Annotated in this window: 54 protein-coding genes and 3 tRNA genes (2 of these 57 running past the window's edge); 32 read left to right on the plus strand and 25 right to left on the minus strand. The window is 53.2% G+C overall.

The features are described from left to right. Positions 1-1,025, minus strand: the 5' portion of a protein-coding gene (locus ACZYUB_RS04120) for a glycoside hydrolase family 3 protein (RefSeq protein WP_463945795.1). The gene continues 1,027 nt to the left of window position 1, outside the view; the window shows 1,025 of its 2,052 coding nt (coding positions 1-1,025); the start codon lies at positions 1,023-1,025; its stop codon lies off the left edge, out of view. 313 nt (positions 1,026-1,338) lie between these two features. Here ACZYUB_RS04120 and ACZYUB_RS04125 point away from each other — a divergent pair, with 313 nt between their 5' ends. Beyond that, a complete protein-coding gene (locus tag ACZYUB_RS04125) occupies positions 1,339-2,322 on the plus strand; it encodes a helix-turn-helix domain-containing protein (RefSeq protein ID WP_463945797.1) in 984 nt (327 codons plus the stop codon). A gap of 553 nt (positions 2,323-2,875) precedes the next feature. Continuing rightward, entirely contained in the window at positions 2,876-3,280 is a 405-nt protein-coding gene (locus ACZYUB_RS04130) for an H-NS family histone-like protein (RefSeq protein ID WP_463945799.1), read from the plus strand. A gap of 331 nt (positions 3,281-3,611) precedes the next feature. On the opposite strand, the gene ACZYUB_RS04135 is transcribed toward ACZYUB_RS04130, so the two are convergent. The 11 genes from ACZYUB_RS04135 to ACZYUB_RS04185 form a co-directional block, all read right to left on the minus strand. After that, positions 3,612-4,586, minus strand: coding sequence for a LysR family transcriptional regulator (locus ACZYUB_RS04135; RefSeq protein ID WP_463945801.1), 975 nt, complete (start codon positions 4,584-4,586; stop codon positions 3,612-3,614). Between the two features lie 45 nt (positions 4,587-4,631). After that, complete coding sequence (locus ACZYUB_RS04140; protein ID WP_463945803.1) at positions 4,632-5,054, minus strand: DoxX family protein; 423 nt, start codon at positions 5,052-5,054, stop codon at positions 4,632-4,634. A gap of 30 nt (positions 5,055-5,084) precedes the next feature. Continuing rightward, positions 5,085-5,786 (minus strand): pirin family protein, encoded by a 702-nt coding sequence (locus tag ACZYUB_RS04145; protein WP_463945805.1) that lies wholly within the window; start codon positions 5,784-5,786, stop codon positions 5,085-5,087. 210 nt (positions 5,787-5,996) lie between these two features. Then, positions 5,997-6,073 (minus strand) — tRNA-Val (locus ACZYUB_RS04150). 34 nt (positions 6,074-6,107) lie between these two features. Further along, positions 6,108-6,184, minus strand: a tRNA-Val gene (locus ACZYUB_RS04155). 29 nt (positions 6,185-6,213) lie between these two features. Further along, positions 6,214-6,290, minus strand: a tRNA-Val gene (locus ACZYUB_RS04160). Positions 6,291-6,514: 224 nt separating this feature from the next. Then, positions 6,515-7,918, minus strand: a complete 1,404-nt coding sequence (locus tag ACZYUB_RS04165) for a putrescine aminotransferase (RefSeq protein ID WP_463945806.1) — start codon at positions 7,916-7,918, stop codon at positions 6,515-6,517. A gap of 369 nt (positions 7,919-8,287) precedes the next feature. Beyond that, on the minus strand, positions 8,288-9,634 hold the full coding sequence (locus ACZYUB_RS04170; RefSeq protein WP_463945808.1) for an MATE family efflux transporter: 1,347 nt from the start codon (positions 9,632-9,634) through the stop codon (positions 8,288-8,290). Between the two features lie 94 nt (positions 9,635-9,728). Beyond that, a complete protein-coding gene (locus tag ACZYUB_RS04175) occupies positions 9,729-9,935 on the minus strand; it encodes a YaeP family protein (protein ID WP_460884638.1) in 207 nt (68 codons plus the stop codon). A gap of 94 nt (positions 9,936-10,029) precedes the next feature. Continuing rightward, positions 10,030-10,233 (minus strand): CPXCG motif-containing cysteine-rich protein, encoded by a 204-nt coding sequence (locus ACZYUB_RS04180; protein WP_460884639.1) that lies wholly within the window; start codon positions 10,231-10,233, stop codon positions 10,030-10,032. A gap of 108 nt (positions 10,234-10,341) precedes the next feature. Next, on the minus strand, positions 10,342-11,220 hold the full coding sequence (locus ACZYUB_RS04185) for a fructosamine kinase family protein (RefSeq protein ID WP_463945809.1): 879 nt from the start codon (positions 11,218-11,220) through the stop codon (positions 10,342-10,344). 241 nt (positions 11,221-11,461) lie between these two features. On the opposite strand from ACZYUB_RS04185, the gene thrS reads away from it, so the two are divergent. The 9 genes from thrS (at position 11,462) to cobB (ending at position 22,219) form a co-directional block, all read left to right on the plus strand. After that, on the plus strand, positions 11,462-13,390 hold the full coding sequence (thrS, locus tag ACZYUB_RS04190; RefSeq protein WP_463945811.1) for a threonine--tRNA ligase: 1,929 nt from the start codon (positions 11,462-11,464) through the stop codon (positions 13,388-13,390). A gap of 48 nt (positions 13,391-13,438) precedes the next feature. Beyond that, positions 13,439-13,933, plus strand: a complete 495-nt coding sequence (infC, locus tag ACZYUB_RS04195; RefSeq protein ID WP_463945813.1) for a translation initiation factor IF-3 — start codon at positions 13,439-13,441, stop codon at positions 13,931-13,933. A 94-nt stretch (positions 13,934-14,027) separates the two neighbouring features. Continuing rightward, positions 14,028-14,222 (plus strand): 50S ribosomal protein L35, encoded by a 195-nt coding sequence (rpmI, locus tag ACZYUB_RS04200; protein WP_460884643.1) that lies wholly within the window; start codon positions 14,028-14,030, stop codon positions 14,220-14,222. A 14-nt stretch (positions 14,223-14,236) separates the two neighbouring features. Next, the gene (gene rplT / locus ACZYUB_RS04205) at positions 14,237-14,593 is read left to right on the plus strand and encodes a 50S ribosomal protein L20 (protein ID WP_460884644.1); all 357 of its coding nucleotides are present in this window, start codon (positions 14,237-14,239) and stop codon (positions 14,591-14,593) included. A gap of 107 nt (positions 14,594-14,700) precedes the next feature. After that, positions 14,701-17,568: an EAL domain-containing protein gene (locus ACZYUB_RS04210; RefSeq protein WP_463945815.1), complete on the plus strand. Its 2,868-nt coding sequence runs from the start codon at positions 14,701-14,703 to the stop codon at positions 17,566-17,568. A gap of 106 nt (positions 17,569-17,674) precedes the next feature. Continuing rightward, entirely contained in the window at positions 17,675-18,658 is a 984-nt protein-coding gene (pheS, locus tag ACZYUB_RS04215; RefSeq protein ID WP_463945817.1) for a phenylalanine--tRNA ligase subunit alpha, read from the plus strand. 16 nt (positions 18,659-18,674) lie between these two features. Then, a complete protein-coding gene (gene pheT / locus ACZYUB_RS04220; RefSeq protein WP_463945819.1) occupies positions 18,675-21,062 on the plus strand; it encodes a phenylalanine--tRNA ligase subunit beta in 2,388 nt (795 codons plus the stop codon). Positions 21,063-21,065: 3 nt separating this feature from the next. Further along, positions 21,066-21,383, plus strand: a complete 318-nt coding sequence (locus tag ACZYUB_RS04225) for an integration host factor subunit alpha (protein WP_460884648.1) — start codon at positions 21,066-21,068, stop codon at positions 21,381-21,383. A 104-nt stretch (positions 21,384-21,487) separates the two neighbouring features. Then, positions 21,488-22,219, plus strand: coding sequence for a Sir2 family NAD+-dependent deacetylase (gene cobB / locus ACZYUB_RS04230; RefSeq protein WP_463945821.1), 732 nt, complete (start codon positions 21,488-21,490; stop codon positions 22,217-22,219). Positions 22,220-22,253: 34 nt separating this feature from the next. Here cobB and ACZYUB_RS04235 read toward each other — a convergent pair whose 3' ends face one another. Genes ACZYUB_RS04235 through ACZYUB_RS04250 form a run of 4 tightly spaced genes read right to left on the minus strand, consistent with a single transcriptional unit; the run spans position 22,254 to position 25,223 of the window. Next, on the minus strand, positions 22,254-22,733 hold the full coding sequence (locus tag ACZYUB_RS04235) for a DUF3299 domain-containing protein (RefSeq protein WP_463945822.1): 480 nt from the start codon (positions 22,731-22,733) through the stop codon (positions 22,254-22,256). A gap of 2 nt (positions 22,734-22,735) precedes the next feature. Next, positions 22,736-23,983 (minus strand): ABC transporter permease, encoded by a 1,248-nt coding sequence (locus ACZYUB_RS04240; protein ID WP_463945823.1) that lies wholly within the window; start codon positions 23,981-23,983, stop codon positions 22,736-22,738. Then, the gene (locus ACZYUB_RS04245) at positions 23,977-24,687 is read right to left on the minus strand and encodes an ABC transporter ATP-binding protein (protein WP_463945825.1); all 711 of its coding nucleotides are present in this window, start codon (positions 24,685-24,687) and stop codon (positions 23,977-23,979) included. Before ACZYUB_RS04245 ends, ACZYUB_RS04240 begins: the two co-directional genes overlap by 7 nt. Further along, positions 24,684-25,223: a ZrgA family zinc uptake protein gene (locus ACZYUB_RS04250; RefSeq protein WP_463945827.1), complete on the minus strand. Its 540-nt coding sequence runs from the start codon at positions 25,221-25,223 to the stop codon at positions 24,684-24,686. The genes ACZYUB_RS04245 and ACZYUB_RS04250 overlap by 4 nt, the downstream gene beginning before the upstream one ends. A 421-nt stretch (positions 25,224-25,644) precedes the next feature. On the opposite strand from ACZYUB_RS04250, the gene ACZYUB_RS04255 reads away from it, so the two are divergent. Together ACZYUB_RS04255 and ACZYUB_RS04260 are read left to right on the plus strand one after the other, a co-directional pair. Continuing rightward, the gene (locus tag ACZYUB_RS04255; RefSeq protein ID WP_463945828.1) at positions 25,645-26,421 is read left to right on the plus strand and encodes a hypothetical protein; all 777 of its coding nucleotides are present in this window, start codon (positions 25,645-25,647) and stop codon (positions 26,419-26,421) included. Beyond that, on the plus strand, positions 26,418-27,209 hold the full coding sequence (locus tag ACZYUB_RS04260; RefSeq protein ID WP_460884655.1) for a glucosaminidase domain-containing protein: 792 nt from the start codon (positions 26,418-26,420) through the stop codon (positions 27,207-27,209). The genes ACZYUB_RS04255 and ACZYUB_RS04260 overlap by 4 nt, the downstream gene beginning before the upstream one ends. Before the next feature lie 101 nt (positions 27,210-27,310). On the opposite strand, the gene ttcA is transcribed toward ACZYUB_RS04260, so the two are convergent. The 4 genes from ttcA to rne form a co-directional block, all read right to left on the minus strand. Further along, positions 27,311-28,225, minus strand: a complete 915-nt coding sequence (gene ttcA, locus ACZYUB_RS04265; protein ID WP_463945829.1) for a tRNA 2-thiocytidine(32) synthetase TtcA — start codon at positions 28,223-28,225, stop codon at positions 27,311-27,313. A 90-nt stretch (positions 28,226-28,315) separates the two neighbouring features. Continuing rightward, the gene (uspE, locus tag ACZYUB_RS04270; RefSeq protein WP_463945830.1) at positions 28,316-29,230 is read right to left on the minus strand and encodes a universal stress protein UspE; all 915 of its coding nucleotides are present in this window, start codon (positions 29,228-29,230) and stop codon (positions 28,316-28,318) included. Positions 29,231-29,343: 113 nt separating this feature from the next. Further along, positions 29,344-30,099 (minus strand): FNR family transcription factor, encoded by a 756-nt coding sequence (locus ACZYUB_RS04275; protein ID WP_460884658.1) that lies wholly within the window; start codon positions 30,097-30,099, stop codon positions 29,344-29,346. Between the two features lie 265 nt (positions 30,100-30,364). Next, positions 30,365-33,412, minus strand: a complete 3,048-nt coding sequence (gene rne / locus ACZYUB_RS04280; RefSeq protein WP_463945832.1) for a ribonuclease E — start codon at positions 33,410-33,412, stop codon at positions 30,365-30,367. 433 nt (positions 33,413-33,845) lie between these two features. On the opposite strand from rne, the gene rluC reads away from it, so the two are divergent. Beyond that, on the plus strand, positions 33,846-34,799 hold the full coding sequence (rluC, locus tag ACZYUB_RS04285; RefSeq protein ID WP_463945834.1) for a 23S rRNA pseudouridine(955/2504/2580) synthase RluC: 954 nt from the start codon (positions 33,846-33,848) through the stop codon (positions 34,797-34,799). Then, positions 34,796-35,482, plus strand: coding sequence for an HAD family hydrolase (locus ACZYUB_RS04290; RefSeq protein WP_463945836.1), 687 nt, complete (start codon positions 34,796-34,798; stop codon positions 35,480-35,482). Before rluC ends, ACZYUB_RS04290 begins: the two co-directional genes overlap by 4 nt. A 4-nt stretch (positions 35,483-35,486) precedes the next feature. Here ACZYUB_RS04290 and ACZYUB_RS04295 read toward each other — a convergent pair whose 3' ends face one another. After that, a complete protein-coding gene (locus ACZYUB_RS04295; protein ID WP_463945838.1) occupies positions 35,487-36,104 on the minus strand; it encodes a Maf family protein in 618 nt (205 codons plus the stop codon). Between the two features lie 90 nt (positions 36,105-36,194). Between ACZYUB_RS04295 and yceD the strand changes: the two genes are divergently transcribed. The 13 genes from yceD to ACZYUB_RS04360 all read left to right on the plus strand — a co-directional run bounded on the left by yceD (position 36,195) and on the right by ACZYUB_RS04360 (position 46,643). Further along, positions 36,195-36,716: a 23S rRNA accumulation protein YceD gene (yceD, locus tag ACZYUB_RS04300; protein WP_460884663.1), complete on the plus strand. Its 522-nt coding sequence runs from the start codon at positions 36,195-36,197 to the stop codon at positions 36,714-36,716. Between the two features lie 20 nt (positions 36,717-36,736). Continuing rightward, positions 36,737-36,904 carry a 50S ribosomal protein L32 gene (gene rpmF, locus ACZYUB_RS04305; RefSeq protein ID WP_377152791.1) on the plus strand — a complete coding sequence of 56 codons (168 nt, stop codon included), beginning with the start codon at positions 36,737-36,739 and terminating at the stop codon, positions 36,902-36,904. 23 nt (positions 36,905-36,927) lie between these two features. Next, positions 36,928-37,947, plus strand: a complete 1,020-nt coding sequence (gene plsX, locus ACZYUB_RS04310) for a phosphate acyltransferase PlsX (RefSeq protein WP_463945841.1) — start codon at positions 36,928-36,930, stop codon at positions 37,945-37,947. Positions 37,948-37,955: 8 nt separating this feature from the next. After that, positions 37,956-38,915, plus strand: a complete 960-nt coding sequence (locus ACZYUB_RS04315; protein ID WP_463945843.1) for a beta-ketoacyl-ACP synthase III — start codon at positions 37,956-37,958, stop codon at positions 38,913-38,915. Between the two features lie 19 nt (positions 38,916-38,934). After that, complete coding sequence (gene fabD, locus ACZYUB_RS04320; protein WP_463945845.1) at positions 38,935-39,870, plus strand: ACP S-malonyltransferase; 936 nt, start codon at positions 38,935-38,937, stop codon at positions 39,868-39,870. Between the two features lie 30 nt (positions 39,871-39,900). After that, positions 39,901-40,635 (plus strand): 3-oxoacyl-ACP reductase FabG, encoded by a 735-nt coding sequence (gene fabG, locus ACZYUB_RS04325; protein ID WP_460884667.1) that lies wholly within the window; start codon positions 39,901-39,903, stop codon positions 40,633-40,635. A 158-nt stretch (positions 40,636-40,793) separates the two neighbouring features. Further along, entirely contained in the window at positions 40,794-41,030 is a 237-nt protein-coding gene (acpP, locus tag ACZYUB_RS04330) for an acyl carrier protein (protein WP_460884668.1), read from the plus strand. Positions 41,031-41,114: 84 nt separating this feature from the next. After that, positions 41,115-42,356 (plus strand): beta-ketoacyl-ACP synthase II, encoded by a 1,242-nt coding sequence (gene fabF, locus ACZYUB_RS04335; RefSeq protein ID WP_463945847.1) that lies wholly within the window; start codon positions 41,115-41,117, stop codon positions 42,354-42,356. Between the two features lie 132 nt (positions 42,357-42,488). Beyond that, positions 42,489-43,304 carry an aminodeoxychorismate lyase gene (gene pabC, locus ACZYUB_RS04340; protein ID WP_463945849.1) on the plus strand — a complete coding sequence of 272 codons (816 nt, stop codon included), beginning with the start codon at positions 42,489-42,491 and terminating at the stop codon, positions 43,302-43,304. Continuing rightward, positions 43,234-44,286 carry an endolytic transglycosylase MltG gene (gene mltG, locus ACZYUB_RS04345; protein ID WP_463945851.1) on the plus strand — a complete coding sequence of 351 codons (1,053 nt, stop codon included), beginning with the start codon at positions 43,234-43,236 and terminating at the stop codon, positions 44,284-44,286. Before pabC ends, mltG begins: the two co-directional genes overlap by 71 nt. Beyond that, positions 44,286-44,915 carry a dTMP kinase gene (gene tmk / locus ACZYUB_RS04350; RefSeq protein ID WP_463945853.1) on the plus strand — a complete coding sequence of 210 codons (630 nt, stop codon included), beginning with the start codon at positions 44,286-44,288 and terminating at the stop codon, positions 44,913-44,915. The genes mltG and tmk overlap by 1 nt, the downstream gene beginning before the upstream one ends. Next, complete coding sequence (gene holB, locus ACZYUB_RS04355) at positions 44,900-45,877, plus strand: DNA polymerase III subunit delta' (RefSeq protein WP_463945855.1); 978 nt, start codon at positions 44,900-44,902, stop codon at positions 45,875-45,877. Before tmk ends, holB begins: the two co-directional genes overlap by 16 nt. Next, positions 45,867-46,643 (plus strand): TatD family hydrolase, encoded by a 777-nt coding sequence (locus ACZYUB_RS04360; RefSeq protein ID WP_463945857.1) that lies wholly within the window; start codon positions 45,867-45,869, stop codon positions 46,641-46,643. Before holB ends, ACZYUB_RS04360 begins: the two co-directional genes overlap by 11 nt. A 122-nt stretch (positions 46,644-46,765) precedes the next feature. On the opposite strand, the gene dsbB is transcribed toward ACZYUB_RS04360, so the two are convergent. Then, the gene (gene dsbB, locus ACZYUB_RS04365) at positions 46,766-47,287 is read right to left on the minus strand and encodes a disulfide bond formation protein DsbB (protein ID WP_463945859.1); all 522 of its coding nucleotides are present in this window, start codon (positions 47,285-47,287) and stop codon (positions 46,766-46,768) included. Between the two features lie 340 nt (positions 47,288-47,627). On the opposite strand from dsbB, the gene fadR reads away from it, so the two are divergent. After that, complete coding sequence (fadR, locus tag ACZYUB_RS04370; RefSeq protein ID WP_463945860.1) at positions 47,628-48,344, plus strand: fatty acid metabolism transcriptional regulator FadR; 717 nt, start codon at positions 47,628-47,630, stop codon at positions 48,342-48,344. A gap of 83 nt (positions 48,345-48,427) precedes the next feature. Here fadR and ACZYUB_RS04375 read toward each other — a convergent pair whose 3' ends face one another. The 3 genes from ACZYUB_RS04375 to ACZYUB_RS04385 are packed head-to-tail and all read right to left on the minus strand — an operon-like array spanning position 48,428 to position 53,199. Further along, positions 48,428-49,954 carry a SpoVR family protein gene (locus ACZYUB_RS04375; protein ID WP_463945861.1) on the minus strand — a complete coding sequence of 509 codons (1,527 nt, stop codon included), beginning with the start codon at positions 49,952-49,954 and terminating at the stop codon, positions 48,428-48,430. 30 nt (positions 49,955-49,984) lie between these two features. Next, a complete protein-coding gene (locus tag ACZYUB_RS04380; protein WP_463945862.1) occupies positions 49,985-51,250 on the minus strand; it encodes a YeaH/YhbH family protein in 1,266 nt (421 codons plus the stop codon). Between the two features lie 26 nt (positions 51,251-51,276). Further along, a complete protein-coding gene (locus ACZYUB_RS04385; protein ID WP_463945863.1) occupies positions 51,277-53,199 on the minus strand; it encodes a PrkA family serine protein kinase in 1,923 nt (640 codons plus the stop codon). A 397-nt stretch (positions 53,200-53,596) separates the two neighbouring features. On the opposite strand from ACZYUB_RS04385, the gene ACZYUB_RS04390 reads away from it, so the two are divergent. The 3 genes from ACZYUB_RS04390 to ACZYUB_RS04400 form a co-directional block, all read left to right on the plus strand. Then, complete coding sequence (locus tag ACZYUB_RS04390; RefSeq protein ID WP_463945864.1) at positions 53,597-54,214, plus strand: acyl carrier protein phosphodiesterase; 618 nt, start codon at positions 53,597-53,599, stop codon at positions 54,212-54,214. A 529-nt stretch (positions 54,215-54,743) separates the two neighbouring features. After that, positions 54,744-55,262 (plus strand): energy transducer TonB, encoded by a 519-nt coding sequence (locus ACZYUB_RS04395; protein WP_463945865.1) that lies wholly within the window; start codon positions 54,744-54,746, stop codon positions 55,260-55,262. A gap of 187 nt (positions 55,263-55,449) precedes the next feature. Beyond that, positions 55,450-56,948, plus strand: partial view of a putative transporter gene (locus tag ACZYUB_RS04400; RefSeq protein WP_460884682.1) — the 5' portion only. Its footprint extends 163 nt past the window's final position; the window shows 1,499 of its 1,662 coding nt (coding positions 1-1,499); the start codon lies at positions 55,450-55,452; the stop codon falls past the right edge of the window.

Below are 56,948 nucleotides of genomic sequence, written 5' to 3' on the forward strand. Positions count from 1 at the left end.
TGCTTGTTGAAGCCAAAGCCGACTTCCTCAATCGCCTTGTCATCGTAATTCAGACCGACCGGTTTACCATAGTAGGGCATCACGGCCGCCACATTGGCGCTGAAGGCTCCCTCGAACGGCACCAGGTGATAGGCAAAGTTGTCGCCCGGATAGACTTGGTCTTTGCCATAGGAATTGTGCGGATCCAGGCCATTGAGTTGCGGGCCGCCACCGGCAAAGTGTTTGACCACGGTAATGACACTCTTGTCGTTCAGGCCACTTGTGCCCTTCTGGAACCCTTCAATATAGGCACCGACCAGATCCTTGGCCACGGTGTTACTCTCACCAAAGGTCCCGCTAATCCGTCCCCAACGCGGCTCGGTCGCCAAGTCGGCTTGCGGTGACAGGGCTTCTTGGATCCCCACCGCCCGATACTCCTGACGTGCGATATCCCCAAATTCCCGCACCAGTTCGGCATCCTTGATGGCGGCAAAACCCAGCAGCTCCGGCCATTGGGAGAAAGCACCGGCACTGACGCTGGTCGCATTTGGATCATTGGTGAAATGGTTGCGCGGGTCGGTGCTGATAGTCACCGGGATGCCGAGGCCGATCGCTTCAACGGTTTGTTGCAAGGTATTGTTATCGGCGGCAATGGTGGCCGGATCACCGGACATCCGGGTGATAAAGGTATTGACGTAATTGCTGTTGAGTACCGATGACATGGCATCGAAATTAACCCGGCCGGCACTGGTCAACGTCAGCGTACCATGCATCATCAAGCCAGCTTTTTGCGCCAGCGTCATGCGGGCTAGCAGGTCTTCAGCCCGGGTCGTACTGTCTAACCGCCAATCTTCATAAGGGTTTAATTGACTGTCTTTGTTCAGGTCTTTAAAGCTGTAGCCGTCGGCGGTCAGCAGGGTTGCACTCCGGTATCCCAATGTCGGTTGGGTATAACTCGTGGCGGGTTCCGAGTCAGAACTGCCACAACCGCTGAGTAGGGCGGCGGTCAGGGTGGTGAGAGTAAAGATCCGTGTGGTGGTTCGCATGATGAGCTCCGTCTATCTGAATATTGTTATGGGTACTGGAAATTCCAGAGACGGCACTATAGGAAAGCGAGTCGAGTTTGTTTTTACCAAAATGGACGATTTTTTAGCTGGATGTGGCAACGTATAAAACTTGTGAAAGCGGTTGCAAACTTACATCTGGTTACATAAATGTAACAATCAAGGGCGCCGAGATCACATTGTTAGTGCGCAAAACCGGCAATCATCGCGCCCCCGGGGTGCAGCATTAAATTGGGTCTTCATTGTGATTAAAACGGTCTCCTCTAAAATCGCGATCAATTGCCTGCGAAGCGGCGTGCTTGATCATCTGGATGATGAACAACTATTTCGCACCAGCGGGATCCACCGTTATGAGTTATTGAATCCAATGGGGCGTATTGATGCCAGCCGCCATTTCCGGTTTCTGCAGTTGATGATGAAGCATCAGCCGGATATTCAATTGCCGGAAGAGCCGGGATTACAACACCTCTTTGAAGATTTTCTGCCGTTGGCCTGCGTCTGCAGTAACGCACCGACTCTGCGTGAGGCCTTGCGTTTATATTTGCTCTATCGGCCCTTGATTGGTGAGTGTGATGCCATGTCGATGCAGGCTCATCCCCACGGTCTGTTACTGCGCTATCAATCCGAGAGTCAGCACGCTCGATTGTCGGCCGTGAGTAGCATGTATAACTTTCTCTCCATCCATGCCTTGGTTCGTCATTATGTGGTGGTACAAAATATCAATCTGGGATTGATGTTTGAGCAACGCTTGACTCCCGCTGAATTACGGCGGCTGAAGGATATTTTTGCCTGCCCGATCCGGCAGGGTACAGAAAATAGTTTATTGCTCGATGGGCGCTGGCTGGACGTTCCATACTCCGGTTTTAACCGTTCATTGCAATCCTATCAGTTGGCCAATGCCGAGAGCTGTTTATTCAATTTGCACCCGGTTACCAATCTGGTCTCCGAGGTTCGGCATTTATTATTACAGCGTTTGTGGCAATCCGATGATGTGGCGTTGGAATCTGAATCAGTCCAGAGCTGGATCTGTGCGCGGTTAAATATGACGCGTTGGACCTTGATGCGACGCTTACAGCAAGAAGGGCAACCGTTCTCGGCCTTGTACAACAACATTCGTTGTGAGGAGGCGTGTCGCTTGCTGCGAGATAGCCAACATTCCATGCTGGAGATCAGCCAGCAGCTCGGTTTTGTCAACCAGAGCAGTTTTACTCGCTTCTTCAAGGAGCAGTTCAACTGCACGCCGCTGCATTACCGGCAGCAGTGGCGAACAACATCATGATGTTTTCCAGCCCGCCAAGATTTCGGATGGCAATCGTCATTGATTCCAGCGTGTTTGCAGGGCCCGTTCATCATGGGTGTTGAGTTCTTAAAATAATATTCCCTGCTTGCACATTAATTTTGGGCTTGGTCAAGTAATGATCCTCGTTATGCTTCGTCTTTCTTGGCGTCTTAACTTTGTTATGGTGGCGAGGGGGCTTGTTTTTTCGACGCAAATAGAACACCCCATGGAGCAATATGCTGGCGCAAATAGTGACCGGTATTGGCGCAGATTGCGGCTATTCGCTTTCATGTCACGTTTGGCTGTGCGTTGTTGTTAATTCATCAGGGGATAGCGTAAGGTTCGGATGGCTCTTTAATATTATTTGCTGAGTGATGATTCAGAAGATTTGGCAATTTGTGATGTAAAAATAGGTTAGATCATTAACTCATGACTAGAATAACCCGGTGCTTACAATTAGAATGAACCTCGAATGAGCATCAGTATGCTGTGGTATTCTTATTTAGTCCGAAAGTTTAGTCCGAAAGTGACCATTTAATAATAAGGTTTTGTTATGTCTGAATTTATCAAAGTGTTGTTGAATATTCGCAGTTTGAAAGCGGCTGCTCGTGATTTGACTCTGGAACAACTGGAAGAAGGTTTATCCAAACTGACGACCGTGGTTGATGAATTGCGTGCGCAAAAAGAAGGTGAGCAGAAGCAACGTGAAGAGCGTGCTCGTAAAATCAGCGAATATATGGCGCTGATGCAAGCGGACGGCATCGATATCTCCGAACTGGTGTCTGGTCCTGTTGAGACTCAAACCACCAGCAAGCGTGCCCCACGTCCGGCGAAATACAGCTACCAGGATGACAACGGTGAACAACGCACTTGGACCGGCCAAGGCCGTCAGCCGGTGGTGATCCGCCGTGCAATCGAAGAACAAGGCAAAACCCTGGAAGACTTCCTGATCAAGTAATCGCGGATCGCCTGAAGAGAAAAGGCCCTGAACCTCTGGTTCAGGGCCTTTTTGTTTGGCTATGTACCAGTTATGTGTTGTGAATCAAGAGGGATTGAGTCTGGACGAAAAGCAGACCGTTGGCGGCAGGGACGCCGCCGTCGAGCCTACACGGATGTATTCACGGCGTGTCTGCGTTCGCCCTGACTCCTGACTCCTGAATACCTGCTTGATGCCGGGTTTTGATCCGAACAACCCATCACTGGGACAGAGCTTTTTGTTTGTGTCAGCCTCAGAGCCAGCATGTCAGTTGACTCATCTCTATTTCAGGTGAGAAATCACCTACGGCCATTTAGCGCAGGCGGCGCTCTCCCAATAAGGCCCTGCGCGTTGCCGGTGCCTGCAATTGCGCGAGCCACCATTGTAATGCTCGTCCCTGATCGCTTTTGCTGCCTTTGCGCCAGGCGTAGCTGGACAGGATCTGCTGTTCGGCTCGCTCGACGGTTTTAGCGACCAGCCGCCCGGTATCGATATAGGGTTGTGCCAGGTGACTGGGCAAAAAGCCGACCCCGAGTCCACGGATCTGGGCGTCCAGTTTGCTTGGCATGTCGGCAACGGTGAAAACATCCTGACCGGCCAGTAGGCCGATGCTCAACGTCGTGCCTTTTCGCACCGAATCGGCAATGGCGACCGCCCTGTGCTGACGGATCACGGGATCAGCCAATGGCTCGGGCACCCGGGCCAGAGGATGGTGTGGGGCAACCGCAAACACAAAATTGAAGGTACCCAAGGGTTCGCGCAGCAGCCCGGGTTTGGTGTTGTCATCCATCACGACGCCAAGAGCCAGATCCGCTTGTCCGGAGGTCAGGGCTTCCAGGGTCCCAGATAGCGTTTCTGCACGCAGTTTCAGCCGGGTCGGTGGGTTCAGATGTAAAAAAGCATCACAGAGTTCCATCACCGCTGAGCGGTCAATAATACTGTCGACGGCGATGGTGAACTGCGGTTCCCAGCCGGTTGCCACCCGTTTGACCCGGTTGGCAATGGCATCAATCTCGTTGAGCACTCGGGTGCCTTCGCGCAACAATTCAGCACCAGCGGCGGTGAGCTTGGCCTGTCGGCTGCTGCGGTCGAAGAGCAATACATCCAGAGCATCTTCTATTTGCCGGACGCGATAGGTGAGGGCGCTGGGTACCATGTTGTTGGCTCGTGCGGCGGCGGCGAAACTGCCGTAATCGGCGATCAGTTGCAGCATGGCGAGAGCGCCGGGAGTAAGAACATCGCGAGGGGTTGGCATCAGAGCATCCAGCATCTTTGGGGAGTCCATCATGCACGCAAACGTGGCAGCTCGACAAGCTGCCACCTTCCGAGCCGCTTACCCCTTGCGACGGGCATCCAGACTCCAGGCCCCGGCGCCCCAGGCGGTTAGGGTCAATAGACCACCGACCACGGCAATGTTCTTGAAGAACAGCAACTGGGTGACAAACTGTTGATCGGCAGGCACCGCCCAGTAGGGATGAAAGAAGAACGATGCCACCAGAGTAAACAGCGCCAGGATCAGGGCGGCAATTCGAGTCTGGAATCCGACGATCAACGCCAGGCTGGCGCCGATTTCCACCACAATCGCGACTAGAGCGCCCAGAGTCGGGAATGGCAATCCGGCCGAGGCAATGTAACCGACGGTGCCAGCAAAGCCCGTTAATTTGCTGATGCCAGCCGGCAGGAACAACAACGCCAGTAACCAGCGGCCAATCAGTGTCAGGGGATGTTGCAGAGCATTCAGTTGAGTATTGAACATGGGCATATCCTTAGTGGGTCAGTTAAACAATTAGGCGGTCAAATCAAAGACCAGTACTTCGGCGTCAACGCCATGAGTTAAAACAATCTGGGTTTCAGCCTCGAGTTTGATGGCATCACCCGCGGTAATAGGTACACCATTTACTTCCAGAGCTCCCCGGACCAGGTGAACATACGCTTTGCGCTGCGGGTTGAGAGTCAGCGTGGCTTGTTCATCGCCATCAAAGAGTCCGGCGTAGAGGGCTGCATCGGCATGGATCATGACCGAGTCGTGCGCACCGTCCGGTGAGGCAACCAGGCGCAATGCCCCGCGCTTGTCCGCTGCCGGGATACTCTGTTGCTCATAGCTCGGAGGGATGCCGATCTGGTTCGGTTCAATCCAGATCTGCAGGAAATGCGTGGTCTGTCCGGCAGCATGGTTAAACTCGCTATGGGTGACCCCACTGCCTGCGCTCATGCGTTGCACATCGCCCGGAGGGATCGCTTTGATATTGCCCATGCTGTCTTGATGGGCGAGCTCACCACTCAATACGTAACTGATGATTTCCATGTTGCGATGGCCGTGCTGACCGAAGCCGGTGCCGGATGCTATCTGATCTTCATTGATCACCAGTAGATTGCCCCAGCCGCTGTGTGCAGGATCGTAGTAGCCAGCAAAAGAGAAGGAGTGATAGCTCTTGAGCCAGCCATGATCGGCATATCCGCGCTCGCTAGATTTTCGAAGTTGCAGCATGTTGTGCCCCCCTGTAATGGATGAGCTCATCTTAGCCCTGAACCATAGGCTTGAGATAAAAGGGGTTTGATGACCATATTCAAATATTTTGAATGATTGATGGGGTTAGTCATCATGTACGAAACTAGCTTCCAACTGACGTCCGTCAGTCAGCGATTTCCAGAAAGCAGAAAGCAAAAATCCCGCTCGAGAGCGGGATTTTTGTGAATTTGGTGCGTCCTAGTGGACTCGAACCACCGACCCCCACCATGTCAAGGTGGTGCTCTAACCAGCTGAGCTAAGGACGCAATTTGTTGTTGCTATTGATGTACTGTTTTCGAATGGTGCGTCCTAGTGGACTCGAACCACCGACCCCCACCATGTCAAGGTGGTGCTCTAACCAGCTGAGCTAAGGACGCATCGTATTCGAAAATCTAATCATCAATTATGGTGCGTCCTAGTGGACTCGAACCACCGACCCCCACCATGTCAAGGTGGTGCTCTAACCAGCTGAGCTAAGGACGCACACATTCAAGGGCAATGCCGCTTGAGTGGGCCGCATATTAACGGTGAACGAGGATGCTGGCAAGTACCGGAGCCAAGTTTTGCAAGTCTGTGAGTGCGTTTGCTTTTTTCCTAATCAATTGCCGGGGCTTTGGCGATACATTGGTGATTATTTTGCCGCAAATCAGCAAGAAAAAGCCCCGTGACCGGGGCTTGATGAGCATGGACAGAGCGGAGGCCCATCGTCAGCTGGTGACCTTTTCACCGACGTTGCTCGGGGCGGCCGCTTTTTTTTCGCGTAACTGGAGTAAAACCTGCTCGGCAATGATCAGGACCTTGTCGGCTAATGCCTCGGTAAAGGTTAACGGCGGCTCGATACGGACGGTTTTGGCATTGATCAGGGTTCCTGCCACTAGGACACCGGCATCAAACATGGCTTTGGCGAAGCTGTAGCCTAGCTGATTGTGAGCAAACTCGATGGCTTGCAGCATCCCCTGACCACGTACCGCCACGATGAGGTCGGTAAAGTCTTCGGCCAGCTCCTGCAAACCTTGCAACAGGTAGCTACCGACGCGTTCTGCCTGCTCTGGCAGGGATTCTTCCAACAGTACATTGATGGTGGCGATACCGGCCGCGCAGGCCATCGGATTACCGCCAAAGGTGGTGGTATGCAAGAAGGGGTTATCAAACAGTACGGAGAACACCTTTTCGCTGGCCAGGGTGGCCGAGATCGGCATGACGCCACCGCCGAGGGCTTTGGCCAGACAGAGGATGTCCGGTACCACACCGCTGTGCTCGCAGGCAAACATTTTGCCGGTCCGGCCCATGCCGGTTTGTACTTCATCAATGATCAGCAAGGCTCCGACTTCATCACAGAGTTTGCGCAATCCGGGCAGATAATCAGCCGGTGGGATGATGACACCCCCTTCACCCTGGATAGGTTCGACAATCACAGCCGCAACACCATCCCCCGCATTCTGGCATGCGTACAGGGTGTCGCGCATGGCCTCCAGATCTCCGAAAGGGACATGCCGGAAGCCAGGTACCAGGGGGGCAAAAGGCTTGCGGAATACCGCTTTGGATGTTGCAGACAAGGCGCCTAGGCTCTTGCCGTGGAATCCACCATTGGTGGCGACGAAGGCGGTCTTGCCATGGGGTGATTGATAGGCCTTGGCCAGTTTGATCGCCGCTTCGACCGACTCGGTGCCACTGTTGCCGAAGAAGCAATACTGCAGATCGCCCGGTGCTATACCGGCCAGCATCTTGGCGAGCAGGGCACGTAGCGGATCAAGGAGTTCCTGACTGTGGAGCGGTTGTTTGGCCAGTTGCTGCTCGACGGCGGCGACGACCTTGGGATGGCGATGACCCACGTTGAAGATACCGAAACCGCCCAGGCAATCGATATATTCGCGACCTGCTGTATCGACAAGAGTGTTGGGACCCGATGCTCGCCACTCGATAGCAGCGAACTGGCCACCTGCGGTGACGGATTTACGGTATTCGAGAAAGCCGGGGTTGATGTGGTTGCGGAAGCCCGAGATGGTTTGGTCGTTGAGCCAACCGGCTTCTTCATGAGTGAGTTGCTTCTTGCTGATGATGTCCAGCGCCTGACGTGATAACGCCAAAGTTGATGCTGTTCCCTTATGCATACATGCCTTCCTGGGGCTTGGCCCGATTATTTGCCTATGATTACTGTAGAACGTGGCAAAAAATGTTGCAAGTGGCTGATTTAAAAGAAAAATGCACCACAAGGGTGCTTTGACTGATTATGCAGAACCTGGTCACCAATAGGCGATAATTTGACCATCTTCACATTGTGGCTTGCGGCTAGGGCATTTTGCGACTACCGACTCTTTCAATGGATAAATGATATCCGCCATATTATTTATTCTGTGAATTTGACACTTATCTGGCATTAAATATGGGATCTGTATTACCTGGCCGTGGTTGGATGAATATGCAAAGTAAAAAGGGAATAAAACTATTTATTCCCTTTTTTAAGGTGTGGATATGCAATGTTAGACAGCAAAACGACGGAAAATAACCCTCAATCGAATCCCTAAAAGCAGGGCTGCACTAGTTAGGCCCACGATGAAGCCGATCCAGAACCCCATTGGCCCCATTTTGGGGCAAATCCAGTCGGTTAACCCCAAAATCACCCCGGTGGGTAGCCCTAAACCCCAGTAGGCCACCATAGTGATGAAGAAGATCACCTTGGTATCCTTATAACCACGCAGTGCGCCGGACGAGACCACCTGAATGGTATCCGAGATTTGATAGATGGCGGCAAAGATCATGAGCTGTGAGGCCAAAGCAATCACCGTAAGATCCTGACTGTATTGGCTGGCAATCCACTCCCGGCCCAGTACGGTGAACAGGGCGGTAAACAAGGCCAGCATGAGACCGACACCCAAACCAGTCAGGGTAGCAATGCGGGCTTGATTGGGATCTTTCTCGCCAATGGAGTGGCCGACGCGAATGGTCACGGCAAAGCCGAGGGAGAGAGGCAGCATGAAGATCAGGGAAGAAAAATTCAATGCTACCTGATGGCTGGCAACAATCTCGGAGCCCAGAGGTGACAATAGTAATGCGACTATGGTGAACAGTGTCACTTCACAGAACAGAGCCAGAGCAATCGGAAAACCGAGTTTGACTATCCGGTAGATTTGTTGCCAATCCGGCTGAACCCAATGGGTAAACAATCGGCATTGACGGTAGGTGTGGGCATATCGCACATAACAGAACATGGCGATCGCCATGGCCCAGAAAACCAGTGCCGAAGCCACGCCGCAGCCGACACCGCCCAGTGCTGGCATGCCGAATTTGCCGTGGATAAAGATGTAGTTCGCCGGAATATTGACCATCAAGCCGATAAAGCCGATAAACATGGTTGGCACCGTGTGGGAAAGCCCTTCTGTGTAATTACGCAGTAACTGATAAAACACATAGGCGGGGATACCCCACAAAATCGCGTGCAGGAAGCCAGTAGTTTTTGTGGCGAGTGCGGGCTCTACATCCATGAAATGTAATAGTAGCGGACTGAAATAGAGCAGCAGCATGGTTGGAATAATGGCCAGAGCACCAACCCAACAGCCCTGAAACACGGCGGCGGGAATATCCTTTTGTCGCTGCGCTCCATTGAGCTGGGCCACGATCGGCGTCAGCGCCATGATGATGCCCTGTACGAACAGGATGATCGGCAGCCAGAAGCTACTGGCGACAGAAACGGCGGCCAAGTCAGTTGCACTGACTTGGCCGGCCATGATGGTATCCACCAGCGTCATGGCCGTTTGTGCGACTTGCGCCACCAGAATGGGAGAGGCGAGTCGCAGCAGATGACGACTCTCACTGAAAAAACGTTGCACAAAAAACCTCTCGGAACACAAAAAGCGTCATCTGGATAACCCTATGACGCGAACCAAGCTAAGAAACAGGAGCAAGAATATGGATTTGTTGCCTTCAATCGTCGTTATAGTCGCTCATCAACAGATTGGCGGCAGCATATGCGGCTTTGTTGCGCGTCTGTTCGGGCAATGAGTCATCCGCCGCAATCTCGTCTAGTGCGCGAATAGCTGCGGTGATCGCTTTATCAATATACCCGAGATCGCCACCCCCGATTTGGCTATAAGCTTCACGGACCTTGTCACAACAGGCCAAATATTTCATGGTACACCTCAACGAAAAATGGGGTGTCATCATACCCCATTTGCCTGTGGTGCAGCCACGTCCTCGCTTGAGTCAGTCTGAATGCGATAGCGCGTTAGAAGATCTGCTCGTCATCGGCATCCACATATAATTGCAAACGGTCGTGCTGTTCATCGCGGTGCAAGCGCAGATGGATGGGGTTACAGCAAGCCAGGCAATCCTCGTAAAACTCCTGATCGCCCTGACTGGCATCAAGTTCGACTGTGGTATGGTGTCCGCAATGGGGGCAGACGATAGTTTTAGTGGTGTAATCGCGCATATAACCTCCAGGCCCTTGGCCGGAACAACGAAACGCTCCTTGTCATCGTGATCGATTACCCGATGCCAAGATGAGATGCTGATAGCATTTTCATCTTGATCCTCCACATCAGGTCGCCAGCAACTGCATCAGTGCTGTTTCTGCGCTACGCCGATAGCCTTCTCCCGAGACCAGAAACTGGTTCAACTGATGGTATAGATTGTAGAGTTGGCGGCGCTGCTCATAGCCCGGATCCAGTGGCCAGATACTTTGGTAACCGTCATAGAATCCATCCGGGAATCGGGTAAACAGCTCCGTCAGGGCAATATCTGTTTCTCGATCGCCAAAATAGCAAGCAGGTGAAAACAGCACCGGGTGTTGTTGGGTAAAGCCGCAGTTGCCTCGCCATAAATCACCGTGTAACGGACTGGGCTTGGGACTGTGATGGATCAGCAGGCGGCGCACCGTGTCTATGACGCCTTCGATATCAATTTCCGGATCCAGTTTGTTGCGCTCTCGTAACAGTTGCAGCTGCCAGCCAATCCGTTGTTCGGCGAAAAATGACGACCATTGCTTGTGCCAGCGATTAGGCTGCAGTGTGGTGCTCAAGTAGGTATCTTCGTCCCAACCGTACATGGCTTGTTCGTCGCTACGATGCAATCGAGCCAGAGCCGCCCCGAGAGAAAACCAATGAGGTGACGCATCTGCTGACGACAAGACAAGGTATTCCTGGGCCATAAAGCTCTGGTCGCCGGCGGCACCGCAACAAACAGGCGAGGGGAAATAGACCTTGTCATACAGCCGCAAGGCTGACAGGTTGCGTAGCCCCACCGTCATGCGCTCCAGCTGATTGCGAGGAGCCAGTTTAATGAAGAGCGGTTGTTGGCCATCGCTGATGCGGAAGTGACGCTCCTCCGGAGTAATACTCAAGGCCTCGTGCTCGAGGATGTTGTAGCGATGTCCGAGTGCCGCAGAGAGTTGCGCTGCTATCCCATGCCACATAGTCATACCCCAGTATCCAACACGGATATCCCAAGTATAGATGGCATGAGCAGGAGTGCTGGGGTTCAACGGGGAGCGATTCCAGGTGTCAGGCGCCGAACTGATTGCCTGAGATTCAGGTTTTCATTAGACTCGCGCTTCATATGTCCGAAAGTAGCGGACATTGTCGGTAAATTCTCTTGATAAAGAATTCAATACGTAAACAAGTGGCACTTGGTAGGTGTCACCACTGTACAAGGAATGAATCATGCCTGTTATTACTCTCCCTGATGGTAGCCAACGTCACTTTGATCAAGCGGTCACCGTCATGGATGTTGCTGCCTCTATCGGTCCTGGTCTGGCCAAAGCCTGCATTGCCGGTCGTATCAACGGTGAACTGGTCGATGCCTGTGAATTGATTGAACAAGACGCCGCGCTGTCAATCATCACCACCAAGGACGAAGAGGGTCTCGAAATCTTGCGCCACTCCTGCGCACATTTGCTAGGCCATGCCATCAAGCAGCTGTGGCCGGAAACGCGGATGGCGATCGGTCCGGTGATCGACAACGGCTTCTATTACGATGTGGACTTGGATCGGGCTTTGACCGAAGACGATCTGCAAGTGCTGGAAGCGCGTATGTTGGAGCTGGCGCAAAAAGATTACGCCGTGATCAAGAAAACGGTGAGTTGGCAGGAAGCTCGTGACGTTTTCGCCAGCCGCGGGGAGAGTTACAAGGTTGCCATTCTGGATGAGAATATTGCCAAGGATGACAAGCCAGGCCTCTATCATCACGAAGAATATATCGATATGTGTCGTGGCCCGCATGTTCCCAATATGCGCTTTTGTCACCACTTCAAATTGCAAAAAATCTCCGGAGCTTACTGGCGCGGGGATTCGAAGAACAAGATGTTGCAGCGTATTTATGGCACTGCTTGGGCGGATAAAAAGCAACTGGGTGCTTATCTGCAACGTCTGGAAGAGGCTGCCAAACGCGATCACCGCAAAATTGGCAAGCAACTGGACCTCTATCATATGCAGGAAGAGGCTCCGGGCATGGTGTTCTGGCACCACGATGGCTGGACCATCTTCCGTGAATTAGAAACCTTCATTCGTGAAAAGTTGACTGAATACGACTATCAGGAAGTGAAAGGTCCGTTCATGATGGATCGGGTACTGTGGGAGCGTTCCGGACACTGGGATAAATACGCGGATGCTATGTTCACCACCAGCTCGGAAAATCGTGAATACGCGATCAAACCGATGAACTGTCCTGGTCATGTCCAAATCTTCAATCAGGGGCTCAAGTCATACCGTGATTTGCCCTTGCGGATGGCTGAATTTGGTAGTTGCCACCGTAATGAACCGTCTGGATCCTTGCATGGTCTGATGCGGGTTCGTGGCTTTACCCAGGATGATGCCCATATTTTCTGCGCCGAGGATCAGATCCAGTCGGAAGTGAGTGGCTGTATCAAGATGGTCTATGACACCTACAGCACCTTCGGCTTCCAGAATATCGCCGTCAAGCTCTCGACTCGTCCCGAAAAACGGATTGGTAGTGATGAGATGTGGGATAAAGCTGAGCACGGTTTGGAAGCTGCATTGCAGGCCAATGGCCTGGAATATCAGTTGCAACCGGGTGAAGGAGCCTTCTACGGTCCGAAAATTGAATTTACCTTACATGATTGTCTCGACCGCGCTTGGCAATGTGGTACCATCCAGCTCGACTTTGCCCTGCCGGGTCGTCTGGGCGCCACCTATGTGGGCGAAGACAATGACCGCCATGTTCCTGTTATGATCCACCGCGCCATTTTGGGCTCGCTGGAACGCTTCATCGGTATTCTGACTGAGGAGTTTGCAGGTTTCTTCCCGACATGGCTTTCTCCCGTACAGGCTGTGGTGATGAATATCACCGATAATCAGGCTGATTACGCCAAACAGGTGGTCAAACTTCTCTCTCAAGCCGGTATCCGAGCGAAAGCGGACTTGAGAAATGAGAAGATTGGCTTTAAAATCCGCGAGCACACCTTGAAGCGGGTGCCATTTATGCTTGTCTGTGGCGACAAAGAGGTCGAAGCAGGCGAAATTGCAGTGCGTACTCGTAAAGGGACCGATCTAGGAAAGTTCAAGGTAGATGCGTTGATCGCCGCCTTGCAACAAGAGATTGCGTCTCGCGGTCAAAAGACAGTGGAGGAATAAGCTATAAACGGCGCTAAAAAAACGGGCAAGCAACCGCCCCGCACCCGCATGAATGGTGAGATCCGTTGCAAAGAAGTACGTCTCGTTGACCTAGATGGTGAACCCATCGGTGTTGTGCCAATCGAAGAGGCTTTGGATCGTGCCATAAAGGCGGGCGTGGATCTGGTCGAGATCAGTCCAAATGCTGAGCCACCAGTGTGCCGGATTATGGACTTCGGTAAGTTCCTGTATGAGAAGAGCAAGTCTCAGAAAGAACAGAAGAAGAAGCAAAAACAGGTCCAGATTAAGGAAATTAAATTCCGTCCTGGAACTGATGAAGGCGACTATCAGGTAAAACTGCGCAACCTGATTCGCTTTCTGGAAGATGGCGACAAGGCCAAGGTCACGCTCCGCTTCCGCGGTCGTGAAATGGCGCATCAAGACCTCGGTATGAACGTTTTGGAACGTGTTAAAAACGATCTGGAAGAGTTGGCCGTTGTGGAGTCCTTCCCTCGTGTGGAAGGTCGCCAAGCCGTCATGATGCTGGCGCCGAAAAAGAAGTAATTAGGCTCATCAAGTAATAGAACCCAGCGGGCTTTATGTCCGCGGGTTTTTATTCGCCTGATTATATAATTGGCAAATACAATGCGGAGTTTTTATGCCAAAGTTGAAAAACAATAAGGGAGCTTGGAAGCGCTTCAAGAAAACCGCCAACGGTTTTAAGCGTAAGCAAGCCAACAAGCGTCACATCCTGACCAAAAAGAGCACCAAGCGTAAGCGTCACTTGCGTGCAATGAGCATGGTTCACAAGAGTGATACCTTGCGTGTTGTTAACATGCTGCCATACGCGTAAGGAAGGATTGACAAATGCCAAGAGTTAAACGTGGTGTGACTGCTCGTGCTCGTCACAAGAAAGTAATGAAAGCAGCCAAGGGCTACTACGGTGCCCGTTCCCGTGTCTACCGCGTAGCGGTACAAGCGGTAACCAAGGCTGGCCAATATGCTTATCGTGACCGTCGTCAGAAGAAGCGTCAGTTCCGTCAGCTGTGGATCGCGCGTATCAACGCCGCTTCACGTCAGAACGGTCTGTCTTATAGCCGCTTCATCAACGGTCTGAAGAAGGCCTCTATCGAGATCGATCGTAAGATCCTGGCGGATATCGCTGTTCACGATAAGGGTACTTTCACTGCACTGGTTGAAAAAGCCAAGGCAGCACTGGCCTAAGCGGAAACGCTAAAACGGGGAGGCATTAGCCTCCCTTTTTTATTGTGTATCACGCTGAGCTCTGATATTTAACAACATCCGTTATTCATCAACGCATTCTGGTTACCGTGAGAGTCATTACCGCATTCGTTTTTTTCCTGCTTTCGATAGGTCAGGCCTGGGCTATCCACGTCATCGAGATCAAGGATCGTCACACCAACAGTGATATCAGTCAGCGGGTGGAATATCTGCAGGCGGCTCCTCAACTGCGCTGGCCCTGGGAAGTTGCCCAACTACAAGGTTGGCAAGTGACGGCGGCGGATTATCCGGCATTTGGTCTGGATAATCGCTCCTATTGGTTCCGAGTCGCGGTTCATAATCGCTCGGGCGAGTTGCAATATTTGATGATGGATATTCAGCATTCTATGTTGGATATCCTCGATATCTATTTAGTAAAGAATGGTCGGTTGCAGCGGGTTTGGAATACCGGCGTTGATCGCGGCGTCACAGCAAAACCCTATCCGTCCAAAGCGTTCACGTTACCACTGACACTGGATGTGGGTGAGGGGTATGCCATTTATATGCATGCCCAGTCCGATTCTTTCATGCAGTTTCCGGTGACTCTGCAAGATATCCGCTTTTATGCCAACCAACAGGCTATCGGCAAGTTACAGATGGGGTTGGTGAGCGGTGCCTTCATTCTCGTGGGGCTATATGCTCTGCTGATGTACGCCTTTATTCGCGAACGTCGTTTTATTTATTACGCACTCTTTGCCTTGAGTCTGGTGGCGACCACCTGGATCCTCAAAGGTTATGCCACCCTCTATGAAGTGATCCCTGATTGGCTGGATGAGCTGCGCTTATTGCTGACCACCGGTAATATGCTGCTGATGGGGCTTATCCTCTCGTCGCTGGATATGTTCCGGATCTGGTTGCCACCTCGCCTGCGCCGTACCTGCCGTCTGATCCTGATGGTGGTGGCCGCCGTGATGCTGGTGGTCTGGTTGTTGCCGTTAGTCTGGAGCGTGTATATCACGTTCGGCAGTTACCTGCTGGTGACCCTGTTGGCAGCTAGTTTCTGTATTTATTTCCTCAGGCGAGGGACTTGGCTGCAGCGCCTGTATTGCTACTCCTGGTTTGGTTTCATGCTCGGCTGTCTGAGTCTGTTTGCCACCCGGTACACTTGGCTCCGCGAAGAATGGATCAGTGAATACCTGCTGTCGCTATTTTCGTCCATGGCCGCTTTTTTGCTCTGTTTTTCGTTGGCCTATCGGACCTATCTGGAAAAGAAAGGACGGATGCGGGCCAAACGCCAAGCTTCGGAAGGGTTGAAGCGTTATTTCGAGCTGTACCACAGTGCCAATGAGGGGCTCTTTACCTCGACGTTGGAAGGACAGTTGTTGGCGGCAAATCCTGCTTTTTGTCGCATGTTTGGTTACGACGATATCCAGACCATGGCCACCACGGTCGGCCGTACCACCCATGCGTTGTATGTCAATGGCAAGGATCGGGATGATCTGTTGGCCAAGCTGTTTAGCTCGGCCAAGGAAGGGGTGCGCAGTGATGTGGAGATGCGACACAAGGACGGAACAACCTTCTGGGCCAGGCTCTCGCTACGCATCTCCCGCCGCAACGGCAAGAATCGTGCCATGCTATTGGAAGGCATTCTGGTCGATATTACAGAAAGCAAACAATACCAGGCGCGTCTGGAATATCTGGCTAACCATGATGAAGCCACCGGGCTGCATAATCGCCGTTACCTCATCCAAGCGTTGGAGTCCCTATTCAAACGGCGACACATCACGCCGGGTACCGATTACCTTTGCTTTATCGACATTGATCACTTCAAGGTGATCAATGAAGGGGGCGGGCACTTGGCTGGCGATGAATTTTTACGCCAGATTGCCAACCATATTTCCAACCTGAAAAAGGATAATTTCCTGCTCACGCGACTGAGTGGGGATGAATTCGCCGTGGTGATGGAAAACAGCTATATCGATGAGGTCATTCAGTACGTCGAGCGTTGGCGCAAGGCGATCCAGGAGCTGAAGTTTGTCTGGAATGGCAAGATCTATTCGGTTACCGCCAGTCTCGGCGTGGTGCCCATCCAATCGGGTTGTAATGACGCTTCCGCCCTGATGGCACTGGCCGATGCGGCTTGTTCCACCGCCAAACGGCAAGGACGAAACCGGATCCATGTTTATTCAGATCTCAGTCCGGAAATGCGCTTGTATCAGGAAGAGGTTGCCTGGGTAGCGCGCATCCATCAGGCGCTGGAAGAGCGTCGCTTCGAGCTGGCTCGCCAACTGATAGTCCCTAGTCAGGGGGCGGCACCAGGTTTGAAGTATGAAATCCTGCTGCGCTTGCGGGCTGAAAACGGTGAGCTGATCCGGCCGGCCCAGTTTATCGGTGCCGCAGAGCGGTTTGGACTGATGCCGCAGATTGACCTCTGGGTATTGGATAACCTGCTGAAATGGTATGCCGCCAATCCTGGTGAGTTGGCCCGTTTGTCGATGGTCTCGGTGAATCTGTCCGGTGAATCGGTGGGGACGCCCAAGATGCATCGCAAGATACGGCGTTTGCTCGAAGCCGCTGATTTCCCCTATGAGCGTTTGTGCTTCGAAATCACTGAATCTCAGGCAATCGCCAATATTGATGCGACCAAGGCGTTTATCGAAACCTTCAAGAGCCTGGGGTGTGCATTCGCGCTGGATGATTTCGGTAGCGGTTTCTCCTCCTATGGTCATCTCAAAGAGCTGCCGATTGACCTGCTGAAGATCGATGGCCAGTTTGTGCGCCATCTGGACACCAGTGAAACCGACAGAGCCATTGTGAATTCGATGGCCGAGCTGGCCCGCGCCGTAGGCGTCAAGACGGTTGCCGAGTTTGTCGAGAATGCCGCCATCCGTGAAAAACTGGTGGCCATGGGGGTCGATTATCTGCAGGGATACGCGATCCACGAACCGAGCCTGCTCTCGGAACCTATTGAAGAATAAACCGTAAAGGGAGAATGCTGGTCAGTGACAGTCGTTTTGACTACCATGCGTTTTTCTCCCTATTTTATTTGCCGCCCCACCTCGGGGTGTGGGAAACGAGGAAGACATGCAACAGCTAGATGAAGTGATTGCCAAGGCACAGGCAGAGATAGAGAGTGTCAAGGATGCAGCCGCTCTGGATGAGCTGCGCGTGCAGTATCTGGGCAAAAAGGGTTTCTTCACCGAACAGATGAAGACTTTGGGCGGCCTCTCGGCGGCCGAGCGTCCGGCAGCCGGTGCGCTGATCAACCAAGCTAAAGAACAGGTGCAAAGCGCACTGAATGCCAAGCGTGAAGCATTCCAGAGCGCCGAGTTGAACCAAAAACTGGCGGCTGAGACTATTGATGTGACTCTGCCGGGCCGTCGTCTGGAAAATGGGGGCCTGCATCCGGTAACCCGGACCATAGAGCGCATCGAACGTCTGTTCGGCGAGCTGGGGTTTGCCGTAGCGACCGGGCCGGAAATCGAAGATGACTTCCATAATTTCGATGCCCTGAATATTCCGGCGCACCACCCGGCGCGTACGGACCATGACACTTTTTTCTTCAATCCGAGTCTGATGCTGCGCACTCACACCTCCGGGGTGCAGATCCGCACCATGGAGCAGCAACAGCCGCCCATTCGCATCATAGCGCCGGGTCGGGTGTATCGTAATGATTACGACATGACCCACACCCCCATGTTCCACCAAGTAGAAGGTTTGTTGGTGGATGAAAAGGCCAGTTTTACCGAGCTCAAAGGTATCCTGCATGACTTCCTGCAGAACTTCTTTGAAGAAGATTTGACGATCCGTTTCCGTCCCTCTTACTTCCCGTTCACCGAACCTAGCGCCGAAGTCGATGTGATGGGTAAGAACGGCCGCTGGTTAGAAGTTCTGGGTTGCGGCATGGTGCACCCGAGCGTGTTGCGCTCCGTCGGCATCGATCCGGAAAAATACTCCGGCTTTGCCTTCGGTATGGGGGTCGAACGACTGACCATGCTGCGCTACGGCGTCAACGATCTGCGTTCATTCTTCGAGAATGACCTGCGCTTCCTCAAGCAGTTCAAGTAAGAACAGGGGCTAATAGATGAAATTCAGTAAATCCTGGGTAGATGAGTGGATCCAGGCCTCTCTCGGCACCAATGAGCTGGCCGATCAGATCACCATGGCTGGTCTGGAAGTGGACAGCATCGATGCCGTTGCCGGTGAATTCAGCAATGTCGTAGTGGGTGAAGTTGTTGCCTGTGACCAACATCCGGATGCCGATAAACTGCGTGTCACCAAAGTCAACGTCGGCGAAACCGAATTGCTTGATATCGTCTGCGGCGCGCCAAACTGCCGTCAAGGTCTGCGCGTAGCCGTAGCCAAGGTCGGCGCAGTGCTGCCGGGCAATTTCGAAATCAAGAAGGCAAAACTGCGTGGTCAACCATCCCACGGCATGCTGTGCTCCTACAGCGAGCTGGGGATCCCGGTTGAAGCCGATGGCATCATCGAATTACCGATGGATGCTCCCGTGGGGACCGATCTGCGCAGCTATCTGCAGCTGGATGACGCCATGATCGAGGTGGATCTGACCCCCAATCGTGCCGATTGTCTGAGCATTGCTGGCTTGGCCCGTGAAATCGGGGTGCTGAATCGTTGTGATGTCCGGGCACCCGAATGGGTACCGGTATCTGCAACGACGGATGCCAGTTTCCCGATCACCGTCACGGCGGCAGAGGCGTGCCCCCGCTATCTGGGGCGGGTGATCAAAGGCTTGAACGTCAAGGCCGAAACCCCGTTGTGGATGCAGGAAAAACTGCGTCGCTGCGGCATGCGTTCCATCGACCCGATTGTTGATGTCACCAACTATGTGTTGTTGGAGCTGGGGCAACCCATGCACGCCTTCGATCTGGCCAAGCTTGATAGCGGCTTGCAGGTGCGGATGGCGGTTGCTGGCGAGAAGCTGACCCTGCTGGATGAGAGTGAAGTCTCCCTCAATGCTGATACCTTGGTGATTGCCGATGGCAAGGGGCCGTTGGCGATTGCCGGTATCTTTGGCGGTCTGCATTCCGGTGTCTCGGCCGAGACTCAGGATATTTTGCTGGAATGTGCCTTCTTCAGTCCCTTGTCGATCAAGGGGCGGGCGCGCAGCTATGGTCTGTCGACCGACTCTTCCCACCGCTTCGAGCGCGGTGTCGATAGCCAGTTGCAACAACAAGCCATGGACCGTGCCTGTCGCCTGCTGCTCGATATCTGCGGGGGCGAGGTAGGGCCTGTGATTGAAGTGGTCTCCGATGCGCATCTGCCGAAGCCTGAACGTATTACCTTACGTCGCGAGAAGTTGAACCGGGTTGTCGGTATCAGCTTTGACGATGCCGTGGTCACCGACATCCTTAACCGTTTGGGCTTACAAGTAACGCTGACGGCGGATGGCTGGCAGGCGACATCGCCGAGTTGGCGCTTCGATCTGGCGATTGAAGAGGACTTGATTGAGGAAGTGGCTCGTATCTATGGCTACAACAACATTCCCAATCTGCCACCTATGGCCCATCTGGTAATGAATGAGCAGTTGGAAGCCGATTTGCCGCTTAAGCGGGCGCGTCATTTGCTGGTCGATCGTGGTTTCCAGGAAGCCATCACCTATAGCTTTGTCGAGCCGAAGGCGATGAGTTTGCTGTTCCCCCATCAGGAGCCGATCATCCTGCCTTTCCCGATTTCGGCGGATATGTCGGCGATGCGGGTTTCCCTATGGCCCGGTCTCATCAATGCCGTGGTTTACAACCAGAACCGTCAGCAGGGTCGGGTACGCCTGTTTGAGAGTGGCTTGCGCTTTATTAAAGATGAACAAGCCGAAAACGGAATTCGTCAAGAGCCCCTGCTGGCCGGTATCATCAGCGGCAATCTGGCAGATGAACACTGGAGCATCCCATCCCGGGCCACCGATTTCTTCGATCTGAAGGGCGATGTCGAGGCATTACTGGAGTTGACCGGTGAAGCACACCGTTTCAGCTTTGTGCGGGCCGAACATACGGCGTTGCACCCGGGGCAGTCAGCTCAGGTTTTGCGCGATGGTCATCCTATCGGCTGGATCGGTGTCATTCATCCGAGTCTGGAAAAGAAGTTGGGTCTCAAGAGCAAGGTCGTGCTGTTCGAACTGGAGCTGAATGCCTTGCTGAAAGTCCGCATTCCGGTGGCTGGCGAGATCTCCCGTTTCCCGGCAAATCGCCGAGATTTGGCCTTAGTGGTTGACAGCGCCGTCACAGCAGCCGATATTCTGCATACCGCGAAAAAAATTGGCGGAAATCAGATAGTTGGAATAAACTTGTTTGACATATACCAAGGGCCGGGTGTCCCTGAGGGCAAGAAGAGTCTGGCGATCAGCCTCGTGTTGCAGGATACCCAGCGCACCTTGGAGGACAAGGAGATCGCCGATACCATAGCCAAAGTGGTCGAAGGTCTCCGCACTGAGTTCAATGCATCCTTGAGGGATTGATCTATGGCGCTGACCAAAGCCGATATAGCGGAACATCTCTTCACCCAGCTGGGCTTAAGCAAACGCGACGCCAAGGATATGGTTGAGGCGTTTTTCGAGGAGATCCGCCAATCGCTCGAAGCGGGCGAGCAGGTAAAAATCTCTGGCTTTGGTAACTTCGAGCTGCGTACCAAGAGTGAACGCCCGGGTCGGAACCCGAAAACCGGGGAGGATATCCCCATCAGTGCTCGGCGGGTCGTCACCTTCCGGCCGGGGCAAAAACTCAAGGCTCGTGTCGAACACGCCACACCCAATGAAACAGATGCCAGCGACGACGAATAAGCGCTGAGGATAACAAGCCAGGCCCAAAGCCTGGCTTGTTTGTTTTTACACGTTGACTGACGCCTATGGGTTGACTGGCCTAGAGGAGGAGTTGCACTGTGGTAATGCCGAGAATTGTAGTGCTGACGGGAGCGGGTGTGTCCGCTGAGTCGGGTATCCCGACGTTTCGCGCCAGTGATGGGCTGTGGGAACAACATCGCATCGAGGATGTTGCGACTCCAGAAGGGTTTTTGCGGGATCCCGATTTGGTTCAGCACTTTTATAATCAGCGCCGTGCCTTGCTGAAGTCCGTGCGACCCAATCCAGCCCACCATGCCATCGCTCGTTTGCAACAGCATTGGCCGGATTCGGTTACTCTGATCACCCAGAATATTGATGATTTGCACGAGCGGGCCGGGAGTCCGAGGGTGATCCATATGCATGGCGAGCTACTCAAGGTGCGCTGTGTTCGTACCGGCAAAGTCTGCGCCTGGTCCGATGATGTGACCGCGGTCGATCGGTGCTCCTGTTGCCAACCAAAGGCTGTGCTACGACCCCACATCGTTTGGTTTGGTGAAGAGCCATTGCAGATGGCGGCTATCTATGAGGCTCTAGCACAAGCGGACTTGTTTGTGGCAATTGGTACCTCGGGCCATGTCTATCCAGCAGCCGGTTTTGTGGCTGAGGCTCGGCATGGTGGAGCCCGAACATTGGAATTCAACCTGGAGCCTTCACAGCAGCGGAGCCATTTTGAGCAGGCAATCTATGGCCCCGCCGGGGAAACTCTGCCTCTGTGGGTGGATCAGCTACTGGCCGATCCAGCCCAATGGCAGAGTATTTTGGGCCGTCACACCTAATGAATGCTGATCTGGTGGATGTGGAACTGGCGCCTTATTCGTAGCTTTCGACGCGAATGCCTTGCATCTGATAGCCAGAATTTGCCAGTTCATGACTGGTCCGGGTGGTGTGCAAGGTGCCATAGACCCAGACCGCATCCCAGAGTTCATCCACTGCCACGGGTTCGCGCAGGGTCACGTAGATGATCTGGTTACTGGGTGGCGGAGGGACATGGATGCAAGCACCGAAGAATGGCACCAGTAAAAAGCTGCTGACGGTTTCCTCGTTCCCATCGACCGGGACTACATAGCCAGGGACGCGAACTTGTCGCTGATCCAGATCAGCCCTGACACTCCCTTCTTCCTGCTGTATGGCCTTGCCATTATGGTTAACCGCCGTTTCTGGACGTTTCGGTCCGCTTGGCTGTCCGGATGTCGGCAACAAATCCGGCCACTTCAATGTCTGATACTCGATGGTAAGCGCGGATATCGGCAGGGGCAACAATATTGCCAGGAGCAGCAAGAGTCGCTTCATGTTCAGTTCCTCGGGGTCATACCATCGTGAAAGGAAAAGCGTAGGGCTCGCCATGCCGGTAACGTCCCCACCAGTAAGCCGGCCAACCAAATGCTCAGTAGCAGCTCTAGCTCTGTGTTGGTCGGTATCTGCATTGGGAGCCGTAAGCCGTAGTGCAGCTGGATCCAGGGGATCAGGAGTATCAGTCCAAGGTAAAGAGCGGCCATGCCAAGCAGAATGCCACCAGAGACCAGAATCAGTGCTTCGAGTGTCAGCAGCCAGAACAGGTGCGCGGCCGTGGCTCCTAGGGAGCGCAGGATTGCCAACTCTCTGCGGCGCTCATTGAGCCCGGCCAGCAAGGTGGTGAGCATACCGGTCAGGCCCGCAATCACGACAAAGGTAGAGACAAAGGCCAAGGCTTGTTCGGCAACCGACATCAACTGCCAGAGATCACGCAGAGCCACACCCGGCATGATGGCTTGTAGCGGCTCAGGCTGATAACCGTTGATGGCTCGTTGCAGGCTAAAGGTCTGAATCTTACTGTGCAGACCGACCAGTGCCGCAGTAATACTCTGTGGTTGCAGATTATGCCTCAGCGCCTGCTCCGCCGTCAGGTGCTGGGCTTGCTGACCCGTGTCCCAACCGACATGGATGGCTTCGATGCTCGCCAGTGAGACGAGCAATGAGCGATCGACAGGGGTTCCAGTGGGTTGCAGTATGCCGACAATGCGAAAAGGCAGATCCTCATGTCGGCTGAAGCCATGTTTCCCCGTGCCATGGGCGATGATGATGTCATCCTTGAGTTGATAGTGCAGGGCTTGAGCGACTTCGGCACCGATGACCACATCGAAGACTTTTGAAAACGCAGTACCGGCAGCAAATTGCAGTGGGAGGTGATCCCCATACTGATAATGCTGGAAGAACTCGTCCGAAGTGCCGATGACCCTATATCCCTGATGGGAGTCTCCCAATGACAGCGGAATCGTCCAGGCCACGGCAGCTTGCTGCCGTAGAGCCTGATAACTATCCCACCCGATATTATTGGTGGCGTCTCCAAGATGAAAAATGGAATACAGCAATAAGTTAAGTGGGCCGGTTCGAGCCCCGACGATCAAGTCGGTTCCAGAGATGGTGCGGGCAAAACTCTCTTTGGCTTGTCCCTTAACCCGTTCGACGCCCAAGAACAGGCATACACTGATGGCAATGGCGATCAGGGTCAGGCAAGCCGTCAGGCGGCGCGACCATAGACTTTTAGCCGCCAGCATCAGCATACAGCTTCCTCCGGCTGGAGTTGATTCAGTTCACTCAGAGGGATGACGCGGGAAAAATGTGTTTCCAGACTAGGGTCATGACTGACAAACAGCAGTGTGCTGCGTGCGTGACGGCATTCGGCAAACAGCAGTTCCATGAAGGCGGCCCGGCTGCTGGAGTCCAGCGCCGAAGTCGGCTCATCGGCAATCACCAGTGCCGGTTGGCCAATGAAGGCTCGTGCCGCGGCTACCCGTTGCTGTTGGCCTATGCTCAACTGATGCACCGGTCGTTGACGCAGGGAATCCGGTAACTCTAAGGCATCCAGTAAGCGATGGGCCTCCTGAAGTGGTGTGTCTGACAGACGTTGCCGCTTGAGGTGAGAGAAAATTAGTGGCGAGGTGACGTTTTCGAGCACGGATAAGAACGGCAGCAGGTTGAATTGCTGGAAGATATATCCCATATGATGTGCACGAAACTGATCCCGTTGCGAACTGCGCAAGGATTTTAACTCGTGACCCAGCACACTGAGCTTGCCCTGAGTGACGGTGTGGATCCCGGTTAGTAACCCGAGTAGTGTCGACTTGCCGCTGCCGCTTGCCCCCTTGATGAACAGGCTCTCCCCGGCTTGAACCTGGAGGCTTGGGATGTTTAATAGGGTGCTATGTCCAGGCCAGCCAAACTGGACCCCGGACATCGCAATCACCGGCGACTCGAGAGCGATCATTTTTGCAGTTCCACTTGGGGATTCTCTGGACTCAGCTCGCCAGCCCCCTGATGGCTTTGTGCCATGATCTGATAGTCAATGTCTTGTAACGATGCAAAATGCTTGAAGAGTGTCAGGGTGATGGCATTCAGCTCCGTCGGGTTCAGACAGGAATAGGCATAACTGGCTTCAATATCGCCGTGTGCCGTGGACGCTTTGTCATCCAGGTGATGTTGCACCTTGACCTGCTGAAGCTGGCAACCTGCATTTTTTTCCAGATCAACAAAATTATCGGCCTGGTGCAGTGTGGCCAGGGCGGCATCGAGTTGCTGCTTTTGCGCTGCGGTATGGGGTGCGTGTTCGAAGCCTACTATGTCTGCGGCTGGAGCCTTGAGTTCCAATAATAAACTCGTCTCCTCGACGGCTATATTGAGCGTGGCATGTCCATGCTCATGTGCTTCATGTTCGGCATGCGAGGACAATTCGGCCGCGGATAGCATGCAGGAACCACCTAGCCACAGACCGGCCAGGCTCCATCGAATAATAGCTTCACTCATCTGCGTTGGATCTCTTCTGTTGTGCGAAATGATGCGGTGTTAGTTGGCCTGTACCGCTGGGTTTTTTATCTTCCGGGCTGTTCATGACATGGGGATGACAAAATTCTGCCCGGGGGATTTCATGATGGCGACCGGTCCGTTTTGTATGGGGATCCTGGACTCAGCGAGCGTCAGGAATCGAATGAAAAGGGCCCGTGGGCCATTGAAATCAAGACTTGGGAGCCAAATTACTCCAAAGACTGTCGTCTTTGTCTTACTCTATGAAAAATAACCATTTTTTACTTGATTTACCGTTTTGAGGAATTTTTTAACCCGATAAAAACACGATTTTTCTTTCTTAAATGGGGCGAAATCCCGTGAAGTTGGGCTTGGAGGGTAATTATTGCTATAATGCCCACTTTGGTTTATTAAAGAACGGGCAATGACGGATCAGAAACAAGATCTGATAACGATCGGCGGTGATTTACAGCGCTCTTTGGATGCGGGGTTTCAACTCGATCTGAAGGCTGTATTACGCGAAGGCTGGCAATTGACGTCGGGGGCTAAAGCCGGCTTATTGTTGGCAGTGGCAACCGTCCTTGCCTTGATGTTGTTATTGATTCGGCTAGCGGCGTTTAGCGGCTGGCTGGAGACGGATAGCATCGTCATCAGCATGTTGTTTAGCATCATGCTGGCGGCGGTACTATCACCCGTGAGTAGCAGTCTGGATATGTTGGGGTTACGCCGCGCACTGGGATCCCGCGTGCGAGGCAGCATGGTGTTTGATTATCTTCGCCAGGCGCCTGTACTGATCCAGACAAGCTTGCTGCTTTCCGGGTGTAAAGGGGGGCTGGAGAGTTTGTCCATGCATTCGAGCATGGCGGAATCTGTCAGCATGGCACTGCTATTGCTATTCAGTGTCAGCATGTTGTTTACCATCCCTCTGATCTTGGAGCGGGGATTGTCACCGGCGCGAGCCATGTGGACATCCTTTCGCTTGTTTCTGCGTGGTTGGCCACAGTTGTTGCTGTTATACGCTGTGCTGGCTGCGTTGTTTGTCCTAGCCATGTTGCCACTCGGCCTGGGGCTCATCTGGATGATACCGTTCTACTTAATCGTGAATGGCATCGTCTACCGTGATGTATGTGGTGTCCGAGTGCGGATTGAACTATCGCCCAAGGATGCTGCATCGCTCGATAAGGGGAGCTTTGTTGCATGAAGATGACCAGACTATGGACCTTGCTGTTACTCTGCGCCGTGATGCCGGCTGCTGTGGGTAATACTGGTGCGCCGGGGCCTGTGCCTCGTGACGTCCAGCGTGAGCTTGCCACTTCGGTGGCTATGGATCCGCCTGATTTCAAGGCTATTAAGGATCCTGTCGAGCGCAAGCAAGCTTTTGTCAATTACCTGCGTCCGTCTTATGAGACGGTTGCGGCCAATATACTGACTCAGCGCAGTAAACTTGAAAAACTGAAGTCACAGTTGAACCAGGGGATCCAGCTTGCTTCCGAACAGGAAGAGTGGCTGGCGAACATGGGACAACAGTATCGCCTGGATAACCTCCCGCTCAATGAGCAGGGGATTGATCAACTCCTGGTTCGGGTGGATATTCTTCCTCCAGAACTGGTGTTAAGCCAGGCGGCCACAGAATCAGGGTGGGGGACATCCAGGATGGCCCGCAAACTGAATAACTTCTTTGGCCACTATTGCTTTGAAAAAGGATGTGGTGTTTCGCCGTACCGTCGGAATGGCTCTGGAGAAGTCAAGTCGTTTGATTCCCCTGAGCTGGCTGTGCAGGCGTACATGCGGAATGTGAATACACATCCGGCTTACAAGCAGGTGCGCCAGATGCGCGCCGATATGCGTGCGGAGGTAAAGCCGCTGGATGCGGTTGCGTTAGCCAAGGGCCTGAATCGTTATTCGACGATGGGTGATGGGTACGTACGCAAGATCCAGGGGATGATCCGTACCAATCAACGTTACTGGAGTGCCGCCAAGGCAAACTAACCCTTCAGTAACCCGAGTGTGCCTATACAAAGGCCCGTGTTCACACGGGCCTTTGTCGTATCTAGCGCTTGATCATCTGTGTCCGCCGGTATGAGCCGTGCCTATTGCAGCTCTACAATCTGCAAGCGTTCGAGATCATCACTTTCAAGATCCAGAGCCGGGACAGGTGAGAACTCAGGCTTATCGAAGGCGATATCGCCGCCGTCAATCGGGCCTTGGTTTCGGTCCAGATTTTTGAAATCAAACAATTGATTGTCCAACAGGTGGCTAGGAACCACATCCTGCAGCGACTTGAACATGATTTCGATCCGGCCTGGGAAACGCTTGTCCCAGTCAGTGAGCATTTGTTTGATGGCTTGGCGCTGTAAATTTTCCTGCGAGCCGCACAGATTGCAGGGAATGATCGGAAACGCCTTCCACTCAGCATAGCGAGCGAGATCCTTTTCTTTGCAGTAGGCTAGGGGGCGGATCACCACATGCCTGCCATCATCACTAACCAGCTTTGGCGGCATCGACTTCATCTTGCCACCGAAAAACATGTTTAAAAACAAGGTTTCAAGGATGTCATCCCGATGGTGACCCAAGGCGATTTTAGTTGCTCCCAGCTCAGTTGCCGTCCGGTAGAGAATTCCGCGACGCAGCCGGGAACAAAGTGAGCAGGTGGTTTTGCCTTCCGGAATTTTGTCTTTGACGATGGAGTAGGTGTCTTCTTCGACAATCTTGTAGGGAATACCCAATTGTTCCAGGTAGGCGGGCAATACATCGGCTGGAAAGCCGGGTTGTTTTTGGTCGAGATTGACTGCGATGATATCGAAGTGGATCGGTGCACTAGCCCGTAAATTCAACAGAATATCCAACAGACCGTAACTGTCCTTTCCACCGGAGAGGCAAACCATGATCCGGTCACCGTCCTCAATCATATTGAAGTCGGCGATAGCCTCTCCAACATGGCGGCGTAACCGCTTTTGAAGCTTATTCAGGTTATAGACTTGTTTGGAGTTTAATTCGTCAGACATCTGGCAGTCACCCGGGACAAAGTTGGCCGCATATTATAGCCACTGTCCCGGTGACAGCAAGATTTGACGTATTGCGGATGCGTCTTCCGGTTACGTCTGCGAGTCGGGCTTGAGGACCAACAGATCACAATGCAGGCTATCGACAACCTGCTCGGCGGTATTGCCGATTAAGGCGGCTGACCAGCCGGTTCTTCCCAGACTACCGAGTAGGATCAATTCGGCATCCAGTTGTTCAGCAATCTCCGGTAATACATCCTCTGGCAGCCCTTCAATGACATGCGTTTGTGCACTGGGAACATGGTGTTCCCGAGCAAATTCATCCATCATGCTCTGATGATGTAACAAAATGGCCTCGTTATAGATCTCGGGGGTAAAGCCGGGAACCTCCAGCGCGATATTAACCGTAGGCGAGGGTACTGCATTCACCAGATGCACATTGGCTTTGACCAGTTTGGCAACATAGTTAGCCTCTTTGAACAGTTTTTGGTTGAGTAAATCCTGCTCTGGTTCACTACTAAAATTAAGGGCCACAACAATATTGCCATCCGCTGGCCAATCGTGTTCTTTGACCAGTAGAACGGGAAGGTGGCATTTGCGGATCAGCTGCCAATCCAGCGGAGTGAAGATAAAACTTTCCAGCAGAGAGTGCTGATGCGCGCTCTTGATGACCAGATCATGACCGTGCTGGTTGACCTCGTTGAGAATGCTCTCGGAAGGGCGACTATGCCAGACCACCTTGAGGGTCATATCTAGCCCCTCATCCAAATAGGGCTGGATCAGGCCTTCGAGCCATACGCGGCGTTGTGCAACCACACCTTCGCGCATCTCATCCCGCTCTTCCACAGAGAGGATGGAGGTGATTTCATAGGAGAAATCATAAATCGACATGAAGACTTTGATGGTCGCACTATCCTGCAGCCGAGCAACTTCGGCGGCACGATAGAGTGCGGGTTGAGCTTCCATATTGGGATCGATGACGACCAGAATATTGCGATATTTGATCATATGGCCCTCTCACAATTGTTGAACGCTTGAATAGCCTGTAAGCAGGTTAGCGCAAAAGCAATAAACAGAGTGCTGTTTGGGTCAACAAATGAGGATGTTGACCCCGTGTGAGCCTAGCAACTGGAATGTGTGGGTAGGCCCGCCAATTCAGCCAGAGATGGGCCATCAATAATCGTCACATATTTACCTTTGACCCGGATCAGCTCCAGCTTCTGAAAGCGGCCGAGTAACCGACTAATTGTTTCTACGGTCAGCCCGAGGTAATTGCCGATATCGCCCCGAGTCATGGAGAGGCGGAACTCGCGGGCAGAAAAACCACGTTCCGCAAAACGAGTTGAAAGGCGATGCAAGAAAGCCGCCAGACGCTCTTCGGCATTCTTTTTGGATAACAAGAGGATCATCTCTTGATCCCCCATAATTTCGTTACTCATAAGGCGCATGATTTGCTGGCGAAGTTTCGGCATCTTGCCGGAGAGGTCGTCCAGTATCTCAAATGGGATTTCGCAGACCATGGATGTTTCCAGAGCCTGGGCAAATGATGGGTGATGCTGTTTATGGATGGCGTCAAAGCCTATTAGGTCACCTGCCAGGTGAAAACCGGTGATCTGCTCATCCCCTTGTTCGGTGATGGTGTATGACTTGATCGTTCCAGAGCGAATGGCATAGAGAGACCTGAGTTCATCGCCAGCCTTGAATAAAGCCTCGCCTTTTTGGATCGGTTTTTTGCGCTCAATGATGTTATCGAGCTGATCCAGCTCATTGTCATTCAGACTGAATGGAATGCAGAGCTGACTGATGCTGCAGTCTTGGCAATGGATGGCGCAGCCACCGGATTGCACTCTTTTTCCAAGTTTCTTGTCTGGGGTCATAGGCTCATTCGGTTAAAATTGATTTTTATCAAACAATTTTACCATCAAGCCTGCCTGCTTGAACAGATATTAAGAGGCCAACAGGCTAAAAACCCCGGATGACTCGGCTATGAAATTGAATAAATATGCTTGCTTATTGCTTCGATGAAAAAATTGTTCGCCGATGCTATCTATCGGAATTGTGACTATTGGATCAGCCGATAGGATGGAAATGGATTGCATAAAAAAAGCCGCGCAAGCGCGGCTTTTTCGGTTACTGGTTTGCTCAGGGACGAGTCATAGGGGCTGACGCTACACTACGCAAATCGGTGATACTAGCCTTACGTCCTGACACTTGGACAGCCTGACGTTCAAACGGTGGATATTCGACATGCTTGGCTGGCAACTCAGGCGCTGACGGCGGCAAGGTCATTTCGGCTTGTGCAAAGTGTACATTCGAAACGATCCCGCTGCGGCGACGGGCCTTGTTTGGCTTGGCCATGACCACCTCAACCGGTTTCACTGCGGTGGCTGGTTCGCTATGAACCGGCTCGGGTCGTGCGGTGACATCGGTGACGACCGGTGACGAAACTTGGGTGGCAATGGCTGGCGCTGTGGCTTCTATGACCGATGCGATCTCTTCAGCCGGAGCTTCGGCCTCAACGGGAGCCTCTTCCGCGGACACTACGAGTTCTTTTGCCTCAACAACCGGAGCTACGAGTTGCTCAGGCATTTCGCGGGTAGCTGTGGTTTCGGTGATAACGGGGAATTCGACCCGATCACTTTCCTCATGAATATCATGAGCAATGCCACCCTGCTCAGGAGCTTGCTCATCGCGAACTGCGCTGGTCCGACGACGACTACGACGAGGCTTGTCACCTTCGCTGGAGCCATGTTCTTCAGTGCCGGACTGCTCGTTCTGTTCAGAGCTTTCACCACGTGGCTGGCGTTGACGACGCGCATCTTCATTGATGCGTTTACGGCGTTGCGGTGCCCGAACCTTTTGCTCATCAGTCGTAGAGTCAGTGACGTCAGTGGCGAGCAGGTGCCCTTCGACAACGGCAGCAACCAGCGGGGTTTCGACTTGCTGGATATCTGCTGTCTTGAACTCGTCACGACTTGTCCAGTCATACTCTTGCTCACTGGCTGCAGATGGCAGTTGGGGCTGCTCTGTTGCCGGCTCGCTAACTCGGACCTTCTTACGCATGTTGCGGCGCTCACGACGTTCTGCAACTTTTTGCTCTTTTTCCTGACGCTGCTGCAGATCGGCCTCATTCACTACCACTGGTGCTTCTGCTGCTACCGCTTCCCGATTGTCACGTGGCTTACGTTCTGGACGCGGAGTCCGTTCGCTACGGGCTGGGCGTTCTTGGCGTTCAGTGCGTTCCTGAGTATTACGCTCGGTTCGCTCCGTACGTTCTGGTCGTTCATTTCGCTGCCGACGAGTCGCTGGCTTTTCATCACCATTGCGGAAAGCTTTGTCATCGTTGCTCTTGGCGAAAGACTCTTCTTTATCCTTTACCACGCGCTCACGACGGGGGTCAGCTGGACGGCGACGATTGTTATCACGAGAAGCACTATTGTCACGACGACTGCGATTATCCCGACGTTCTGCCGTGGGCTTGCTTGGCGCTTCCTCCGCGGGGGAGTCGCTACGGAACAAGGCAGTTAATGCGGCAAACAGACGCGAGACCAGGCCTGGTTGTGGTTGCACGACGGCGACAGGAGCTTGTTGTGAAACTGGGGAACTAAAGCCCTGTACGGCAGGCTCTGTTATGGCTGCTTTGGCTTCAACCAGCTTCGGCTCATAACCATCACGCACCAGTTCGTTTTTCAACTCGTAGCTAGGCGCTTCGTTGGCCTCACCAGAGCGAACGCGCAGCACTTCAAAATGCGGTGTCTGCATCTGCTCGTTCGGGATAATAATGATCCGGACTTGATGACGCTGTTCCAGCTTCAGAATTGCCGTGCGTTTCTCATTTAACAGGAAGGCTGCGACGTCCACCGGAACTTGGGCATGCACCTGATCGGTATTGTCCTTGAGCGCTTCTTCTTCGATCAGGCGCAAAATAGCCAGTGCTAAAGACTCATTATCCCGAATGGTGCCTTGACCCATGCAACGCGGGCAGACATGAGTGCTGGACTCATTCAGCGAAGGACGCAGACGTTGGCGGGAAAGTTCCAGCAAACCAAAACGAGAAATGCGGCCTAATTGGATACGAGCGCGATCCTGACGAACGGCATCACGCAGGCGATTTTCCACTTCGCGTTGATGACGGACTGGCGTCATATCGATAAAGTCAATGACGATCAGGCCACCCAGGTCGCGCAAACGCAGCTGACGGGCAATTTCATCGGCAGCTTCCAGATTGGTTTGCAGCGCTGTTTCTTCAATATCGCCACCCTTGGTAGCACGAGCCGAGTTGATATCGATCGAGGTCAATGCTTCGGTCGGGTCAATGACGATAGAACCACCGGAAGGCAAACGAACCTCACGCTGGAATGCGGACTCAATCTGGCTCTCAATCTGGAAATGGCTGAACAGAGGAATTTCGCCGTTATACAATTTGACTCTATTGATAAAGTCAGGACGAACCAATTCGATATGTTGTTTGGCTCGTTCGAAAATCTTCGGGCTGTCGATGAGAATTTCACCGATATCGCGGCGCAAATAGTCGCGGATAGCACGGACGATGACGTTACTTTCCTGATGGATCAGGAAGGGGGCCGCTTGCTGGTCAGAGGCGGTTTTGATGGTATCCCAGTGCTTGAGCAGAACATTCAGATCCCACTCCAGCTCTTCGCGGGATTTGCCTACACCTGCAGTGCGCACGATAAGACCCATACCATCCGGAACTTCGAGACCATTGAGCGCTTCTTTGAGCTCGGTGCGTTCATCACCCTCGATCCGGCGAGAAATACCGCCCGCGCGTGGGTTATTGGGCATCAATACCAAATAACTACCAGCCAGACTGATGAAAGTGGTTAACGCCGCACCCTTGGTACCCCGTTCTTCCTTGTCGATTTGAACAATAACTTCGTGACCTTCACGAATCACTTCTTTGATGTTCGGACGACCGGAAAAGGAGTAGTTGGCAGGGAAATATTCGCGAGCTATCTCTTTAAGCGGTAAGAAGCCATGTCGTTCAGCTCCGTAATCAACGAAGGCAGCTTCGAGACTGGGTTCTACCCGGGTAATTTTACCCTTATAGATGTTGGCTTTTTTTTGTTCGTGCCCCGGACTTTCGATGTCCAGATCATAAATGCGTTGACCATCGACGAGGGCAACGCGCAACTCTTCTTCTTGAGTTGCATTAATTAGCATTCTTTTCATTCAATTCTCTAAATAAATTCGTTCTGATGTGAAATGCAATCGCCATTTGAGGGATTGAAAAAGAGAACCGGCCTCGAGTCTGTAGCATGGTCGAGCAACCTCCCGGTTGGTCATGCATGAGGCGCACATGGGATTCGTCTTCGCATCCTTTACCCAGCTAGAAACGCAACTTCTGCGTAGTAGCATAGAACAATCTGGCGAAATCAGGATTTTGCGTAACTATCAGACTGCCACAGCAGGCTCAAAGAGGGTGTAAAGAAATTCACTGACACAGCATCCCTGACCTGTTGTTTTCGGTCGAGCCTGATCCAACCCGTTTTCCAGGCGGTTGGCTACATAAAATCGCACGCATTATTCCATTTTAACGCCAACCATAGCAAGGCAGCGTTTTGGCTTTGCGACAAAGCTCGCCATCTGATGTAGAATCAGCGCCATGAATACATCAACTCAACAAGTGCGGCTGCTGGTAATCGATGCTGAGCAGGAAGGGCAGCGCATAGATAATTATTTGAAGACTCAGCTAAAAGGTGTGCCAAAGAGCCTGATTTACCGGATCTTGCGCAAGGGTGAAGTGCGGGTGAATAAAAAACGCATTAAGCCGGAGTACAAGCTGGTCGCAGGTGATGAGGTACGTGTTCCTCCTGTGCGAGTGGCTGAGGCCAATGAATTGCCTTCGGCAAAGCTCTCCAGTATTCAGGCTCTGGAGGCCATGATCCTATTTGAGGATGATGCTCTGATCGTTCTGAATAAGCCGGCGGGAATGGCGGTTCATGGCGGTAGTGGTCTGAGCTTCGGGGTTATTGAAGCCTTGCGCTCATTACGCCCTGAGTCCCGGTTTATGGAACTGGTGCATCGTCTCGATCGCGATACCTCTGGCTGCTTACTGATTGCTAAAAAGCGCAGTGTGTTAAAAAGTTTGCATGAGCAGCTGCGTCTAAAAACGATGCGCAAGCAATACAGTGCCTTGGTGCGAGGCCAATGGCAGGCTCATGTCAAAGTGGTCAATGCTCCACTGTTGAAGAATGTGTTGCAATCCGGCGAGCGGATTGTTCGCGTGAATCCAGAAGGGAAACCCTCGGAGACCCGCTTTCATATTCTCAAACGTTTTGCGGAAGCGACCTTGGTCGAGGCCAGCCCTATCACAGGGCGAACCCACCAGATTCGGGTGCATACCGCACATGCGGGTCATCCGATTGCATGCGACGACAAATATGGTGAAGCCACGTTTGATGGAAAAATGCGGGCGCTGGGTTTGCAACGTTTATTCCTCCACGCCAGTCGATTGACGTTTCGTCATCCTGTTGATGATAAAGATATGACAATGGAAGCGCCGCTCGATCCTCATTTACAAGCATTACTTAATAAGCTGGATAGCGATAAGTCATGAGTTTGCCTTATCAACTCCTGATCTTTGATTGGGATGGTACCTTGATGGATTCGGTGGCTCGTATTGTCTCTTGCATGCGACAGTCCGCCATCGACTGTTCACTGCCTGTCCCTGACACGAAGGCTGTCCACGATATTATTGGATTGAGTTTGCGTACGGCAATTCCGATGTTATTTCCTGGTGTGTCCGCTACGGGTGTCGAAGAGGTACTGGCGCGTTACCGCGAACATTATCTGCATCTAGATACGACGCCAACCCCCTTGTTTCCGGGGGTTGAATTGCAACTCCGGACTTGGCGTAACAGTGGCTATCAATTAGCTGTTGCGACAGGAAAGGCGCGGGCCGGGTTGGACCGAGTGCTGCTTGAAACCGGGTTGGGGCCGTTGTTTGCGTCAACTCGAGGTGCGGATGAGGCTCGTTCTAAACCCGATCCCTTGATGCTGGAGCAGATCCTGGAACAACTGGATGTTCCTGTGAGTCAGGCGGTGATGGTGGGGGATTCCATTCACGATATGGCCATGGCGCAAGCACTAGGCATGGATCGGATTGGAATTACCTGGGGTGTTCATGGGCTGCAGCAACTGCAAGCCCATGAGCCGATCGCAATGGTTGATAATTTGGAACAATTGGCTCGCTACCTGTCGTCTATTCAGGACAGCACGCTTACCGCTGAGGCAGAGTAGATCACTACTGTGGTAATTTAACTCCCCAACTCAGCAGCATATCGGTGAGGGCCATCAGCGGAAGACCGATCAGGGTATTGGGATCTCGCCCCTCAAAGCGTGTAAATAGGCAGATCCCCATACCCTCACTCTTGAAGCTACCGGCACAGTCGTAGGGTTGTTCTCGTTGTAAGTAGTTCTGGATGGTGACTTCATCCAGAGTACGGAAATGAACGGTAAAAGGCTCCACGATCGATTGCTGCTGGCCCGTCAGGGTGTCATGCAGACATAAGCCGGTAAAAAAGGTGACAGCATGGCCCGATAGTTGCCGGAGTTGCGAGACCGCTTGCTCGTGGGTTCCTGGCTTCCCCAGAATGTTGCCGTCGATGGTGCATACCTGATCAGAGCCGATGACCCAGCCTTGATCAAGACGGCTGGCGACATCACTCGCTTTTGCGATGGCTAAGCGCTTGACCAGCTGCTCGGCGGTTTCACCCAGCAGCACTGTCTCATCGGTATTTGGTGCCATGGCTGTAAATGGCATACCCAGTTTACCCAGCAGTGCTTGGCGATATGGCGACGTGGATGCGAGAATAATAGGTGACATGGTTGTTTTATCTGGCAGGGGATGTGTGGCGATCATACCCAGCGCTCCTGAATTATTCACCGATTATTCAGAGCAATAGGTTTTTCCTTTGACTATCGCAGGGACTGTCTATATCATGCGCGCCTTATGCAAAAGGTGAAGTTGCCCATTAAGATTGATCCGGTCCGTTGTGCCGTGAAGCGCCTCGATTATGTCGGGGTTGTTGAGCGTGCTCAGCTTGTGCGGCTGGCTGAATCTGTTATCGATATTCAAGATGATGTCGAAGCCGAATTGTCCTTTGGTACTGATGCCCAAGGCCTGACCATTATGCAAGGTACTGCCCATACCTTGGTCAAGCTTGAGTGCCAACGGTGCGGTGACGCATTTGATCATCATTGCGACGTCGAGTTCATCTACACTCCGCTATCTGCGAAGGTAGAGGAGGAGGAACTGCCGGAAGCTTATGAGCCCATTGAGTTGGATGAAAACGGCGAAATTGATCTCTACGAGCTGCTTGAGGATGAATTAATCCTCGCCCTGCCGTTTGCGCCCATGCACGCCGAGCATGAGTGTAAACGAGGGGGAATGCAGATGACGTGGGGTAAAATTGAACCTGCTGATGAGCGTCCGAATCCGTTCGCAGTTCTTAACGGTTTGAAACATAAGTAAATGAATTAGGAGTTAGGTCAATGGCCGTACAACAGAACCGTAAAACCCGTTCCAGACGTGGTATGCGTCGTTCTCACGATGCACTGACTGCTTCTGCACTGACCGTGGATCCGACTTCTGGTGAAATTCACCGTCGTCACCACGTGACTGCAGACGGTTTTTACCGTGGTAAAAAGGTTATTGCTTAATTTATTTTAAGCAGGATTAACTTTTGTCTTTTCTAACCCTGGCGTTAGATTTGATGGGGGGCGATCACGGCCCCTCTGAAACAGTGCCTGCCGCCGTGCAGGCACTGTCGCTTTTGCCTCATTTAAAATTGATACTGGTTGGTGACCTCACCAGTATTTATCCCTTGCTACAACAAAATGGCCTCTTGGGTCATTCTCGTGTCGATACGGTCCACGCCTCACAAATCATTTCCATGTCGGAGCAACCGGCATTCGCTTTGCGTCATCTCAAAGACTCTTCCATGCGAGTGGCACTGGAGCTGGTACAGCAGGGAAAGGCGGATGCATGCGTTAGTGCTGGAAATACCGGGGCTTTGATGGCCATCGCCAAGCATGTGTTGAAAACTCTGCCTGGGGTGGAGCGACCCGCCTTGATGACCTGTGTGCCGACGAGTGCAGGCGGCCGCTCGGTATTTCTAGATCTTGGGGCAAACGTCAATTGCAGTCCTGAAAATTTGCGACAATTTGCCATGTTAGGCAGTGTGGTTGCGCATTGTGTGCTTGGGATTGAAAATCCGGCGGTGGCGCTGCTGAATGTTGGAGCAGAAGCCAACAAGGGAAACGAACAAGTCCGCTGTGCTTCGGAACTAATCTCGGCTACTCCGGGTCTCAATTATCGCGGCTTTATCGAAGGCGACGCGTTATTCCAGGGAGTGGCTGATGTTATTGTTTGTGATGGTTTTGTCGGTAACATCGCCCTCAAAACGGCCGAGGGCATGGTCCGGTTGTTATCTCAAGCCAGCCATCAACAGATGGATGGCCTATCAGGTTGGCTACAAAACTTCCTGACCCGGTTTTTCAAACGTCGCCTTTCTCACCTGAACCCCGACCAGTATAACGGGGCAAGTCTGCTAGGATTGCGCGGCATTGTTATCAAAAGTCATGGGCGTGCCGAGCGGCATGCTTTCTCCAATGCCATTCTGCAAGCAACCGTGGAAGTGCAACACCAACTTCCTGCTCGCATTGCCGAGCGGTTTGAAGCAGAACCAATAAACAGGCGCTAGTCGAACCTATGTTTAGTAAAATTCTTGGCACGGGCAGTTATGTGCCCGCGACGGTTCGTACCAATGCTGATCTTGAGCGTATGGTCGAAACCAGTGATGAGTGGATTGTTGAACGTACCGGTATCAAAGAACGCCGGATAGCCAGTGAAGACGAAACCGTCGTCACTATGGCTAAAGAGGCGGCTATTCAGGCGCTGTCGGCTGCGGGTATCCTGGCCACGGATTTGGACATGATAGTCCTGGCGACTACCAGTGCAGAGAATGCATTTCCTTCAGCAGCTTGCGAATTGCAAGGGTTGCTGGATTGTCCTGGTATTCCGGCATTTGATATCGCCGCTGCATGTGCCGGTTTTAGCTATGCCTTGAGTGTTGCGGATCAATTTGTTCGTGGCGGTAGCGCAAAACGGGTTCTGGTGGTGGGTGCGGATGTTCTGGCTCGCACCTGTGATCCGGCTGATCGTAGCACCATCATCATTTTTGGTGATGGCGCTGGTGCCGTGGTCTTGGGGGCTTCTGAAGAGCCCGGCATCTTGTCGACCCACATGCATGCTGATGGTCGTTACGGTGAATTGCTCAAGTTACCGCAAGGTAAACGTGGCCCTGCTGCCGCTGATTTTCCCGCTTATATGTACATGAAGGGCAATGATGTCTTCAAAGTTGCGGTTACTCGTCTGAGCGAGATCGTCACCGAAACTCTTGCTGCTAACGGACTGGACAAGTCCGAGCTGGACTGGTTGGTGCCACACCAGGCCAACTACCGCATCATCAGTGCCACAGCCAAGAAATTGGGCATGTCGATGGACCAGGTTATCCTGACGTTGGAAAAGCATGGCAATACTTCCGCGGCATCTGTACCGCTGGCGCTGGATGAAGGGGTTCGCTCCGGCCGTATCCAGCGGGGACAACTGATTCTGCTCGAGGCCTTTGGGGGTGGTTTTACCTGGGGTTCGGCACTGATTCGTTTTTAATTGCACAGGAAAATGACACATGACTAAGTTCGCGATCGCATTTCCCGGTCAGGGCTCGCAAAGCGTTGGTATGTTGGCTGAAATTGCTAGCGTATATCCCGTGGTCAAAGCCACCTTTGACGAAGCCAGTCAGGTTCTCGGTTACGATCTATTCACTTTGGTGATGGAAGGCCCTGCGGAAGAGCTGAACAAAACCTGGCGTACTCAACCGGCCTTGCTGACCAGTTCCGTTGCCTTGTGGCGTGTCTGGCAAGAGTTGGGTGCACCTGCTCCCGCCGTAATGGCCGGCCATAGCCTGGGTGAGTATTCGGCACTGGTCTGTTCTGGTGCCATGGCTTTTACCGATGCGGTGAAGCTGGTTGAGTTGCGTGGTCTGGCGATGCAAGAGGCCGTTCCTGAAGGCGTTGGGGCCATGGCAGCCATCATCGGTCTGGACAATGAGAGCATTGCCGCTAACTGCGAAAAGGCAGCTCAAGGCCAAGTAGTCTCTCCGGTCAACTTCAACTCTCCGGGACAGGTGGTCATCGCCGGCCATAAAGAGGCTGTTGAGCGTGCCAATGTGCTGATGAAAGAGTCAGGCGCCAAGCGTGCGCTGCCGTTGCCGGTGAGCGTGCCGTCTCACTGTGCTCTGATGCATCCTGCGGCCGAAAAACTGGCGGCGGCCTTGCAATTCGTCGAGATCCAGGCCCCGACTATTCCGGTGATCAATAATGTGGATGTGGCGGTTGAAACCGATGCAGCCCGAATCAAGGATGCGCTGGTGCGTCAACTCTTCAGTCCGGTGCGCTGGACCGAGATTGTTGAGAATATGGCGAATAGCGGCATTGAATTTGAAGTTGAAATGGGGCCGGGCAAGGTGCTGAGCGGTCTGGCAAAGCGTATCGACAAGCGTGTTGATGGCGCGGCGATCAACGATACTGCCTCGTTGCAAGAGATATTGGCCAAGCTGCAATAGTCAGCGGCCCCGAATAATTAAGGACAACACATGAGTTTTGAAAACAAGATTGCTTTGGTAACCGGCGCCAGTCGCGGAATTGGTCGTGCGATTGCTGAGGCGTTTGTAGCCAAAGGCGCCAAAGTCGTGGGTACCGCAACCAGCCAGTCTGGTGCTGATGCTATCTCTGCCTATCTGGGTGATGCGGGCTGTGGTCTGGTATTGAACGTTACCAGCAGCGAGTCTGTTGAAACGTTGTTTGCGACCATTAAAGAGCGTTTTGGGGATGTTGATATTCTGATCAATAACGCGGGGATCACTCGCGATAATCTGTTGATGCGGATGAAAGATGACGAATGGCAGGACATCATTGATACCAATCTGACGTCACTGTACCGACTGAGCAAACCTGTATTGCGCTCCATGATGAAAAAACGCCACGGACGCATCGTTAGCATAGGCTCCGTAGTTGGTACCATGGGGAACGCAGGTCAGACCAATTATGCGGCGGCGAAGGCCGGTTTGATTGGTTTTACCAAGTCGCTGGCCCGTGAAGTGGCTTCGCGGGGTATCACAGTCAATGCGGTTGCCCCAGGTTTTATTGAAACAGATATGACCCAGGCATTGAATGACGATCAACGTGCTGGCATTCTGAGCCAGGTGCCGGCGAATCGCCTTGGCGACCCCAAAGAGATTGCTGCCGCCGTGTTGTTCCTCGCATCGGATGAAGCGGCGTATGTGACGGGTGAGACTTTACATGTTAATGGCGGCATGTATATGGTCTAACCAGCAGGGCAAATAGTGGTCATATCTATGCAAATTTTTAGGCGATGTATGTCTAAAATCGTGGTTTGACCACGTCCAACAGTCTTGCAAACTATGAACAATCGAATAAACTACTGCAACGACACGCAATTGCGTATTTCTAAAGGAAAAATCAGGTCATGAGCAATATCGAAGAACGCGTTAAGAAAATCATCATCGAACAACTGGGCGTTAAGGAAGAAGACGTTAAGTCTGAAGCCTCGTTTGTCGATGATCTGGGCGCTGACTCTCTGGACACCGTTGAGCTGGTAATGGCCCTGGAAGAAGAATTCGACACTGAAATTCCTGATGAAGAAGCAGAGAAGATCACCACCGTTCAAGCTGCTATCGACTACATCAATTCCAACCAGGATTAATTTTCTGGTCAACAAGAGCGGCTTTTCAGCCGCTCTTGTTTCTTTTATTCCCTTTTTTAATTTTTACCTCGCGGAGGCAATCCTGTGTCAAAACGCAGAGTTGTGGTGACCGGTCTGGGTATGCTTTCTCCTGTTGGTCATTCTGCTGAAGCCTCATGGCAGGCATTACTGCAAGGCCAGAGTGGCATTACCAACATCGACCATTTCGATACAACCGATTTTCCAACCAAGTTTGCAGGTCTGATCCGAGATTTCGATCCGGAACAATTCGGTATTTCTCGCAAAGATGCCCGTAAGATGGATCTGTTCATCCAATACGGCGTGGCCGCGGGCCTGCAGGCGTTGGAAAACTCAGGTCTGGAAATTACCGAGCAAAATGCAACTCGTGTCGGTGTTGCGATTGGTTCCGGTATTGGTGGTCTGGGATTGATTGAGCAGAACCATTACAGCTTGATCGCTGGCGGTCCACGTAAGTTGAGCCCTTTCTTTGTCCCGTCGACCATCATCAACATGGCTTCTGGGCATATCTCCATCATGAAAGGCTTACGTGGTCCGAATGTTGCGGTCACGACCGCTTGCACGACCGGTACTCATGCCATCGGGTTTGCCGCACGGATGATTGCCTATGGCGATGCGGATGTCATGGTATGCGGTGGTACTGAAAAAGCGTCAACCCCGATGGGGATGGGTGGTTTCGCCGCTGCCAAGGCGTTGTCGACTCGCAACGATGAGCCACAGAAGGCGAGTCGTCCGTGGGATAAGGATCGTGATGGCTTTGTGCTGGGTGATGGTGCCGGGGTGTTGGTACTCGAAGAGTATGAACACGCCAAGGCCCGCGGTGCGACCATTTATGCCGAGTTTGCCGGCTTTGGTATGAGCGCCGACGCCAATCACATGACAGCGCCGCCTGCCGATGGGGCCGGTGCGGCCTTGGCGATGCACAATGCGATCCTGGACGCCGGAATAGCACCTAGCCAGATTGGTTATGTGAACGCCCATGGCACTTCGACGCCGCTGGGTGATGTCGCTGAGTTGCGTGCAATGAAAGCGACCTTTGGTGACCATGCGCCGAATCTGATGATTAGCTCCACCAAGTCGATGACCGGACACCTGTTGGGTGCTGCCGGAGCGATTGAAGCCATCATCACAGTGCTGGCGCTTCGCGATCAGGTGGCTCCGCCGACCATCAATCTGGATAATCCGGATGAAGAGTGCGATCTGGATCTGGTACCGAATGTGCCGAAACAAGGCAATTTCGAATATGCCTTGTCCAACTCGTTTGGCTTTGGTGGTACCAACGGCTCCTTGATCTTCAAGCGCGTCTAGTTCTAGCTCTGGCTGCAGCCAGTGGAGGCCTGATACCCTGTATCGGGCCTTTTTTATGCGTGACATCATGATGGTAAAGATACTGCTGAACCTGGTTCTTGAGACCTAGGTCGCGCTCAGATAGGAAGTTGAATGATGCTGCTGAACGGTGAACCACAAAGTCTGATTGCCATGACCGATCGAGGTCTGACTCTCGGCGATGGTTTTTTCACGACCCTGCAGATCAGGCAGCAACGGCCGCTACTATGGGCCCTGCATGTCGAACGGTTGCGTTGGTGTGTCCAGCGGCTGCATTTCCCGGAGCTGGATATCCCAAGGCTCTACGAGCGTCTGTGTAGTCAGTTGGTGGGTATCGAGCAGGGGTGTTGCAAAATTATGTATACGCGCGGCTCTGGTGCCCGAGGCTATGGGATCCAGGGGTGCCAAGCTCCCAACGAGCTGATCAGTGTGCATGATTACCCGGAACTGTATCGGCAGTGGCAACAATCGGGGATCCAGTTGGCCGTATGTCAGGGGCGACTGGGTCTGACTCCGCTCTTGGCGGGGATCAAGAGCCTGAATCGTCTGGAGCAGGTTCTGCTTAAAGCTGAGCTGGAAAACCGCGGCGTGCTGGAGGGACTGGTACTGGATACCGAAGGCATGGTGGTCGAAACTGTCGCCGCAAATGTATTTTGGCGGCAAGATTCCGTAGTATACACACCGGATTTGGCGCTCAGTGGCGTCGCGGGTGTGATGCGCGCCTGGATCCTCGGTTATCTGAAGCAACAGGGGATCCGCTGCCAGCCCATCCGCGCCAATTTGGCGACGGTGAAGGCGGCCGATGAGGTCTGGATCAGTAACTCCCTGATGGAAGTCGTACCCGTTACTGGAATTGAAGATGTTACTTACCAAAATCATGCCATGGCTCGTCAACTGCAAACTGCATTTTTGTCGGCGGCGCAAGCGTAATATTGCCATTTTACTGTCACTGGTCAGCTTGCTCTGCGCCATCGCGTGGGGATACTTTCAGCTCAATCGACTGGACCAACTGACGATTACCGGGGATGCGCGCTATTTTACCGTCAAGAAGGGCATGTCAGCTCGCTCGCTGGTGAATGAATTAGCCGGTCAGCCGGTGTCGCCCTTCTGGACTCTGGTCTGGTTGAAACTGCATCCTGAACTGGCACAGATCAAGGTGGGAACCTACCGCTTGGAATCCGGCTGGCTGGTCGGCCATGCCTTGTTGTTATTCTCCAGCGGTAAAGAAGTGCTATTTTCGGTGACGCTGATCGAAGGCGGACGGATTGAAGACTTCATCCGCACGCTGCAGCAGGCACCATTTATCGACAGTACCCTGGATGAGGATGACGCCGACGAGGTGCGCGCTGCCTTGGGACTGGAGCCGGATAACATTGAAGGATTGCTGTTGCCGGAAACTTATTCCTATACCGCCGGGACTCGGGATATTGATATTTTGCGGCGCTCCCGGGAGCACATGGTGGCGTTTCTGGAAAAAAGCTGGGCGCAACGCGCCCAAGGCTTGCCCTATAAAACGCCTTATGATGCGCTGATCATGGCATCCATTATCGAAAAAGAGACGGGTAAAGCCGCAGAGCGTCCACTGATTGCCTCGGTGTTTATCAATCGCCTGCGCAAGGGGATGCGGCTGCAAACTGATCCAACTGTGATTTACGGCATCAAGGATCGGTATGACGGCAACATCCGCAAGGCTGATCTGCAGGATGACAACCCCTATAACACCTATCTGATTGAGGGATTACCTCCGACGCCGATTGCCATGCCGGGAAAAGCGGCGATACGCGCGGCTCTGCATCCGGCATCTAGCCATTACCTGTATTTCGTTGCCAAGGGCGGTGGGGAACATCACTTCTCCCGAACCCTGGCTGAACATAACAATGCGGTTCGCCGCTATATTTTGGGGCGCTCCTGATGACTGCACAATTTATCGTGATCGAAGGCTTAGAAGGTGCAGGCAAGAGTACGGCGGTTCGTCATGTTGAGGCTTGGCTAAGAGAGCATGGTATCACCCAGATCGAGAAAACCCGCGAGCCAGGTGGTACTCCGCTGGCTGAGCGGATGCGGGCGATCGTCAAAGAGATCCATGATGAACCCCTAACGATTCAAGCCGAGTTGCTATTGATGTATGCCGCGCGAGTGCAGCTTGTGGAAACGCGCATCAAACCTGCGCTGAACCAGGGCATCTGGGTGATCGGTGATCGACACGATCTCTCCTCGTTGGCCTATCAAGGGGGTGGTCGCGGGATTGATGAAGCCTTGATCCGGCAGATCAAGCACGCAGTTTTGGGTGACTTTGCTCCGGGTCTGACTCTGTATTTGGATATCGATCCCGCCATCGGTTTGGCGCGAGCCCGCGCCCGTGGCGAGCTGGATCGGATCGAGCTGGAGCAGCAAGCGTTCTTTGAACGCACCCGGGAGCGCTATTTGCGGCTGGCGGCACAGGATCCCAGGATCCGCATCATTGATGCCAGCCAGAATGAGGCTCAGGTTGCGGCCAGTATCCGGGCTGAATTGGAGTCGAGCCTGTGTATCCCTGGCTAGCCTCCGTCTGGCACTCCTGGTTGCAAAGCTTCACTCAGCAGCGCTTGGCCCATGCCTGGTTGCTGAGCGGTCCTCAAGGACTTGGTAAGCTGGAGCTGGCGCGACAGATGGCGCAGATGTTGCTGTGTCAGCACCCATCGACCATGGGCGCTTGTGGCCTGTGCCATAGCTGTACTCTGCTGGCCCATGGTAATCATCCCGATCTGCAGGTATTGGGCGAGCAGAACGAGAAAAGTCTGGGTGTGGATCTGGTCCGTGATTTGATCGGCAAGCTCAATGGCAGTGCGCAACTGGGTGGTGCCAAGGTGATGATCATGGTGCGTGCTGAGCGGATGACGGAGTCAGCCGCCAACGCCTTGCTCAAGACTCTGGAAGAGCCTGCGGGCCGCTCACACCTGATATTGCTGTCCGATCAGCCGAATCGATTGTTACCGACTATCCTCAGCCGCTGTCAAAAGCTGGCGGTTGTTCAGCCGGAGGTCGCGCCGACTCTGGAATGGTTACGCCAACAGGAAGGCGGGGCTCAGGCTCAGGAGCATCACCTGCGGCTTAATCAGTTCGCTCCGCTACAAACCTTGGCCTATTTGCGGGATGGTATGGATGTTCGTCGCCGTGAATTGTGCGAGCGACTGAGCCGATTCTTGGACGACCCGGCTCAACTCGAAGCTTTAATTGGCGCAATGTTGACGGATATGCCTCATAGCCAGTCCTGGGTCCATACCCTATTGCTGGATGCACTCAAACTGCAAGCAGGATGCAGTACCAGTCAGCTGGTGATGGGGGATGCGCAGCCGACCATTCAACGACTGGCTCAATTCTCGACCGCGCATCTTCTGGCTGCAACCGAACGCTGGCAACTACTGGCCGCAATTCCCGAAGGCATGCCTACGAGTCTGCCGTCTCTTCATCTCATGACCTGGTTGAACCAGCTTATTCTCGAGGATCCTCACCTTGCTCGTTGATTCACATTGCCACCTAGACCGTCTCGATTACGCCAGTAAACATGTCGATATTGCCGATGCAGTTGCTAAAGCCAATGCACGGGGGGTTTCGCACTTATTGTGTGTGAGTGTCACGTTGGAACAATTCCCCAGCATGCTGGCCAAGATAGCGCCATTCTCCCAGGTTTTTGCTTCCTGCGGGGTGCATCCTCTGGATCAGGAATCGCCCTGGAGTCCTGAGCTGCTGCGTCAGCTGGCTGCCGAGCCACGAGTGGTTGCCATTGGTGAAACGGGTCTGGATTATTTCTATCACCCAGAGCACAAATTGATCCAGCAACAGGCCTTTCGCGAGCATATCCGGGTTGCCAGGGAGTTGCGCAAACCACTGATCATCCACACCCGGGATGCGCAGGAGGATACCTTGGCGATCCTCAAAGAGGAGGGCGCTGACTCGGTGGGCGGAGTCTTGCACTGCTTCACCGAGGATTGGGCCATGGCCGAGGCTGCCATGGCGTTGGGGTTTTACATTTCGATCTCCGGCATCGTGACATTCCGCAATGCCGATCGACTGCGAGAGGTCACTCGCCGTTTGCCGGCTGAGCGCTTGCTGATCGAAACCGATTCGCCCTATCTGGCGCCGGTACCCCATCGAGGGCAGGAAAATGAGCCAGCATACGTGCGTGATGTGGCGGAGTACGTCGCCTGGTTGCGCAATACCTCGGTAGAGGAGATCGCGGCCTTGACCAGCGAGAACTTCTTCCGACTATTCCCGCTGGCCAGCCGTTAATTCGCTCGAGGTAGCGCAGCCCTCATCCTAAGTGCTGGGCATCACCCTGCAGATAAAAAGCCCCGGTGCGTTTCCGCCCGGGGCTTTTGAGTTTTATAACCACATCAGTCGAGTTCGCTGGTCTATTGGCAGCAGCGCCCCTTGGCCAGGTTGCCGACCATGATGATCAGAGCGACCGCCAGATAACAGGCGAATATCAACACCAGCCACTGCGGCATCTCCCAACCGAGGAAGGCCCATTGCCGTTCGGAGCAGTCTCCGGTGGGATAGAACATCCAGGGGATCCACTTGTCCAATGGCATCCAGCTGGGGAACTCGGCAAAAAAGCTACAGGTATTGAAGGGGGAAGGATTCAACTGGTAATCGACATGCTGCAGTGATAGCTGCAGGCCGCGGAACGCGCTATACCCCCACAGCAGGAGTGCAGGCCACCGCAGCCACGGCTTTTGCGGGGCAATCAGCGCCACCAGAGCTGCCACCAGAATGCCAATAAACGCTAACCGCTCATAGACGCACATCACACAAGGGAATAAGCCCATCACGTGCTGAAAAAATAGACCGCATAACTCAAAGGCGAAGGCCGAGGCCGCCAATAAAGCCCATGCTGCTCGTTGACGACTGATCGTCCGGATATATGTAATCATCAGTGGCTCCTCAGAATAGAGTCGTCGATTAGAAGCTAATTCAGATAAAAAGAAAAGAGTGCCTATCTGGCTGTTTCTATTATTTTATTGAAGACGGTTTTTGCGACGGCAATAGAGCGGGATGCCGTGGCTGCTTATTTTTCCGGACCTTTGGCGGCCGAATGTCAGGATAGAAATAACCGCCGGCGTGGAAACCCTATACGGAGTCGGTGCTGCTTTTTTGTCGACAAACACAGACTCTTTCTCCGATGCTGTTTAGAAACTGGTCACACCAGCGCTTGTTGATATCCTTGACGCTCTGCTATTATCCGCCCTGCTTTTTCCCAAACAGAGAAGATTGATGGTCATTAAAGCCCAAAGCCCGGCTGGTTTTGCCGAAGAGTACATCATTGAATCGATTTGGAATAATCGGTTCCCTCCCGGCACCATCCTCCCGGCAGAGCGTGAGCTTTCTGAACTGATTGGGGTAACCCGGACCACCTTGCGCGAAGTATTACAGCGTCTGGCTCGTGATGGCTGGCTGACCATTCAACACGGCAAGCCGACCCGAGTGAATAATTTTTGGGAAACCTCCGGGCTTAATATTCTGGAAACTCTGGCGCGACTGGATCAGGAAAAGTTTCCGCAACTGATCGATCAATTGCTCTCTGCCCGCACCAATATCAGCGGGATTTTCCTGCGCGGTGCGGTAAAAAATAGCCCGCAGCGCGTGTTGGAATTACTGGCCCAGGCCGAAGCCTTGGGCGACGATGCCGAAGCATTCGCCGAGTTTGATTATCAACTTTACCACCAGTTGGCATTTGCCTCCGGCAATCCGATTTATGCTCTGATCCTCAATGGGTTTCAGAAGCTCTATACCCGGATTGGTCGCTACTATTTTGCTCAGCGGCCTGCTCGTCAGTGTACGCTGGCGTTTTACCAACAACTGGCCGAGCTTGCCCGGGCTGAAGGCAAGGCGGATGCCGTCTGGTTGTTGGTCCGGCAATATGGTGCAGACTCCGGCAAGATTTGGAGCACACTCAAAGAGTCGCTCTCGGCCAATCTGGACGAGATCTGACGTCTCACGCATGAGCCAACAAAAAAGCCGCCGAGCGGCTTTTTTGTTTTGGATCATCGGTGATTACGCCGCAGGCTCCAGAGCTAGGGTGACGCGGATGTGGAAGGTGGCTCCGGATTTTGGGCGATGATTTGTATCTTGCCATCGGCATCTTCCTGCTCCAGGGTTACGCCGAAACCCCATAGCCGCTGCAGATGCTTGATCACTTCATGGCGCGAATCGGCCAAGGGAATGCGTTCATGGGGCACGTAGCGCAGGATCAGGGAGCGGTCCCCCTTGAGCGCTACGTTGTAGACCTGAATATTCGGCTCGAGCTGACTCAGGTTATATTGTGCCGAAATCTTCTGCCGCAACCGGCGGTAGCCTTCTTCGTTATGAATGGCCGAGACCTGCAGGTAATTGCATTGATCATCGTCATCAATGGCAAATAGCCGCAAATCGCGCATCACAGTAGGGCTCAGAAACTGGCTGATGAAGCTCTCGTCTTTGAAATTCTCCATGGCAAAGTGCAAGGTGGTTAGCCAGTCGCTGCCGGCATAATCCGGGAACCAGTATTTATCCTCATCGGTCGGTGATTCACACAGACGGCGCAGGTCACGGAACATGGCAAACCCCAGGGCATAGGGGTTGATGCCGGAATAGTGGGGGCTGTTATAGGGGGGCTGGTAGACCACATTGGTATGGTTGTGGAGAAACTCCAGCATGAAACGATCAGTGAGCAAGCCCTCGTCATACAGGTGATTGAGAATGGTGTAGTGCCAGAACGTCGCCCAGCCCTCATTCATCACCTGGGTTTGTTTTTGCGGATAAAAATACTGACTGATCTTGCGCACGATGCGAATGATCTCGCGCTGCCAGGGCTCCAGCAAAGGGGCATGTTTCTCGATGAAATAGAGAATGTTTTCCTGGGGTTCGCTCGGGAAGCGCCCCGGCTTGCGATCGGCGGTGCCGGTCGCCTTGGGGAGCGTGCGCCAGAGTTCATTCACCTGAGTCTGCAGATATTCTTCACGGCGCTTTTGCCGACGTTTCTCCTCGCTCAACGAGATCTTTTGCGGTCGTTTGTAACGATCCACGCCGTAATTCATCAGCGCGTGGCAGGAGTCGAGCAATGCCTCCACGGCATCGACGCCATGATGTTCCTCACAGTCGCTGATGTAGTGACGGGCAAACAGCAGATAGTCAATGATCGAACTGGCGTCGGTCCAGGTCTTGAACAGGTAGTTATTGCGGAAAAACGAGTTGTGGCCATAACAGGCGTGGGCCATGACCAGTGCCTGCATGGGCAGGGTATTTTCTTCCATCAGGTAGGAGATACAGGGATCGGAGTTGATGACAATTTCATAAGCCAGACCCATCTGCCCGCGTTTGTAGTGTTGCTCCGTACTGATGAACTTTTTACCAAAGGACCAGTGATGGTAGCCGATGGGCATCCCCACACTGGAATAGGCATCCATCATCTGCTCGCTGCTGATCACCTCGATCTGGTTCGGATAAGTTTTGAGGCGATAGTGTTCGGCCACGCGGGCAATTTCGGCCTGATAGCGTTCCAGCAGTGAAAAGCTCCAGTCTGGACCATCGGGTAGCGGTTCGTGGCTGTGTGATGCTGACATAATCACTCCTCATCCCTGCTCACTCTGTATTCAGGCGGCCTGCTTTTTAAATAGTTCGCGGAATACCGGGTAGATATCTTCCACGGTGCGGATGTTCTCCATGGCGAAATGCGGGAAGCTTTTGGCCAGCGTCTCGTATTGATACCACAGACTCTGATGGGCGCGACTGGTGATTTCAATGTACGAAAAGTAGCGCACCCACGGCAGTATCTGTTGGGTTAGCAGCTCTTTGCACAGGGGCGAGTCATCGGCCCAGTTGTCTCCGTCGGACGCTTGGGCGGCGTAAATATTCCATTGGGCGGCGGGATAGCGAGCCTGCATGATCTCGGCCATCAACTTCAAAGCGCTGGAGACTATGGTGCCACCGGTTTCTTGAGAGTAAAAAAAGTCATGCTCGTCCACCTCCTTGGCCTGGGTGTGGTGGCGAATAAACACCACGTCCACATTCTTGTAGCTGCGGGTTAAAAACAGATACAGCAGGATGTAAAAGCGTTTGGCCATCTCCTTGGTGGCTTGATCCATGGAGCCTGATACATCCATCAGACAGAACATAACAGCCTGGCTGGAAGGTTCGGGACGTTTGACGAAGTTGTTAAAACGCAGATCGAAGGTGTCGATAAAGGGTACAGCGTCGATGCGGCGCCGTAGCTCGGCAATCTCCTGCTCAATCAGCTGTAGAATAGCTGCCGATGCCCCTGCAGCTTGCTGGCTTTGCAATTCCGCTTCCAATTCGAGCAGTCGACGTTTTTTCCCGGCTTGTAGTGCCATCCGGCGGGCGAGGGAGTTCTGCAACGAACGCACTATGTTGATGTTGGCCGGTACGCCATTAGCGGTATAACCGGCTCTATGGGTTTTCATCTCGACCAGCTTGCTGATCTGGTTCTGCTCTAGATTTGGTAATTCCAGATCATCGAACAGCATATCGAGATATTCATCTTTGGAGATGTCGAAGACAAATTCGTCTTCCCCCTCACCACTGTCGCTAGCATCACCCGAGCCACTGCCGCTGCCGGAGGAGCCTGTAGGTCGATCGATATGCTCTCCGGGTACGAAGCGATCATTGCCAGGATGCACGATCTCCCTATGTCCCCCTTTCCCCTGATGAAATACCGGCTCGGTAATATCCTTGCTCGGGATGGAAACGTGTTCGCCTTGGTCGATATCCTGAATGCTCCGCTTGCTCACCGCATCGGAGACTGCCTTTTTGATCTGCTCCTTGTAACGGTGCAGGAACCGTTGCCGGTTCACTGCACTCTTGTTCTTGCCATTGAGCCGCCGGTCAATGAAATGCGCCATACTGCTGCCTCCTGATGCATCGAGCCCTAGCTGGATTTGCGCACCCGCAGATACCATTCAGAGAGCAGGCGGACCTGCTTGCGCGTATAGCCCTTTTCCATCATCCGTTCGACAAAGTTCTCGTGTTTGTGCTGCTCTTCGGCGGAGGTCTTGGTATTGAAGGAGATCACCGGCAGCAGCTCTTCGGTATTGGAGAACATCTTCTTCTCGATCACCGCTCTGAGTTTCTCGTAACTGGTCCAGTTCGGATTCCGGCCTGCGTTGTTGGCGCGGGCGCGCAGTACGAAGTTGACGATTTCGTTACGGAAGTCTTTGGGGTTGCTGATCCCGGCCGGTTTTTCAATCTTCTCCAGCTCGCTATTGAGAGCGGAGCGATCAAACAGCTGACCGGTTTCCGGATCGCGGTACTCCTGATCCTGGATCCAGAAGTCGGCATAGGTTACGTAGCGGTCAAAAATGTTCTGTCCATACTCGGAATAGGACTCCAGATAAGCGGTCTGGATCTCCTTGCCGATGAATTCCACATAGCGGGGGACCAGATAGCCCTTGATGAACTCCAGGTACTTGTCGTGCGTTTCCTGAGGGAACTGCTCGCGTTCGATCTGTTGTTCCAGCACATAGAACAGATGGACTGGATTGGCCGCTACCTCCAGATGGTCAAAATTGAACACTCGGGAGAGGATTTTGAAAGCGAAACGAGTCGAAAGGCCTTCCATTCCCTCATCTACACCGGCGTAGTCGCGATACTCCTGGTACGACTTGGCTTTGGGATCTGTATCTTTGAGACTTTCCCCATCATAGACCCGCATTTTGGAGTACAGACTGGAGTTCTCCGGGGTCTTCAGTCGGGAGAGCACACTGAACTGGGCCAGATATTCCAGGGTGCCAGGGGCGCATTTGGCATTGGCTAACTCACTATTGACCAGTAGTTTTTCATAGATATGCACTTCTTCAGAGAAGCGCAGGCAATAGGGCACCTTGACGATATAAACCCGATCCAGAAATGCCTCATTGTTCTTGTTATTGCGGAACTGCTGCCATTCCGATTCATTGGAATGGGCAAGAATGATCCCCTCGAAGGGCAGGGCGGATAACCCTTCAGTTCCGTTATAGTTGCCTTCCTGCGTTGCGGTCAGCAAGGGATGCAGCACCTTGATCGGCGCCTTGAACATCTCGACAAATTCCATCATCCCTTGATTGGCACGGCATAGGGAACCCGAATAGGCATAGGCATCGGCATCATTCTGGGCGAAATGCTCCAACTGGCGAATATCAACCTTGCCGACCAGTGCGGAGATATCCTGATTGTTTTCATCCCCCGGCTCGGTTTTGGCTATGGCCAACTGATCAAGGATGGAAGGGTAAACCTTCTCGACCCGGAACTGACTGATGTCACCTCCAAATTCATGCAGCCGTTTAGCGACCCAGGGCGAAATAATGCTCTTGAGATAGCGCTTCGGGATGCCGTATTCCTTCTCCAGAATGTCGCCATCTTCGTTGACATCAAACAGGCAGAAGGGGTGGTCATTGACCGGTGAGCCCTTGATGCGATAGATGGGCACCTTTTGCATCAAGGACTTGAGCTTCTCGGCCAAGGATGATTTGCCGCCACCGACCGGACCCAGTAGATAGAGGATCTGCTTGCGCTCTTCGAGCCCCTGGGCGGCATGTTTGAGATAGGAGACGATCTGCTCTATCGCCTCTTCCATACCATAAAAATCCTTGAACGCTGGATAGCGCGGCACGATCCGGTTGGAAAACAACCGGCTCAAGCGAGGGGTCAGGGAGGTATCGACCATCTCGGGTTCGCCGATGGCCAACAATAGTCGTTCAGCTGCGGAGGCGTAGCAGGTCTTATCTTTTTTGCAGAGGTCAAGAAACTCAGCCAGCGTGTATTCTTCTTCACGCGAGGCTTCATAACGACGTTGATAGTGATCGAAAATTCCCATGATCTTTCCCCCAAATCGCTTGTTACGGCCAGTCAGCGTTAAACCACCGCCTGGTGATGGCATCGACGGTCGCCTGATTAAAGACTAGTCGAGTCAAAAGTGGACTGAGAAATAAGCTATCGAGAAATAAGCACTTTTCAGGCCAACTTGTGGCATCGCCTCCTGTCTCCTGCAGCAGTATTGAGCTCCTAATCCTGTTGTGCCACCGTCGCGGGATGATGTCAAAGCGCATTTTGTCAGCATCTCGGTGGGTTTACGCTCCATCAACTGAGGGGCGCACGCTTTTGGTGCGTCGGTGTCGGTGCCGATTCCGGCCAAGGCGCTCCGAAATGGCTTCCGGGTGGGTATACTGTGCACGTCAGTCGTGAAATGGGTTTCCATCAAGGATCTTTAAGGCGTGAACTTTCTGGCGCATGTGTTATTAGCGGGGGCTAGGCCTTCGGATCAGATAGGGGGCTTGCTGGGGGACTTTGTCAAAGGGCCCCTGCCTTGTGGCTTGCCGCCGGAGTTGGCGCGCGGAGTCGCGCTGCACCGATTTGTGGATCGCTCAACGGACTGTCATCCGCTGTTTATTCGCAGCTGCCAGCGTATCAGCCCGGAGCGACGGCGGTTTGCCGGCATCATTATCGATATGGTGTATGACCATTTTCTGGCAACTCACTGGCTCTGTTATTGCGACATCCCTTTGGCACGCTACAGCCAGGATTTTTACCGGCTCCTGACCGAGTATTGGTCCTTTTTCCCGGAAGGAGCATTCAATATGTTGGCCGCGATGCAACGCCAAGACTGGTTGTGTGGGTATGCTGATTTGGCGATGATTGGTCGGTCGCTGGATCATATCAGCCGTGTTCGCTTGAAGCGTGCGAATAGCTTGGTCGGGGCAATTGTCGAGCTGGAGGCTCATTATGCGGGTCTGGAGCAAGATTTTCGTGGTTTTATGCCAGACATGCTGAGGGCCTGCAGGGAGTGGCAAGAGAATGAAACACTGGCCGGAGCGATGATATCCAGGAAATGAAGCTTGGCTTTTCGGTCCGATTATCGAATGATCGGGTCCCCACTGGCCACAACGAACCGCTATGACCCGTCCTGCGCCACCCCGTGCCTCCGCCCATCGCCGTACCGGATATCATATCTGGCTGCTGGTGTTGTTGGTGCATGTGACTGGTGTCGCGGCTATTTTCTGGTTAGCCAATCATCCAGGGAATGTGTTGCTTCAGGTCGCGCATGCTCCTGAAACCGCAATGTTGAAGGCGCGATGGCTTAGCGCCTCGAACATGAAAACTGATTCGCCGCAAAACCGAATTACGAAGTCAGCAGCATCCACGAGTCTATCGTTGCCTCAGGCTCCAACGCCCAGGGCTGCTCGAGCCGAGGCGATCCCATCAACCGTAGCCATACAACCGGATCGCCGCTCATCCCGGACATCGCTTAAACACTCAGCACCGCCATCACGGCGCTCCGCGTTACGTTCATCCACCCACTCTGCGGTGGATGATAAGGGCCGAAGAAAGCAGCAAATCCATCCCAAGCAGCAATACTCGAGCGTGGAACGCAGCAGGCCTGTCACGGATCCGCAAGCGTCAGTACTAGCTGCTGCCCAGCATTCGGCCAAGACTTCGCCTACACAGGGCGAGGCTTCAAGACCACAGACCCAATTTAGCCATCCGGTATCCTCTGCCTCCGCCCTTGCCGCGCCTCTCCTGGGCAAAACCTCGACTCAGCACGGCACAGATCCGAAGGCAGCCACCACAGTCTCCAATGTCAATAAAGAGCCCGGAGGCCCCGTGATCACCCAGGCTCGCTATCGGCAAGCGCCAGTGCCAGCAGAGTATCCCCCCTTGGCCCGGCGGCGAGGCATTGAAGGACGAGTTCTGGTTCAGGTGTGGCTGGATGAGCACGGCGAACAGCTCAAACGTGAAATCATCGAAAGCTCCGGCTCTGCGCTGCTGGATCAGGCGGCATTACGATCCGTGTCCCGCAATCAGTTTTTACCCCATACCCTCAATGGCGTAGGGCATGCAGCCCGATTACGTCTGCCCGTCATCTTCCGCTTGCACCCTTGACACCAATAAGCCGTGTGAGCGGCTTGATCCAGATCACCGAGAGTGTGATTCCGTACCACATTGGCTCCCTGAACTGTGCCTCATCGCCCATTTGTCACCATGAACGGCTGATAATCTTTTAGGCATTCGGTGATCTCGTTATGGCCTGTTGGGCAAAATCATCGTCTTCGCAACCGGGAGTCTAGCTATGAGTGATGTTGCGTTGTCGACCAGCCTGTTGGCTTTGGTCGCCGTTCTGGGATTGTGGTTTGGGAATCTGCGCTTCTATGGTGTCGGCCTGGGGATCGGCGGCGTGTTATTTGGCGGGATTGCTGTTGGCCATTTTGTCGGCTACTTCGGAGTCGAGCTGGATATGCATACCCTGCAGTTTATCCAGGAGTTTGGGCTGATCCTGTTTGTCTACACCATAGGTATCCAGGTCGGGCCCGGCTTTTTTTCCTCACTCCGGACCTCGGGTCTGAAGTTGAATCTGTTTGCCGCCCTGCTGGTGCTAGTCGGTTTTGTGGTGGTCTATCTGATCCACAAGCTTTTCAATGTGCCGTTGCCGGTTATTCTGGGGACCTACTCCGGTGCGGTGACCAATACACCATCTCTGGGGGCGGGACAGCAGATCCTCAATGAGTTGGGGGCACAACCGGGTGAGATGGGGGTCATGGGGATGGGTTATGCTGTTGCCTATCCATTCGGGATCTGCGGCATCCTGTTGACCATGTGGTTGGTGCGCCTGGTATTCAAGATCAATATCGAACGTGAAGCGCGGCATTTTGAGCAGCTGAGCGGGCAAAATAAACGCAATCTGCAAACCATGAATCTGGCGGTGCGTAATCCGAATCTGGATGGTTTGATGCTGCAGGAGATCCCCAGTCTGGAAGATGGACAGGTGATCTGTTCACGTTTGAAGCGAGGGGAGGCGTTGATGGTCCCCCATGCCACGACCCGGATCCAGCTCAACGATCTGGTTCATCTGGTCGGTGAGCCCGAGGCGCTGAAACGGGTGCGTTTGGTTATTGGTGAAGAAGTCGAGACATCACTATCGACACAGGGCACTGATTTGCGTGTGGTACGAGTGGTCGTCACCAATGAGCAGGTATTGAGCAAGACCATTCAGGAGCTGGATCTGAAGCTCAAGTATGATGTTGTTGTGTCGCGGCTGAACCGGGCTGGCATCGAACTGGTACCCAGCAACCACTCCTCCTTGCAATTTGGCGACATTCTCAATCTGGTCGGGCGTGCCGAAGCCATTGAGGCGGTGGCAAACCTGGTGGGTAACGCGCAGCAAAAATTACAACAAGTCCAGATGCTCCCTGTGTTTATCGGCATAGGTCTCGGGGTGGTGCTCGGTTCAGTCCCATTTTACGTGCCCGGTTTTCCGGCTGCACTGAAACTGGGGCTTGCCGGCGGCCCTCTGGTGGTGGCGCTGATCCTGTCTCGGATTGGCAGTATCGGTCCCTTGTATTGGTTTATGCCTCCCAGCGCCAACCTCGCTCTTCGCGAGTTGGGGATCGTGTTGTTCCTTGCTGTGGTGGGATTGAAAGCCGGTGGCAATTTTGTTGAAACCCTGGTGCAAGGAGATGGCGTGCTCTGGATGGGATTCGGTGTGGCTATTACCTTGATCCCGCTTTGTTTGGTCGCGGTGTTGGCGCGTTGGTTGGCGGGAATGAATTACCTGACGCTCTGCGGTCTGCT

It is taken from the genome of Pseudaeromonas sp. HNCC25DJ182 (assembly GCF_055413365.1).

What these genes read in the sequence shown, in the direction of transcription:
- ACZYUB_RS04130 (WP_463945799.1), top strand. Translation starts at nt 2,876, where the DNA reads ATGTCTGAATTTATCAAAGTGTTGTTGAATATTCGCAGTTTGAAAGCG.
- ACZYUB_RS04135 (WP_463945801.1), bottom strand. Translation starts at nt 4,586, where the DNA reads ATGATGGACTCCCCAAAGATGCTGGATGCTCTGATGCCAACCCCTCGC.
- ACZYUB_RS04140 (WP_463945803.1), bottom strand. Translation starts at nt 5,054, where the DNA reads ATGTTCAATACTCAACTGAATGCTCTGCAACATCCCCTGACACTGATT.
- ACZYUB_RS04145 (WP_463945805.1), bottom strand. Translation starts at nt 5,786, where the DNA reads ATGCTGCAACTTCGAAAATCTAGCGAGCGCGGATATGCCGATCATGGC.
- ACZYUB_RS04165 (WP_463945806.1), bottom strand. Translation starts at nt 7,918, where the DNA reads ATGCATAAGGGAACAGCATCAACTTTGGCGTTATCACGTCAGGCGCTG.
- ACZYUB_RS04175 (WP_460884638.1), bottom strand. Translation starts at nt 9,935, where the DNA reads ATGAAATATTTGGCCTGTTGTGACAAGGTCCGTGAAGCTTATAGCCAA.
- ACZYUB_RS04180 (WP_460884639.1), bottom strand. Translation starts at nt 10,233, where the DNA reads ATGCGCGATTACACCACTAAAACTATCGTCTGCCCCCATTGCGGACAC.
- ACZYUB_RS04185 (WP_463945809.1), bottom strand. Translation starts at nt 11,220, where the DNA reads ATGACTATGTGGCATGGGATAGCAGCGCAACTCTCTGCGGCACTCGGA.
- thrS (WP_463945811.1), top strand. Translation starts at nt 11,462, where the DNA reads ATGCCTGTTATTACTCTCCCTGATGGTAGCCAACGTCACTTTGATCAA.
- infC (WP_463945813.1), top strand. Translation starts at nt 13,439, where the DNA reads ATGAATGGTGAGATCCGTTGCAAAGAAGTACGTCTCGTTGACCTAGAT.
- rpmI (WP_460884643.1), top strand. Translation starts at nt 14,028, where the DNA reads ATGCCAAAGTTGAAAAACAATAAGGGAGCTTGGAAGCGCTTCAAGAAA.
- rplT (WP_460884644.1), top strand. Translation starts at nt 14,237, where the DNA reads ATGCCAAGAGTTAAACGTGGTGTGACTGCTCGTGCTCGTCACAAGAAA.
- pheS (WP_463945817.1), top strand. Translation starts at nt 17,675, where the DNA reads ATGCAACAGCTAGATGAAGTGATTGCCAAGGCACAGGCAGAGATAGAG.
- pheT (WP_463945819.1), top strand. Translation starts at nt 18,675, where the DNA reads ATGAAATTCAGTAAATCCTGGGTAGATGAGTGGATCCAGGCCTCTCTC.
- ACZYUB_RS04225 (WP_460884648.1), top strand. Translation starts at nt 21,066, where the DNA reads ATGGCGCTGACCAAAGCCGATATAGCGGAACATCTCTTCACCCAGCTG.
- cobB (WP_463945821.1), top strand. Translation starts at nt 21,488, where the DNA reads ATGCCGAGAATTGTAGTGCTGACGGGAGCGGGTGTGTCCGCTGAGTCG.
- ACZYUB_RS04235 (WP_463945822.1), bottom strand. Translation starts at nt 22,733, where the DNA reads ATGAAGCGACTCTTGCTGCTCCTGGCAATATTGTTGCCCCTGCCGATA.
- ACZYUB_RS04240 (WP_463945823.1), bottom strand. Translation starts at nt 23,983, where the DNA reads ATGCTGATGCTGGCGGCTAAAAGTCTATGGTCGCGCCGCCTGACGGCT.
- ACZYUB_RS04245 (WP_463945825.1), bottom strand. Translation starts at nt 24,687, where the DNA reads ATGATCGCTCTCGAGTCGCCGGTGATTGCGATGTCCGGGGTCCAGTTT.
- ACZYUB_RS04250 (WP_463945827.1), bottom strand. Translation starts at nt 25,223, where the DNA reads ATGAGTGAAGCTATTATTCGATGGAGCCTGGCCGGTCTGTGGCTAGGT.
- ACZYUB_RS04255 (WP_463945828.1), top strand. Translation starts at nt 25,645, where the DNA reads ATGACGGATCAGAAACAAGATCTGATAACGATCGGCGGTGATTTACAG.
- ACZYUB_RS04260 (WP_460884655.1), top strand. Translation starts at nt 26,418, where the DNA reads ATGAAGATGACCAGACTATGGACCTTGCTGTTACTCTGCGCCGTGATG.
- ttcA (WP_463945829.1), bottom strand. Translation starts at nt 28,225, where the DNA reads ATGTCTGACGAATTAAACTCCAAACAAGTCTATAACCTGAATAAGCTT.
- uspE (WP_463945830.1), bottom strand. Translation starts at nt 29,230, where the DNA reads ATGATCAAATATCGCAATATTCTGGTCGTCATCGATCCCAATATGGAA.
- ACZYUB_RS04275 (WP_460884658.1), bottom strand. Translation starts at nt 30,099, where the DNA reads ATGACCCCAGACAAGAAACTTGGAAAAAGAGTGCAATCCGGTGGCTGC.
- rne (WP_463945832.1), bottom strand. Translation starts at nt 33,412, where the DNA reads ATGAAAAGAATGCTAATTAATGCAACTCAAGAAGAAGAGTTGCGCGTT.
- rluC (WP_463945834.1), top strand. Translation starts at nt 33,846, where the DNA reads ATGAATACATCAACTCAACAAGTGCGGCTGCTGGTAATCGATGCTGAG.
- ACZYUB_RS04290 (WP_463945836.1), top strand. Translation starts at nt 34,796, where the DNA reads ATGAGTTTGCCTTATCAACTCCTGATCTTTGATTGGGATGGTACCTTG.
- ACZYUB_RS04295 (WP_463945838.1), bottom strand. Translation starts at nt 36,104, where the DNA reads ATGATCGCCACACATCCCCTGCCAGATAAAACAACCATGTCACCTATT.
- yceD (WP_460884663.1), top strand. Translation starts at nt 36,195, where the DNA reads ATGCAAAAGGTGAAGTTGCCCATTAAGATTGATCCGGTCCGTTGTGCC.
- rpmF (WP_377152791.1), top strand. Translation starts at nt 36,737, where the DNA reads ATGGCCGTACAACAGAACCGTAAAACCCGTTCCAGACGTGGTATGCGT.
- ACZYUB_RS04315 (WP_463945843.1), top strand. Translation starts at nt 37,956, where the DNA reads ATGTTTAGTAAAATTCTTGGCACGGGCAGTTATGTGCCCGCGACGGTT.
- fabD (WP_463945845.1), top strand. Translation starts at nt 38,935, where the DNA reads ATGACTAAGTTCGCGATCGCATTTCCCGGTCAGGGCTCGCAAAGCGTT.
- fabG (WP_460884667.1), top strand. Translation starts at nt 39,901, where the DNA reads ATGAGTTTTGAAAACAAGATTGCTTTGGTAACCGGCGCCAGTCGCGGA.
- acpP (WP_460884668.1), top strand. Translation starts at nt 40,794, where the DNA reads ATGAGCAATATCGAAGAACGCGTTAAGAAAATCATCATCGAACAACTG.
- pabC (WP_463945849.1), top strand. Translation starts at nt 42,489, where the DNA reads ATGATGCTGCTGAACGGTGAACCACAAAGTCTGATTGCCATGACCGAT.
- mltG (WP_463945851.1), top strand. Translation starts at nt 43,234, where the DNA reads ATGTTACTTACCAAAATCATGCCATGGCTCGTCAACTGCAAACTGCAT.
- tmk (WP_463945853.1), top strand. Translation starts at nt 44,286, where the DNA reads ATGACTGCACAATTTATCGTGATCGAAGGCTTAGAAGGTGCAGGCAAG.
- dsbB (WP_463945859.1), bottom strand. Translation starts at nt 47,287, where the DNA reads ATGATTACATATATCCGGACGATCAGTCGTCAACGAGCAGCATGGGCT.
- fadR (WP_463945860.1), top strand. Translation starts at nt 47,628, where the DNA reads ATGGTCATTAAAGCCCAAAGCCCGGCTGGTTTTGCCGAAGAGTACATC.
- ACZYUB_RS04375 (WP_463945861.1), bottom strand. Translation starts at nt 49,954, where the DNA reads ATGTCAGCATCACACAGCCACGAACCGCTACCCGATGGTCCAGACTGG.
- ACZYUB_RS04380 (WP_463945862.1), bottom strand. Translation starts at nt 51,250, where the DNA reads ATGGCGCATTTCATTGACCGGCGGCTCAATGGCAAGAACAAGAGTGCA.
- ACZYUB_RS04385 (WP_463945863.1), bottom strand. Translation starts at nt 53,199, where the DNA reads ATGGGAATTTTCGATCACTATCAACGTCGTTATGAAGCCTCGCGTGAA.